The organism is Salinibacterium sp. PAMC 21357 (assembly GCF_000247645.1).
Taxonomy (GTDB): domain Bacteria; phylum Actinomycetota; class Actinomycetes; order Actinomycetales; family Microbacteriaceae; genus Rhodoglobus.
Map to the genome: position 1 here is coordinate 460,471 of NZ_AHWA01000006.1, position 56,260 is coordinate 516,730.

Below are 56,260 nucleotides of genomic sequence, written 5' to 3' on the forward strand. Positions count from 1 at the left end.
CTTGCTTCGAGAAAGCCCACAGTTTCGACGCTCGAGAGAGCTAGCGAAGCACCGGTACCCACGGCGGGAATTGCTGCGCTTGCGCCCACCAAGGCGCCACCGGTCGTGACCGCAGCCAGATAGCGGCGTTCCAGAGTGGCGATAATTTGATCCGGGGTCGCATTCGGTTTTCCCCGACGGATGCTGCGAATGTGCGCCAATACAACGGGTCGCTGCACCGTAAGCACGCGGTCAATTCCGCGCACAACCATGGGATGTGACGTGCTCAGTTCGCTTGAAGCCATACGTTAAACCGTACCGGAGGTCTCTGACGGTGCCCTCGGAATAGCTGGGAATGGAGGTGTCGTTCAGGAACCGTAATCTTCGTTATAGCGGGCGAGCACATCGTTGATGGGCCCATCGAGCACGAGTTCACCTTTATCGAGGTAGAGGCCGCGGGAGCAGAAGCGGCGAAGGTCGCGCTCATTGTGCGACACAAAGAACAGTGTTCGGCCACCTTCGAGGAGTTCTTCGATGCGGCGGTAGCACTTCTCTCGGAAGGCTTTATCACCAACGGCGAGAACCTCATCCACCAAAATGATGGGTTCTTCGAGGCGAGAGATCACGGCGAAGGCGATGCGCACCTTCATGCCGCTAGAAAGATGCTTGTACGGCGTATCGATGAAACGCTCGATTTCCGCGAAGCTGATGATTTCGTCGAAGCGATCGCTGATCTCGTTCTTGGTCATCCCGTGCAACCCGGCGGTGAGATACACGTTGTCGCGCACGCTCAAGTCATCAACAAAACCACCAGTGATTTCGATCAGCGGGGCGACGCCCTTGCCGACGTGCACGCTACCTTCGTCGGCGAGCATCACTTCGGCAACTAGCTTGAGAAGGGTTGATTTGCCCTGGCCGTTGCGACCGACAACACCGATTGCTTCACCGGCGGTGACATCGAAACTTACGTTGCGCAGCGCCCAAAATTCGTCGGCGCGGGCACGCCGCTTACGCCCAGCAAAGAGATCCTTGAAGCTGCGGCGAGAGCGGCGGTTGAGTCGAAACCGGATGCCGGCGTCGTCAACCCGAATAACGTAATTGTCGCTCATTAGATCTCCTTCAGCACGGCACGTTCGGTGCGCGTGAAGACGAGGATTCCGACGGCAACCAGAATGAGACTCATGAGGGCCCCAATAATGACGGCGTACCAGTCGAGTTGTTCCGGAAAGAACGCTGCGCGGTAAAGCGAGAAAATTCCGGCAAGCGGGTTGAAAGCGGCGAGGCCGTCAAGCCCAAGCTTCGCCAGATCGGGGATGCCGTAAATGATGGGCGAGGCGTAGAAAAGAAAACGCAGAGCGAGCTTCGTCGCCCGCTCAAGGTCACGGAAGAACACAACGAGGGGCGCCACAATCAGGCCAACGCCCACCGTGAGCACGGCCTGCAGTAGTACGCCGAGCATGAAGTACACAGCCTCCCAGTGCAGCACAGCGCCAGAGGCGATCGCAAAAAAGGCAAGTACCGGAAGGCTGGCAATGAACTCAATGCCCTTAGAGAGCACGAGCCTAGCGACCCAGATGGTGCGAGGAATTTTGGTCGAGCGGATGAGCTTTGCCTCACGAAGATACGCGCGGGTGGCATCCGACACAGCGCCGTTGAACCACATCCATGGCAACAGGGCCGTGAGGAGGAACACGATGTAGGGGTCTTCACCGACAGCTTTGTCGAAGACCTGGGTGAAAACGAACCAGTAAATGCCTGCCATCACCAAGGGGTCAAGAACTGACCACACGTAGCCGAGGGCTGAGGTGGAATACCGCACGCGCAGGTCACGCATAGTGAGCAACCAAAGAGTGCGGCGGTATCGGGTGAGGGGAGACCATGCAGATCTACCCAGTGCTGTGTTCGCCACGCCCCTATAGTAAACGGGCGAAATGACAAACACTGTCACTCAGGCGTCGTTCTCTGAGTGATTCTTCACTTTTCGCAGAAACGCCCGCCCTGCACCAAGTGCGGGACGGGCGTTTCTGTAGGGCTCACTCGAGCCAAAACAGAAGTTAGACGAAGAGGTTCGCGCGCTCGAGGTCTTCAGCAAAGTCGACCTCAATGGCATAAAGGTCGGAGATGTCGATGGGCTCAATCAAGAGGCCGTCTTCGGCAATAGCGAGCTCGATGCCACGCTCGAAGTAGTCCTGGTCGCCAACCTTCTTCAGGTGGCGCAGCAACGTTGCCTTCGCGTCACGCGAAATGTAGTTGATGCCTACGGCTTCGCCGAGGCCACCCTTGACCGTCTTGGAGAGCTCCTTGATGAAACCCTCGGCGTCAGTGGTGTACTTGACCTCTTCATCAGAGACCTTGGCAGTGTTGACGCTGACGAAGGACTGATCGCGAGCAACCATGGCTGCTGCGCGCTCAAGAACGGTCGGGTCGAAGACGACGTCTCCGTTCATCCACAACACTCCGCCGGGCGCAGACGCCTGCAGGGCGCGCATGAGGCTCTTAGAGGTGTTGGTCTGGTCGTACTGCTCGTTATAGACGAAGGATGCTTCAGGGAAGGCTTCGATGATGTGCTCGAGCTTGTAGCCAACAACGATTGTCACCTTGGCGTTGTTGCTAAAGGCGTGGTGGATGTTGTCGAACTGCTGCTTCATGATGGTGCGGCCATCATTGAGCTCGGTGAGTGGCTTCGGAAGCGAGCGGCCCAAACGGCTGCCCATGCCGGCAGCTAAAATAACGACTTGCGTTGTCATGGTGGTCTCCTCAGTAGTTCTGGGGCTCGGGAATTAGCGACGTAGTTAACCTGCTGTTTACCCGAGATCGGTAAAATTGACACACCCTTGTGCGATAGTCAGGCTAACTGTGCCCGCCGAGAACTCCATAGATTTTGACCGGTTGTTGCATATTCGTGATACTCGCTCATGCGCTCAACTTCTGATTGGTAGGTTTGGACAGTGGAAAACGCCCAAACACCCGACGAGGGCAAGAAGACTGTTAAACCGCTGGTAACGAAGCCCGCAGTGAGCACCGATAAGCCAACCGCGGCTGAAGGTTCTCCAGCAAAATCGACTACAGCCAGGCCAACTGCTTCTGCTACTCGTAAGCCCGCCGCCAAAAAGCCCGCCGCGCCCAAAAAGCTCGCTGCGAAGCCAACGCCACCTCGCGCCACCGGGTCGCGCACAACGACATCGAAGTCAACTGCGCCCAACCCTGTGCCGAAGCCGACCACACCGAAGCCGACGGCCCCAAAGCTTGCGGAGCCAAAGCCTGCGGAGCCGAAATCGACGGTGCGCACTCCCGCGGCGTCGAAATCGACAGCGGCCAAGTCGGCTGTGCCAAAAGCAACTGTGCCGAAACCAACTGTGCCGAAGTCGAGCGCGTCGAAGCCGACCGTGCCGACGTCGCCTGAGCAGGCGACATCACCGGCGAATACAACTGAGACGACCGAACCCGAGTCCATTGAGGCCGAGGCAACCCCATCTACGCCGGCGCTGCCGGTGCGCGGCGTTGCTGACGTCGACGATGCTAGCGCGACTGCGCCAGCGGTCGTCGAGCCAACTCTAGAAGCCGAGCCGGACACGGACACGGACTCGGACACGGACGATCGTGACGAGACCGAAGCAGAAGTTGCACTTGACGCGACGGAACCGACTGAGGCCGCAGTTTCCGAACCGGAGGCAAAGCCGGACGGAGTGTTGGCCGGCCTCGCTCGCTTGCGGGCACTTGCCTCTCAGTTCGCTGTTCCCGTCCCCGCGCCTGTCATAGCTGAAGAGCTCGAGCCGCCGATGGCCACGGCTGACGCTGACTCCGACTCCACGGACGCTGATTCCGCATCCCTGGAAGACGCTAGCGCCGACACCAACGATGTTTCCGTTGAGGATCTGAACGCATCCATCGATGACGGCGCACCCGCTGAAACTGAGACGCTCGTGGATGCGGATGCGGATGCGGACGCTGACGAGCCCGGCGAGGCTAACCCCGTTATCGACGCCGTTGCTGAGCCCGACCTCGCGGACGCGAACGCCGAGTTGCAGACTGACGAAGACAAGAGTGTCGCACTCGCGGAAGTAGCCGCATCTGACGAATTGCCTCAAGACGAGGTGAGCCCCGCTCGTGAGCCGACGACTGAGCCACATACGACGACTGCGCCGGACGCAAAGACTGCGCCGGACGCAAAGACTGTGCCGGACGTCGAGCCAGAGGTCGAGCTCACTCCTGAAGCGACAATTGAGCCTGAGCTGTCCGCTGAACCCGAGCCGTCCGCTGAGCAGCAGGGTGTAGCGATGCCGGAAGCTGCCGTTGCGGTACGCCCGACACTCACTCACGCACTAGACACGACAGCCGGCGAAATTGTGCTGAAAGTCCGTGGCCTGTCGAAGGGATTCGGCGATACCGTGGCGGTCAATGACATCGATTTGAATGTGCGTGCGGGTGTCTTCTATGGCATCGTCGGGCCCAACGGTGCAGGAAAGACAACCACTCTGTCGATGATCACCGGTCTGCTGCGGCCCGATTCGGGAACCGCCAGCGTCAATGGCATTGATGTGTGGGATTCGCCGGAGATCGCTAAGCGCTCAATTGGTGTTCTACCCGATCGTCTGCGCATCTTTGACCGGCTCACCGGTTCCCAACTGCTCTACTACTCGGGGGTGCTCCGCGGGCTTAAAGCTGTCGAAGTGCGAAAGCGTTCCGCAGATCTTGCCACCGCGTTCGGTCTCGATGACGTGATGGGTCGTCTCGTGAGCGACTACTCCTCAGGCATGCTCAAAAAGGTGGCGCTCGCTGCGGCAATGATTCACTCTCCGCGACTGCTCGTGCTCGACGAACCCTTCGAATCGGTCGACCCTGTTTCGGCAGCAACCGTCACCCGCATCCTCAAGCAATACGTGAATGCTGGCGGAACAGTGCTGCTCTCCAGCCACCGCATGGAACTAGTGCAGCGCGTCTGCAGCCACGTTGCGGTGATCGTCGAAGGAACACTTCTGGCCGACGGCACGATTGATGAAGTTCGCAACGGAATGTCTCTAGAGGACCGCTTTGTGCAGCTCACCGGCAAGAACTCCAGTGGGGGAGGGCTCGAGTGGTTGAGCAGTTTCTCCGACTGAAACTGACCCTCCTCGCGAACACGTTCCGTCGAGGGCCACTAGTTGCGGCCAGCATGGCGTTGGTGTTTCTGTATAGCGCCGTACTCTTCGTTATCGCGATCAGCGCCGTCGCCAACCTGCGCGACACCACCGCCGAGATTGCTGGCACCACCCTGGTCGTTTTCGGCTCAGCGGTGCTGATCGGATTCCTCATCATCCCCCTCGGGTGGAACGCGGATGACGCCCTAGACCCGCGCAGATTCTCTTACCTGCCGCTGACGCGACTCCGCCTCGCACTGCTGTTGCTGCTTGCTGGCGCGGTCAGCATCCCCACGTTCATGCTCGTTGGCTTGGCTGGCGCCCAGATCTTTGCCTGGTCGGGGGCTGGAGCATCCGCTTTCGTCGCCCTACTCTCGGGCATTCTCGTGATTGCAACCGCAGTGGTGGGATCGCGATTGGCGAGCCTCATCGCGGCGCGATTCTTGAGTACCCGCCGCCTTCGTGAAAGTTTTGGCATCGTGGCGGTGACGCTGGTGATCGCATCCCTTCCTGTCGCGGTGCTGCTGGCGCTGTCTGATTATCAATCGCAAGTGCTTCCTGTGCTGCGGCGAATTGCGGCAGTGCTGGAGTGGACACCGCTGGGGGTCGCCTTTAGCGCGCCTGCGTCCAGCGCTGCCGGTAATGCTGGCGATGCCGCTGCGAAGCTCGCCATTGCGTTCGGGTTTCTCGTAGTGCTCTCGGCTGCGTGGTATTTCATGCTCGGGTACGTGCTTTCTCGTCCCGAACGAAGCGCCGTAGAAACCTATCGTTCCGGCTTGGGTTGGTTCAGGGTCATGCCGGCAACTCCGCTTGGTGCGATTGCCGCGCGCAGCCTCAGTTACTGGGCTCGCGATGCACGTTACTTTGTGGCCCTCGCCGCAATTCCAATTATTCCGATTGGAATGGTCGCCGCCCTTCTTGTTGGCGGAATTGGTTCCGACGTCATCGCGTGGATCCCTGTACCGGTCATGTGCCTTTTCCTCGGCTGGAGCGCTCACAACGATGTCGCCCATGACAACACCGCCCTCTGGACCCACGTCTCGGCCCACACCAATGGCGCCGACGATCGCTGGGGACGCATCGTTCCCGGACTGCTCGTGGGAATCCCGCTCGCCATCGTTGGTAGCATCCTCACAGTCTTCATCGTCGGTGACGCCCAATCGCTGCCCGGTCTGATCGGGCTCAGCCTGTGCCTGCTGTTTTCTGGTCTTGGCGTGTCTAGCGTGAGCTCGGCGGCATACCCTTATGCCGCGCCACTGCCGGGCCATGGAGCGTTCATTCAGCCCCAGGCGCTCGTCTCCAACGCTGCGACAGTGCAATCATTCACCTTCGCGCTCAGCCTGCTCTTTGGCGCCCCGGTGCTCGCTGTCGTGTTCTTCAATCCCTTCGTGGATCTTGAACGACACTGGGCAGCATTGTTCGTCGGGGTTCCTCTCGGCTTCATCGTGATGGTCATCGGAGTGTATTGGGGCGGTCGCATTATGGTGCGTCGCGGCCCAGAACTGCTCGCGTTGTCATCCCAGAACTAAATCAACAACCACGACGTAGAATTGACTCATGGCTGACACCGATCACACCGGCGGCGGGACCGACACGCTCGACCGCGAACTCGAAGAACTGCTCAATCAGGAGCAAGTAGAAGAGGGCGACCACGAACGCTTCTCGCACTACGCCCCCAAGAACAAAATTATGGAATCGGCGCTCTCGGGCAAACCGATCCGGGCACTGTGCGGAAAACTGTGGACGCCAGGGCGCGACCCCGAAAAGTTTCCGGTCTGCCCGACCTGCAAAGAGGTCTACGAAAAGATGAAGGGCTAGCGATACTCGGTCGGCAACACGGGTTCGCCCCGTGACAGCCGGAAGGCATTCTGGGGCAGCTCGGCGAGGGCATATTCGCGGTGATCACGCGCGGCGTGAGTTCCGTCATGACCCAGCCAGCGAGCATCCGCCGTTCCCCCCGTCATGAGATCGACGATCAGATCGCGACCCTCAACCTCGGGACGCCCTTCGGACGCTTGATAGATGAGCTCCGTCGCGGCAAAGCCGTCTTGGCTGGCCCTTATCGCAGCTTTGTGCCCGCCAACAGTGGCTTTGGCGGTGGACTTCTTGGCCACCGAAACCCATTCGCCGGCATCGTTGTGATGAGCAACAAGTTTGTAGACCATGCCAGCGGCAGGATGCCCTGAGCCGGTGACGACCGAAGTGCCGACACCATACGAGTCAACCGGGGCAGCCCGCAGAGCCGCAATGGCATGCTCGTCGAGATCGTTGGTGACAGTGATGCGTGTAGTGGTGGCTCCCAAAGAGTCCAGTTGGGCGCGCACCGCGGCGACCTGCACGGCGAGGTCGCCAGAATCGATTCGCACAGCGCCCAGTTTGGTACCGGCTACCTTCACCGCAAGCTCCACAGCGTTCTCAACGTCGTAGGTGTCAACAAGAAGCGTCGTCGATGGCCCAAATGCGTCGACCTGCGCCCGAAATGCTTCTTCCTCTGAGTCGTGAAGCAGGGTAAAGGAATGCGCGGCGGTGCCCATGGTCGGCACGCCCCAGCTGCGACCGGCCTCCAGGTTGCTGGTTGCGCTGAAGCCCGCGATAAAGGCCGCGCGGGCGGATGCCACGGCGGAGCGTTCGCCGGTGCGACGTGAACCCATCTCGACGACAGGCCGCGCGTCGGCAGCAGAGACCATACGAGCAGCCGCGGATGCGATAGCGGAGTCATAGTTGAGCACGCTCAGCGCGAGCGTCTCGAGCAGCACAGCTTCGGCAAAAGTGCCCTCAACAATGAGCACGGGGGAGCCGGGGAAGTAGGCATCACCCTCGCGGTAGCCGGTGATATTTCCCGTGAACCGGTAGTTGGCGAGCCAGTCGATGGTCGTGGGGCACACAATCTTGTTCTGCTTCAAAAACGACAACTCGTCATCACCAAACCGGAACTGCTCCACCAGTTCGAGAAGGCGCCCGGTGCCGGCGACAACGCCGTAGCGACGGCTGTCGGGAAGTCGGCGGGCGAACACCTCGAAAACGCAGGGGCGTTCATGGCGGCCACTGCCGATTGCGGCATCGAGCATGGTCAGTTCGTATTGGTCAGTTAGCAGCGCGGTACTCACGTGATCAGCGTACGCGACAGACTCTGAAGGCTGTCAGGGCCTCGATGGGCATCGACCACTACGATTGAGGGTGTGACTGATGCACCCATTGGCGTTTTCGACTCCGGAGTTGGCGGCCTCACCGTAGCCCGGGCCATCATCGACCAGTTACCCCACGAGTCAATCGTCTACGTTGGTGACACTCTTCACTCGCCCTACGGACCCAAGCCGATTGCGGATGTTCGGCGCTTTGCCCTCGAAGTAATGGACCGTCTCGTCGACGATGGCGTGAAGCTACTCGTTATTGCCTGCAACACTGCTTCTGCCGCGATGCTGCGGGATGCCCGTGAGCGGTACACCGAGGCCTACGGTATCGAAGTGGTTGAAGTGATCCAGCCCGCCACGAGGGCGGCAGTGCGTCAGACCCGCAATCGTCGCGTCGGAGTGATTGGCACCGCGGGCACGATTAAGTCGCGTGCCTATGAGGATGCTTTTGCTGCAGCATCCGATATCGAACTGTTTACGCAAGCCTGCCCACGGTTCGTAGAATTTGTCGAGGCCGGCATCACGACCGGGCCCGAAGTTCTTGCCGTCGCCGAAGAATATTTGGCACCGCTGAAAGCTGCCGATATCGACACGCTTGTGCTCGGGTGCACCCACTACCCGCACATCTCGGCCGCCATTCAGTATGTGATGGGTCGCGAGGTCACCCTCGTCTCGAGTGCTGAAGAGACCGCCTACGACGTCTACAGCACTCTCGTGGCGCACGACCTATTGCGCGACCCCTCCCAACCCGCGAGTCACACCTTTGAAGCGACCGGGCCAGACAAGACCGGCTTCACACGTTTGGCATCCCGGTTCATGGGGCCCAACATTGTGCGCGTCGAAACGTTTGATACTGGCGTGATTACTCTTCCGCCGTTGCCCTAGGCAACCCCCTCACTCAGCTGCACCACATACTGCACAACCACAAGCCCGATCTACTGAAAGAGAAGCCCATGACACGTCACGATGGTCGCGAAAACAATGAACTCCGCAAGGTCACGATCGAGCGTGGGTGGAGCGACCAGGCTGAAGGTTCAGCGCTGATTTCGTTCGGCAAGACCAAGGTGCTGTGCACGGCATCCTTCACCAATGGTGTTCCGCGCTGGATGGCAGGCAAGGGCAAGGGCTGGGTTACGGCCGAGTATTCGATGCTTCCCCGCAGCACGAACAGCCGCATGGACCGCGAAGCAGTCAAGGGCAAGGTTGGCGGGCGCACCCACGAGATTTCGCGTCTCATCGGTCGCAGCCTCCGTGCCGTTGTCGATATGAAGGCTCTCGGCGAGAACACCATCGTGATCGACTGTGACGTTCTGCAGGCCGACGGCGGAACCCGCACCGCAGCGATCACGGGTGCCTACATTGCACTCGCGGACGCGATCGAGTGGGGTCGCGAAAAGAAGTTCATCGGCAAGAACTCGAAGGCTCTCTTTGACTCGCTCGCCGCGGTTAGCGTCGGAATCATTGACGGTGAGCCCATGCTCGACCTCGCGTACGTCGAAGACGTTCGCGCCGAAACCGACATGAATGTGGTCGTCACCGGCCGCGGTCTCTTTGTTGAAGTTCAGGGCACCGCCGAGGGCGCACCCTTCGACCGTCGCGAACTCGACTCGCTGCTTGACCTTGCACTGGCCGGCGCCGTTGACCTCACCGCGCTGCAGGTCGCATCCCTCGCTGATGGCACAGCAGGAGCCGTTGCCGCTGCCGCAAACTAGTGCCCATGCGCATCGTTCTCGCCACCCACAACGCCCACAAAGTCGCGGAACTGCGCCGGATCCTCGGTCCGGCACTCGACGGCCTCGAACTCGTCGCCTACGACGGGCCAGAGCCCATTGAAGATGGCGACACTTTTGAAGCGAACGCGCTGATCAAAGCTCGGGCGGCATCCGCCCACACCGGGCTGCCAGCGCTGGCCGACGATTCCGGCATCTGTGTTGACGCGCTGGGTGGTGCCCCTGGCATCCACTCGGCACGTTATGCCGGCACCCGCAACGATGGTGACAACCTTGAACTTCTGTTGAAGAATCTTGTCGGTGTGGATGACCGTGGCGCGCAGTTTGCGTGTGCGGCGGCGTTCGTCGTGCCCGCCGCTACTGGCGACGCGCGCGAATTCGTGGAGCTCGCGCTGTGGCCCGGCAGCGTGGCGAGAGCGCGCAGCGGCACCGAGGGCTTCGGCTACGATCCCATTTTTTGCCCAGACGGGCAATCGGGAACCTCCGCTGACCTCAGCTCTGATCAGAAGGATGCGCTCAGCCACCGTGCCCAGGCGTTCGCGGCAATCATGCCGATCGTGCGTGCTCAACTGCTCGGCGACAGCTAGCCCTCGGCCGATCCGCGGCCCGCATTTGTGGTGCGGTCTCGATATCGGGCGCAACAACGTAGGGTTGAGGCGTGTCTGAACATGATGATCCCCACGCCGTAGATCTTGAACTCCCCATTGCCGCCCGCATCGCGGCAGCCAGCGAACGACATGGCGAAGCCGTTGTCGTTGAGCGTGCTGTCTCGCTAATTGCCGGCAACAACGAGGGCAAAGAGTTTCTACTGATCGTCGGTGGCGAGCACGCTCAAGGCATTCTCGACGGCGCCCCCGTTCTTTACTGGCCTGAGCTGTGGGGAACCCGCGCACTGCTGCACGCGTGGGATGACAGCGCTGCGGATGCCGTGCGCACTGCCCTCAGCAACCAAGCGTGGCGTGTGCGCGAGATGGCGACGCGTGTTGTTGCCACTCGTCGACTCGACGCTCGCGAACAGCTGGTGGCGCTTCTGACGGATGAAACTCCCCGTGTTCGCGCCTCTGCGGCTCGTGCCTTGGGCACCGTGGGCACCGCTGATGACGTCGAGGCAATGTCTGCGCTCGTCAAAGACGAAGATATTGAAGTTCGTCGCAGCGCCCAGCAAGCGGTAGAAGCGCTCCGTAAGCGACTGGCTAAGTAGCCGTACCCCGAGGGGGCTTAGTCGTCGAGGTTCTGGTCGAAGTCTTTAGGGTGCAACGAAAGCTTCTCGGCTTCGGCGTCGCTGATGGCATTCGCACGACCTGCTTCGCGTGCCTTCTTCGCTTTGTGAGACGAGCGGAAGTAGTGGAACGCTGTCGGTAGCACCGTGAGGGTGACCGCGGCGAGCAGAATGAAGTCGATGTATTCGACGATGAAGTCCCTGAGCCACGGAATGTTGCCCAACAGGTAACCGCCGAAGGTCAGCCCGGAGCCCCAGATGAGAGCACCGATCGCGTTATAGAGCGAATACTTGCGATAGTCCATGTGGCCGACGCCGGCCGCAACGGGGGCGAATGTGCGCACGACGGGAACGAAGCGGGCCAAGATTACGGCAAGGCCGCCGAAGCGGCTAAAGAAGGCGTTGGTACGTTTGACGTTTTCGACGCTGAAAAGTCCGGTTTCTTTTCGTTCGAATATTCGCGGGCCCACTTTGTGCCCGATCAGGTATCCGACCTCGCCACCCAAGAATGCGGCGAAGCTAATAGCAAGACAGACCCACCAGATCTCGAATCCGATCACGCCCGTGAAGGTGAGGATGCCGGTGATCACCAGAAGGGTGTCGCCGGGCAAGAGGAACCCTACGAGCAGGCCGGTCTCGGCGAAGACGATGAAGGCGACCCCGAGCAGGGCAAACGCCCCAAAGCCGTCGATGAGGTTTTGGGGATCAAGCCATGGAATAAGGGCGGTGCCTACCAAGGGAGTTCTCCAGAATCGTCGGCTAGGTGCGCGTAGTCGGCGACGTTAGCTATGTAGACAAAGGGTACCGCGTGTGGTGGGGCCGTCGCTGTGGGGAATACCCCCGCATCCGCATTCGAGCATCCATGTCCACTATCATTCGGATAGTAACTATTGAGAGGATCGACATGGACTTCGTCAACGAACACCAGGGTCACGTCGGAAACGTTTTTTCGGCAACATGCCCCTGCCGCGATCTCTTGGATGTGGTGGCCAGCAAATGGTCGGCACTCGCGATCGGTGCGCTCTTGGGCGGTCGCATGCGCTTTGGTGAGTTGCAGCGTCAGCTCGACGGAATCTCGCCAAAAGTGCTCACAAGCACCCTTCGCCGACTCGAGGACTACGGAATCGTTGACCGCGAAGTTTTTGCCGAGGTTCCGCTCCGGGTGGAATACACGCTGACGAAACTGGGCGAAGAAGCCGGTGTACCCCTCGAAGCATTGCGTGTCTGGGCGGAGTCGCAACTCGAACACGCGCAGCGCACTGAGGTGGCGCGCGCGCTCGTCTAAGCACTTACCTCGGGGTAACTTGCCTCCCTTGCGGGTCACCACTATGTGCGGTTTAGCGTGAGGGCTACACGTTAGCGACCACGCAAAGGACCCCCAGTGAACACGTCTCCCTCTTCTCCCTTCAGCATCGGCTCAGTTGCTCCTGCCGTCGTCACTCGTGCTGGAGGGCCCATTGAGGGCGACCGCAGCTTCGTTGACGAAGAACTAATCGTTGAAGCGCCGACCGGCCACGACATCCTCGTGGAAGTAGCCGCAGTGTCGGTGAATCCCGTTGATGTCAAGGTGCGCGCCGGTGGTGACTTCGTCGACAAGATCATCGGATGGGATGCCTCCGGTGTTGTCACCGCTGTCGGCCCCGAAGCCACCCTGTTCCAGCCGGGCGATGAAGTTTGGTACGCCGGAGACATCACTCGATCGGGCAGCTACGCCCGCATGCAGCTCGTAGACGAGCGCATCGTTGGTCGCAAGCCGTCTCGCCTGAGCCACGCAGAAGCCGCAGCAATGCCGCTCACGACCATCACTGCCTACGAGGCTCTCTTTCACAAGCTCAAGCTCGCGAGTGCGAGCACAGGCACCCTGCTCGTTCTTGGCGCCGCTGGGGGAGTGGGGTCGATCCTCATCCAGCTCGCTAAAGAACTCACCGGTGTACGTGTGATCGCCACAGCGTCTCGCGACGAAACCCGCAAGTGGGTTACCCAGATGGGAGCGGATGCTGTGGTCAGTCACCGTGGCGACCTCGCTGCGAACGTGGCCGAGGTCGCACCCGAGGGCGTGGACTGGGTTTTCACTTCGCAAACAGGCAAGAACTTGCCCGCAATCGTTGAACTGCTCAAGCCGTTCGGCGAGATCGTTGCCATTGACGATGAGGCAGGGCTCGACCTGCTCTCGCTCAAGGCCAAGGCGCTCAGCTGGCACTGGGAACTCATGTTCACTCGCTCAGCGCAGCACACCGTCGACATGGTGTTGCAGCACGAACTGCTGGACGAAGTAGCCGATCTTATGGATGCCGGACGCATCCACACCACGCTCACGCGCACCTTCAGCCCGCTCAATGCAGAACAGCTGCGGGCAGCGCATGCGCTCGTGGAAACTGGCAGTGCTATCGGCAAGACCGTTGTTACATCCGAGCGGCACTCAGCCAGCTAGGCCAGAATCAGGTCCGAAGGGGCCGTACGCCGAGCGAAAGCTTGGCGTACGGCTTTTCTGGCTCGCGCTTCGAACCCTGAGGTTAGTGCTGCGCGTTCTGTCAGATACGAGCCGGGCTGCGATGTTGTGCGGAAGGCGGGACTTGAACCCGCACGCTCGAAAGCACAGGAACCTAAATCCTGCGTGTATACCAATTTCACCACTCCCGCTGGCCGGTCAATCTTAGCGCGAGATTGGGCAACCGCGAATCACCTATGGCGTAGCTTCATTTTTGCTGTGCACGGCCCCGCCGACCCCGCAATCCTCGTGTTTTAGGAGGTGGAGGGTGTAATTTGAGATGTGTCTTCCCTATGGAGACGATGTCCGCGATCGCGCCTGCCAAGAGCCAAATGAGCCACAGCTTGCGCGCCGCACGAAGCAAGGAGAGCGACATTACCGTTCACGAGCTCCAATCGAGCCTTTTCACTCTCGACTCGGCTAGCGCCGAAGCGATTCGTACTGCTGCAGAGCGCATTACTGCGCACCCAAATGAGAGCCCTGATGACTTCGGTCGCCAGGCTCTTGCTGCAGCCTTCAGCTTGCCTGAAGAGGTCCGTGCAGCTGTTCTGAATTTTGCTGAGGTCGGCTCTGAAGCCGGAATCATGGTTGTGCGTGGTCTGTATGTCGATGAAGACCTGACAGACACCCCGCTCGACAACAAGAGTGGACTCGGTGCTGGCACCGTTTTCGCTAAAGAGATGGCAATGCTTGCCCACCTCCTGGGCAGCATGGTTGCTTACGAGGCTGAAGGCAACGGCCACCTCATCCAAGACATGGTTCCGAACCCGAAGCTTGCCGTGACTCAGCAGTCGCAAGGCTCGAAGGTTGAGCTTGAAGCTCACACCGAGCAGTGCTTCTCTGACTTCAAGCCCGACTATGTAATCCTCGGGGCTCTTCGCGGCGATGAGAACGCCAAGACGTATGCTTTCTCGGGTCGCAAGCTGGTGCAGCACATGTCTGCAGACGACGTGGCAAAGCTTCGCCAGCCGCTGTGGGCAACCACGATCGACGAGTCGTTCCAGCCGTACATCCCTAGCCCGGATGCCGTGCGTGGCCCGTTCCCGATTCTCACCGGTCCCGAAAATGACCCGTACATTCTGGTCGACCAAGACCTCATGCACGGCATCACGGCAGAAGCTCAGCGCCTGCTGGGTCGTGTCGTTGAGACGTACATCGAGCACCGCGACGCCCACGTGTTGCAGGCAGGTGACCTGCTGATGCTCGATAACCTTCGCGCGATGCACGGCCGTTCAATGTATACCCCGCGCTTTGATGGTAAAGACCGCTTCATTGCTCGTGGTTTCGTTGTGCGTGATCGTCGCAAGCTGTGGCCTCAGCTGCTCGACGACCGTCGCACGCTCGCAGCGGTTTACAGCTAAAGAGCTTCCGCCCGTAAGGGTGCGTTAGTTCGTCACAACGCGGGTCGACTGCTCCGGCAGTCGGCCCGCGTTTGTGCGTTGCGGAAGTAACAAGAGCCAGACGATTGTCACGAGGCAGAGCTGGCCGAGGATGGCCAAAGCGGGGCCGGATGGGGCTGTATCGCCGCCGCCGATTGCGAACGTGTCGGCCAGAGACATCCCCATGTTGAATCCTGCAAAGCCGTGGAATAGGAGAGTTAGGCCAACAATGGTTAGCCCGCTGGCGGCTAGTGCCCGGGCCGACATCCGACCCCCTAGTTTTGGCGCGAGACAGATGCCACCGAATGCTAGAGCGGCGAGCGACCAGAAAACTCCCCAGGACCAAATTAGGTAGGGGAACGGCGACTCTCCGGCCGCCGCCATCTGGGCATAGATGGCGTCGAGGCTGAGCCCTGGCACTGCTGCGAGCGGATTCCACACCACGATATGCAGCGTGCCGATTGCAACGGTGGCGAACGTCAGCAGGACTGTTGTGACGGCGACCAGCCATTGGGTGCGGCGGCGAATCGGTACCCGATCGTGCGAAGAGTTACTGCTGGCAGCAATCGTTAGCGCTATGGGGGTCGCCAATACGGCCACCACGACTACGACTAGCGGCACCAGCATCAGTAGAGCGACCGTGATCACCACAGCGGCCAGTAGCCAGACGGTCACGGATGATGGGCGCAGTCGAAATGTTCGGCTCGAGCCTCCCTTGTTCTGGCGAGAAGCAGCTACTTGAGTGATGATCGCACGCACTGTGGCCAGCACGCCAACGACGCTGAAAGTGATCGCAGCCACCTTCAGAATTAGCGCTGCCGCAGCGAGCAGCGCGGCGCCCGGCCCCGAGCTCGACTGGGGCACGTGATAGCCGCCCCAGAGAAAAAGCCCCGCGCCGAGAATGCCCGCGCTGATGAAAGCGCCAAGCGCCCAGCGCGCTCGGCGCGCGGCAACAGCAGTCAGGGTGATGCCGGTCACCTCGGGGGCATCGCGGTCGATTGTGATCGCGATGATGGCAGCTCCCCACACGATGGACGTCGCGGGCAGATCGAGCTCGGCCGCGCCGTCGAGATCTGCTTGCCATTCTTCGCCGTAGCGAGTTGCCGCGGCGGTGGGAAGGGTGCGGGCAATCGCGGTGATCGCCCACCGGGCGAAGCTCATACGGATGCTCCGAGAGTGCGCACGGCAGAGCCGCCAAGGGCAGTCTTGTCTCGTTGGGTAACGGCGCGCTGCGCGGAGATCAACGCCGGTGCTGCGGCGGCGCCATCCGAAGTGAGTTCATAAAGGCGACGGCGAGGGCCGGTTCGGGTGGGATCGTCTTCCCACGCTGAGGTAACCCACCCCAGCCGTTCGAGCCGTTCGAGGATTGGGTAAACACTGCCGGCCGGCCGCTCGGTGCTCTTGACAATTTTGAGCCCCCAGAGCGGTTCGAGGGTGACGGTGAGTGCTTCGATCACGTCGAGGGTGGCTGCGGTTACGCGCGAGAGAGGCTCCATGCCTCCAAATCTACCTATATAGAGATAGAAGTCAAGCAATGTTCAGCCGAGCGGGTGAATCGGGTAACGAACCCACCCACTCGGCTAGAAGCAGTTACTTGCTGTGGCGACCGCGCAGTCGGGCAAAGAAGCCACGGGGTGCTGGGGTCGGCGCCGGTGCCCCGATCTCTTCATCGCTGGCGCCAGGAAGCACCCGCAAGATGTTCATCAAGCTCAGCGCCGCAAGAAGCGAGTGCGCTGAGGCCGGCGCAGTCTCGGCGATTGCCGAAAGCTCCTTCGCTGAGAGCGGCGCATGACTCAATATTGAGGTCATCCGCAATTGGTCCTCGTCGTGCGGAAGGCTCGTGATGTTGGGCCAGCGGCGCAAACGGTAGCGTGCGCCATCGGTAAGCCACGGGGCGGGCGAGTGAGCGTAACCGTTGAGCCCGACCATCCACAACAGAGCGCTCAGATCGAAACCAGCACCCGTCGGCATGATGACTTCGTCACGTACATGGCTGCGGATGTTGACGCTCACCGGTGCGGTCGGAAAGTCGGTGATCTCAGCCTTCCACCAGTACGAACGCTCAAACACATCGATGATGAGCATAGGAAAGCTCGACGATGTGATCGCTAACACGGTCGGTTGGGCGTTGCTCGCGGCGATTTTGATTGCCTCGGCAACCCGTGCCCATTCCGACGCCACGACCGTGAGGTCAGACTCGTCGTCGGCGCGCTCACGGTACGCGGCCGTTGGGTCGCCAGCGGACGCAGAGTCGACGGCATCCCTGGCCAACGGTGCTTCGAGTTGGCGAAGCGTGTGAGCCAGGGTCGGTTCGGAAGGAACGGCGCCACTGGTCGCTGCCGATTCGGGTTCGGCAGCGGCGTGAAGTGTGGCGCCGTCCTCCAGCTCGGTGGGGTCTGCAAAGTCGACAAGTTGGTGAACCAGCGGCGCACGGGCGCCGGAAATCTGGTCGGTCCAGGTGTGGTTGTCCCACCAGCGAAGCTGGGGGAGGCCAAGCGGGTCGGGGTACCAGCCGGCGGGGATGTGAGTTGTGTAAGTAGTCATCTTCACGCCTCCTGCGTGAATTGGTGTGCGGTGCCGAGGGTGCATCGCGGTGGTGCTTGCGGGTAAAATCCTCGATTCAGCTGGCGATCTGCGGGTTAGACGAGTGATCGTTCGCTGTTCGTGTTTCCTGGTCCTGCTTCGGGTTATGCGGGTTATTCGGGTTTAGCGTGCTCTGCTGGTTGTTCGGATTACGCCGGTAAAACGGTTGGCCTAGTGGGCCGCGAGTAAGACGGTGAGCCTTCGGGCGGTGCGTCTCGCCGCGGCGAGCGATTTGCCGATGGTCTCTCGATCGGTGAACAAGGCGGCGAGTACCAGCGGGTGGCCTTCAACTCTTACCTGTACAACGTGACCCTGTTCGGCCGCGATAATCACAAACTCGTTATCTCCGAGCTGCAGTTCTCGTGCGACGGCGTCGGCGAGGGCCTGCGTGGAACTGGCCATGCTCGCAAATCGGTTGCCGTCGAGTGCGTTGCCTTCAACGCTGACCACCGGAAAGCCGTCCTCGGTGAGGATGGTGGCGTATCCCAGTGAGGGTGCAAGATCTTTGAGGCCGCTGAGGGCGAGTTCACCGCGCGCAATGTATTTGCGGTCGAGGTGAGGTGCGATAGTCATCGTCTCCTCCCCGTGCTGAGCGCAGGGTTGGCGACAACGGCTTGTTTCAGCTCGACGTTCGCCACCACGGTCATGAGCAGTACGTTCATGTCGGCGTTCGAACGAGCATCCACCGTGAAAATCGGGATCAGCACGTCGGGCATTTCGTCGGCGATTGCGTCGCGTATTCCTCGATGAGCGACTTTGGTACGAGGTCGGCGCGCGTGAGGCCGATGACGATTCCGCCCCGTTCATAGATGGCGAAGAACTCTTTGACGTACTCAATGGCAATCTCGACGGGGTTTTCGGCGTCCGCATTCACGAGCACGATCACTCCCTCGGCGCGTTCGGCAAGAATCGTCCACATGAAGTCAAAACGACGCTGACCGGGAATGCCGTACAGGCGAACCTTTTCGGCTTCGTTGACACTGATCTCGCCATAGTCGAGAGCGACGGTTGTCGTTGGTTTGTCAGCGGCGTCGCGGTCGCTGTTTGCGGCCTCGGTGCTAACGACGTCGATCTCGCTGAGGGAACGGATGGCAGTGGTCTTTCCTGCGCCCATTGGTCCGGCAAATAGGATTACGTGTTCTGACATTCGATGCCTCCCCCCAGGAGTAGTTCTTCTGCTTCTTTCTCACTGAAGCATGCAAGCCCCCGTTGCAGGGTAGTAGCCCCCCGTTTGGGTGTCGTTCGAAACTGCCCGCTAAAACACTGGCCAGAACGTTCTGTCTGTCCCCCCAAAACGTGTGGTGATTTTGGACCACTTTATCGAGGCGTTACCGATTGTTTCCGGCGGCCGGAGGTGATTTGGCCCCCAACGATTGCCGCTAAGGCTAAGGCGAAACCAGCCGTTTGGGTCGCTCCGAAGGTCTGACCGAGCACGACAGCACCTAGGGCGGCTGCTGCCACTGGTGATACCAGTCCCAACACGGCAATTGACCCGATTGGCAGCATGCGGATGCCGCGAAACCAGAGCGCATACGCCACGATTCCACCCCCGATTCCGAGCCACGAATAGCCGAGCAGCGCGGGGAGGTCAATGACAGGAGGAACGCCCTCCGCGATGAGCGCTATCGGCAGCAAAAAGAGGCCGCCAGCGGTAAGTAACCAGCCGGCGTATCCCATGGCAGAAACCTGGGGCGGCTTGCCCCAGCGTTTCGCGAGTACCACGCCAAACGCCATGGAAGCAGTTCCGGCGAGACCGGCGATGAGGCCGACGGTGTCGAGTTGGGCTGTTGATCTGAGCACAATCAGTGCGACTCCGAGCATCCCCACCAGGCCCCAGCCCAGCAGTGGCCACGAGAGTGGTTGCCGCAGCACGACGACGACGAGCAGCGCCACGATGAGAGGTTGTGCGGCACCAAGAGTCGCGGCTATGCCTCCAGGAAGGTGGTACGCGGCAACGAAGAGTAGGGGGAAGAATGCGCCGATATTCAGGATGCCGAGCACGGCGGATTTCCCCCACCACGCTCCTGTTGGCAGCTGGCGGGCGATCGCCAGAGCGATGAGGCCGGCGGGTAGCGCGCGAACTAGCGAAGCGAAGAGCGGATGACCGGCGGGTAGCAGTTCGGTGGTCACGATGTAGGTGGTGCCCCACGCTAGGGGTGCTAGGGCGGTCAGTAGGGTGTCGCGCAGCTGGGTCATGTTTCCTCGAGTTTTTACGCGCAATACGCGCGCGCAATGTTCACTCCTAAATAGTTCAACGTTAAACAATCTATAGTGTTGTAGTGTGAGCGTCAAACAATTGAACGTTAAGAGGTTTCATGAGTGACAGCGTCGATCGCATCATCGCCCAATGGGGTCACGTGCGACCAGAACTCGATGTCTCCGCCATGGGGATCCTCGGGCGGCTCTCACGAGTAACGCGACTGCTCGAGCGAGCCCAACTCAATGTCTTCGAAGCTCACGATCTCCACGCGGGAGAGTTCGACATCCTCGCCACGCTCCTGAGATCACATGCTGGCGCTCGCGGACTCACCGCAGGCGCGCTTGCCACCAGCTCGATGGTCACCTCAGGCGCCATCACCAATAGGCTTGATCGACTTGTCGCCAAAGAACTAATCTCGCGCGACATCGACCCCGAAAACCGCCGAACAGTGCGTGTAGCGCTGACCGACGCCGGAACCGAACTCATCAATCGCGCGCTACTGGCCCATGTCGATAACGAAGAGACGCTGCTCGCGAGCCTCAACAGCACTCAACGGCGCGAACTAGAAGAACTACTGCGTCAGCTGCTGAGCGCTCACGAAACGACAGCAGAGTAGCGGGCGTATTGCTGCCGAATGATCGGCCGAAAGTCGGATGCTGGCTCGGCTGACGTCGCAATGCTCCACTCGGGCCGCGCCTCAGCTAAGGCCCACCCTGCCTGAGTGGCCGCACCGCGTGCAACGTATTCGCCCGGCTCCGGAACAACCACGGGAACATTAAACACTTGGGATGCGATCGTCGATACAGCGGGGTTCTGGGCAGCGCCACCGATGAGCAGGATGCGCGTGGCAGAGACTCCTTGTGCACGGAGGGCATCGAGACCGTCAGCGAGTCCACACAGAAGTCCCTCGATCGCCGCGCGCGCTAATGAAGGGCGGGTCGTAGAAGCGAGCGTCATGCCGAACAGGGTTGCCGTCGCATCCGGAAGGTTAGGCGTTCGTTCGCCTTCGAAATAGGGCTGTAGTACAAGACCGCCAGCGCCCGGTTCTGCCTGCAGCGCGAGCACGCCTAGTTCGTCGTGACTGACGCCAAGCAATGCGGCTGTGCTGTCGAGCACTCGTGCCGCGTTGAGGGTTGCCACGAGGGGAAGAAAGCGTCCGCTGGCGTCGGCAAATCCGGCAACGGTCCCGGTGGGGTCTGGCACTTGATCGTCGGCGACAGCGAATACGGTTCCACTGGTGCCGATGGATACCACGACATCGCCAGTGCGCGCCCCGAGGCCGAGTGCCGCTGCAGCGTTGTCGCCCGCGCCGCACGCGACCGTCACGGGGGAGTCATCCAGAGTGCCGACTGTTTCGCCGGGGGCAACGATGCGTGGCAACACCACACCAAGCGCGTCAGCCTTTCGCCCGAGCGCTGCCGCCAGCAGATCAAGGTCATAGTCATTTGTTACCGAGTTGAAGTACCCCGTGCCGCTGGCGTCAGAGCGATCAGTCGTCAACTCATCGAGCTGAGGATTAGCGACTCCAAACCCACGCAAGCGCCACGTCAGCCAGTCATGTGGCAAACACACCGCCGCCACCAACGCAGCATTCTCGGGTTCGTTGTCGCGCAACCAGCGCAACTTCGTCGACGTAAATGAGGCAACAGGAAGCGAGCCCGTGCGATCGGCAATATCGGGGAACTCTCGCACCAAATCAGTGGCGGCAGTTGCCGAGCGAGTGTCGTTCCACAGCAAGGCGGGGCGGATGACGCGGCCGGCGGCATCCAGCACGACCATGCCGTGCTGCTGCCCTCCGACCGAAATCGCGGAAACGTCGTCGAGGCCGCCAGCGTCTGCAATTGCCGCGGTAAGAGCTGACCACCAAGCTTCGGGGTCCACCTCGGTACCGGCGGGGTGGGCGGCGCGACCCGAGCGCACGAGCGCCCCGGTCGCGACATCCACAATGAGAACTTTGCAGGACTGTGTCGAGGAGTCGACCCCGGCGACGAGCGTCATTTAGCGGGCGCCCATAAGGTGCTCGCCAGCAAGCTGCTGAAGGCGAACGAAGCCGAAGCCCTTGCCATTGAAGTAGGCCTCGTGATCGAAGTCTTCGTATGAGGCGCGGTCGGCCAACAGGTCGTCATAGCTTTCATTCTCGCCGAGAGTGTTCTCAGAGAGTTCGAGGACGCGCGCGGCGACGAGAGCTTCTTGCACCTCAGGGTCGGCGCGGAAGGCGGCAGCGCGCTCCTTGAGGAGCAGGTAGTTGCGCATGTTGGCGGCAGCGGAATCCCACACTCCAGCTTCGTCTTCGGTGCGGCTCGGCTTGAAGTCAAAGTGGCGGGGGCCGGTGTAGCTCTGGCCTCCATCGGGCCCACCATTTTCGAGCAGGTCGACGAGCGAGAACGCATTGTGTAGGTCACCGTGACCAAAGACGAGGTCTTGGTCGTACTTGATTCCACGCTGGCCATTGAGGTCGATGTGGAACAGCTTGCCCTGGTACAGCGCCTGGGCAATGCCCGAGGTGAAGTTGAGCCCGGCCATCTGTTCGTGACCCGTCTCGGGGTTCACGCCGAACAGCTCGGGGCGTTCGAGGGTTTCGATGAACGCCATGGCGTGACCGACGGTCGGCAGCAAAATGTCGCCGCGGGGCTCGTTGGGCTTGGGCTCAATAGCGAAGCGGATGTCGTAGCCCTTTTCGGTGACATAGTCGCCAAACAGGTTGAGAGATTCGCGGTAGCGCTCGAGTGCTGCGCGCACGTTCTTTGCTGAGTCATACTCGGCGCCTTCACGGCCGCCCCACATGACGAAGGTCTTGGCGCCCAGCTCTACGCCGAGTTCGAGCTGACGCATTGCTTTGCGCATGGCGAAGCGACGAACGCTGCGGTCGTTCGACGTGAATCCACCATCCTTGAAGACGGGGGCGCTGAAGAGGTTAGTGGTGACCATCGGCACGATGAGGCCGGTGTCGCTGAGTACTTGCTTCAGGCGGTCGATCTGCTTCTGGCGTTCGGCATCCGTGGATCCAAAGGCGAAGAGGTCATCGTCGTGGAACGTAATTCCGTAGGCGCCTAGCTCGGCGAGCTTTTCAACGCCGTGGACGATATCGAGGGGAGCGCGAGTTGCTCCGCCGAACGGGTCAACACCTTCCCAGCCGATTGTCCAAAGGCCGAAGGAAAATTTGTCGGCGGGGGTGGGTTGTAAAGACATGGTGACTCTCCGTTGGCGGCTATGGCAATAAGTTATTTTTCACAACTTACCCCGCTCTACTGCCTACGTCAATGCGACCTTTCGTGCGAGAGCGGCCGGAAAAAACCCTCGCTGTCAGCTAATCGTTATGCAATTTTGCGGGAAACTGTTGCGTTCACGCGGTGAACCCATATATGTTCTCAATGTCAACAAAAGGGGTGCCAAGCGCATCCCTCGCGATACAACGGAGTAACGCACGCACTCGTCGGGCAACCGGCGACAGTGCTACATTCCCTTTCGCGAGGATCACGCTTCTGCCCCTCTGCCGGCAACACGCGCAGTGCTTCCGGCTTTTGTCCGGCAATCACACTCGAAAGGGACAACACGATGTCAATGAAGAAAATAATCGCCGTCGCAGCAGCGACAGTGATGACCATCGGGCTCGCCGCCTGCAGCAGCGGCGAATCAGGCAGCGGCGGAGACAGCCTCGGCAGCGTCGGAATTTCGATGCCGACGCGAAGCCTCGAACGCTGGATCAATGACGGCGAAGGCCTCAAGGCTCAGCTCGAAGACGCCGGCTACTCAGCCGACCTGCAGTATGCGGATGACAAGGCCGACACTCAGATTAGCCAGATCCAGAACCAAATCGCTTCGGGCGTCGACGTTATCGTCATCGCCGCGATCGACGGAGAGCTCCTTGCACCGGTGCTCGCCGATGCAGCAGCACAGGACATTACCGTCATTGCTTACGACCGTCTGATCAACGGCACCCCCGACGTCGACTACTACGCCACGTTCGACAACTACAAGGTCGGCCAGCTTCAGGGTGAGTTCATTGAAGAACAGCTCGGACTCGCTGATGGCGCAGGCCCGTTCAACCTCGAGCCTTTCGCCGGTAGCCCCGATGACAACAACGCCAAGTTCTTCTTCTCCGGCGCGTGGGATATCTTGCTTCCTTATGTAGAGAACGGCCAGTTGGTCGTTCCCTCGGGCAAGGCTCCTGCCAGTAACGATGACTGGGCCAGCATCGGAATCCTCGGCTGGAAGTCTGACTCGGCTCAGTCCGAGCTCGACAACCGCCTGGGTTCGTTCTACACCGGTGGCGAGAAGATCGACGTCGTTCTTTCTCCTAACGACAGCCTCGCTCAGGGTATTGCCGCATCGCTTCGCAGCGCCGGTTACACCGCAGGCACCGACTGGCCGCTCTTGACCGGTCAGGATGCCGACAAGGCTAGCGTCGTCAACATCCTCGCTGGCGAACAGTCGATGACCGTCTGGAAGGACACCCGCGAGCTTGGAAACGTCGTCTTCGGCTTCGTCGAGGCAGTTATGAATGGCGACGAGCCCGAGATCAACGACACCGAAACGTACGACAACGGTGAAAAGGTTGTTCCCGCGTTCCTCATCGCGCCTGAGGTCGTCGTCAAGGATGACGTGCAGACAAAGCTCATTGATTCTGGCTTTATCAAGGCATCAGACGTAGGGCTCTAACCCGCAATTCGTAAGAAGCATTACCATTCGACAATCGGGGGACGGCAACTGCCGTCCCCCGAAAGTCACTGCGAGCGGAGCTAATCATGACTGCGATCCTCAGCATGAACACAATCACTAAAGACTTCAACGGCGGCGTCCGCGCACTCGATGGCGTGAGCCTCGAAGTGGAGCGCGGGCAAGTGCACGCAATCTGCGGCGAAAACGGTGCCGGAAAATCCACCCTCATGAAGGTGCTCAGCGGGGTGTATCCCGCGGGTAGCTATGACGGCAGCATTACCTTTGAGAATCACGAAACCGCCTACCGGTCTATTAACGACTCGGAGCATGACGGCATCGTGATCATCCACCAGGAACTCGCCCTCAGCCCGTACCTCTCTATTGCCGAGAACATTTTCTTGGGCAATGAGATTGCCACTCGCGGCGTCGTCGACTGGGCGAAGACCAATCGTGAAGCAACGCTGCTTCTCGCGCGGGTTGGGCTCGACGAACAGCCCAGTACTCGCGTACTTGAACTGGGCGTTGGCAAGCAGCAACTGGTCGAGATCGCGAAAGCACTCTCAAAAAAGGTCAAGCTCTTGATTTTGGATGAGCCAACCGCCGCCCTCAATGATGAAGACTCCGCCCATCTGCTTGACCTCATCCGCAGCCTTCGCGGTCAGGGCATCACGTGCATCATCATTTCGCACAAGCTCAAAGAGATCCGTAATATCGCTGACAAAGTCACCATCATTCGTGATGGCAAGACAATTGAGACATTCGCGATGTCGGAAGAGGATGCCACTGAAGCCAGAATTATTCGGGCGATGGTCGGCCGCGACCTCGACAGTATGTTTCCGCCCCACACCCCCCAGATTGGCGACGAACTCTTTCGGGTCGAAAACTGGACGGTCCATCATCCCGTCGACACGACCAGAAAAGTTGTCGATAATGCGGCGTTCTCAGTGGCCGCTGGCGAAATTGTTGGCTTCGCCGGGCTAATGGGTGCCGGGCGAACTGAGCTGGCGATGAGCATTTTTGGCCGCTCTTATGGCAGTCACATCAGTGGAACCGCCTACAAAAATGGCACCGAGATTTCGGTCAAGTCAGTGAGCGAAGCAATCGGCCACGGCATCGCGTATGCCACCGAAGATCGCAAACATTTCGGGCTCAATCTGATCGGCAGTATCGCCGTGAACATTTCGGCAGCAGCACTGTCAAAGATTTCGCGGTTCGGAATCGTGGACCGCTTTGCCGAAAACAGGGTCGCCGAGGACTATCGCGGCCAAATGAACATCAAGACTCCGAACGTCTCTGTGCTCTCGGGAAACCTCTCTGGCGGCAACCAACAAAAGGTGGTCTTGAGCAAATGGATGTTCTCGGGGCCCGACATCCTGATTCTCGATGAGCCAACCCGTGGCATCGATGTGGGTGCCAAATACGAAATTTACGGAATCATCAACGCCCTTGCCGCTCAAGGCAAAGCGGTCGTCGTGATCTCGTCTGAACTGCCAGAACTGCTCGGACTGTGTGACCGCATTTATGCCATCTCTGAAGGAACCATTACCGGCGAAGTTGACCGCGCCGACGCTAACCAAGAACGACTCATGCACTTGATGACCGCGGGAAAGGACTAACCCGATGACTACAACAACCCCCGACCGCAAACGGCCCAAGATGCGGATCGACCTGCGCCAGTACGGAATTCTTGCCGCGCTCGTCGTAATCGTCGTGCTCTTTCAGGTGCTGACGGATGGCCGGCTCCTGCTTCCGGGAAACATCAACAACCTCATCCAGCAGAACGCCTACGTGCTGATCCTTGCCGTCGGAATGGTGATTGTGATTATCGCCGGCCACATCGACCTCTCCGTTGGTTCCGTCGTCGCCATGGTCGGTGCAGTTTCTGCGATCTCGATGACCCAGTGGGGATTGCCCTGGTGGGGAGCCGTAATCGTGGCGCTCGTCTTGGGCGCCGCAGTTGGTGCTTGGCAGGGTTTCTGGGTGGCGTTCGTCGGAATCCCGGCGTTCATCGTGACGCTCGCCGGCATGCTTCTCTTTCGGGGCCTCACCCTCGTTTTCCTGACCGGAGGAACGATCAACGCGCTTCCGGCAGAATTCAACGCCATCGGTGGTGGCTGGTTGCCTGAGCTGTTTGGCACCATCGGTGAGGGGCGCGGCGACCGCGACATCCTCACGATCGTTTTGGGTGTTCTCGCCGCAGCGTTGCTCGTTGGCCAACAATTGCGCAGTCGCGCGAAGCAGCGCAGCCTCGAACTGCCCGTTGAGGGTGCTGTGTCGTTCTGGGCTAAGAATCTCATTGCTGCCGGCGCGATTATTGCGTTGACTTTCCAGCTCTCGGCATACCGCGGAACGCCAATCATCCTGATCATTCTTGCGGTGCTCATTCTGCTGTTCACCTTCGTGCTCAATCAGACCGTGTTCGGGCGCCACGTTTATGCAATTGGTGGCAACCTGTTCGCTGCCCAAATGAGTGGCGTTAAGACGTCGTGGATCAACTTCTTCGTGTTCGTCAACATGGGTGTGCTTGCTGGTCTGGCTGGCGTCGTCACGACTGCCCGTGCCGGGGGTGCTGTGGCGTCTGCGGGTCAGAACTTTGAGCTTGATGCGATCGCCGCGGTCTTCATTGGTGGCGCCGCAGTGACCGGCGGCGTCGGTACCGTGATCGGTGCTGTCATCGGCGCGCTGATTATGGGTGTGCTCAACATGGGGCTGTCGATTCTTTCGGTCGATGCCGCTTGGCAACAGACGATCAAGGGGTTGGTTTTGCTCCTCGCTGTGGCCTTCGATGTTATGAGCAAGCGTCGCAGCGGACGTCGCTAGTCTTAGATCACCTAATTGTTGCCAACCGAGTGGATTAGCCCGTGAACCAAAGCTCTGCGCCGTCGCCCAGTGGCACCGCTGGTCGTGGCGATCGCACCCGGCGTCACAATCTGTCGCGAGTGCTGACGCTCTTGCACCGCGGGGCGCAGTTGCGTTCGCAGTTGACGTCGCAGACGGGGCTGAACCGCTCGACCATTGCGGCGCTCGTTGCCGAACTCGCAGAGTTGGGTCTGGCCTACGAGAGTGACCCTGATCCCACTCGCCAGGTGGGGCGTCCGTCACCGATGGTGAATGCGGATGCTCGCACCGTGGCGATTGCAATCAACCCTGAGGTTGACGCCATCACGGTCGGTGTTGTGGGGCTCGATGGCACCCTGCTCAAGCGGGTGCGGTACGAGACGGAGTCTCCGCCGACGGTGGCCGAGTTTGTGAAGATCTCGAGTGTGATCATCGAGAGCCTTAAGGGCGAGTACGAGACTGCCGGCCGGGTTGTTGGCGTCGGCGTTGCGGTGCCCGGTTTGGTTCGCGTCGAAGATGGTTTGGTGCGCTGGGCGCCTCACTTGGAGTGGCGAGATGAACCTGTCAGCCAGCTTTTGGCTGCGGCAACGGGCTACCCCGTGTGGACCGCAAATGATGCGAGCGTTGGCGCATTCGCCGAGCACATTTATGGTGCTGGTCGAGGAATTTCTGACCTTATCTATCTCAATGGTGGCGCGAGCGGTATCGGTGGCGGCATCATCAGCGACGGTCGCCCTCTGGTAGGACGTGCGGGCTATGCCGGAGAATTCGGCCACGTGCGCGTGGTCGACAGCGCTTCGGAGAACGGCACTCGCGAGGAGGGCAGCCTTGAAACTGAGGTGAACCGTGCTGCTCTTCTGCAGACGCTCGGGCTCACCAATGTCGACGCTGAGACTCTGGATGCTGCGCTGCAAGAGTCAACGGATCCTGCGGTGAGCGCGCTCGTGCGTCGCCAGTTGCTGTCGTTGAGCACGTCGTTGCGCAATGCCGTGAACGTGCTCAACCCTGAAGTGATTGTGCTCGGTGGGTTCTTGTCGTCGATCTTTGCGGCCGATCCCGAATTCTTGATCGAACGTGTCGCCGCTCAATCGCTTGAGCCGTCATTTGAGGCTGTGCAGATAGTGCCGGCACAACTGGGTTCTGATCTGTTGATGATTGGCGCTGGCGAGCTGGCCTTTGCGCCGCTGCTCGACGACCCTTCAGCGTATTGTGCGGAGCTGGCCGGCTCTCGCTAGCGAGGAGCTTGGCGCGGGGTGCTGATTTTTAGCCGCTGGCCGCAGCGGTGCGCCGAATGTGCGACCGTGCGTGTTCGATGGCTGGCTCGAGTTCGGCAAATAGGTGGTTGGGGTGTCGAAGCGAGCTGATCACTCCGAGTCGTTTCAGCACATCCAGATGTTCGGGGCGGATGCCCTTGATGATCACGGTCACCCCACGCTTTTCGAGGGCGGTGATGAGTTCGGTCAGGGTGTGAGCACCGGTGGCGTCGATGAGGTGAAGCTGCGACAGCCGCACGATCACGACTTCGAGGCCTTCGTGTTCGTTGATGCGGTCGATGAGGCGTTCTGCTGCTCCGAAGAAGAGCGAGCCGTCGATGCGAAAGAGGGCGATGCGTTCGTCGCCAGCTTCGGGGGAGCCGGGAAGCTCTTCACGGTGCACTCCGCTGGCTTTGCTCATCGCACGAAGGGCGAAGAAGGCGGCGGCAGCAATTCCGATGCCGACGGCGATGATGAGGTCGAAGCTCACCGTGATGATGCCGGTGATGACGAATACGGCAGCTTCAGCTTTGCCGGTGTGCAACATCGTTTTGATCAGGGTGGGGGAGACCATGCGGGCTGCGGTGGCCATGAGCACACCCGAAAGTGCTGCCAAGGGGATGACCGCAACGACCTGAGCGGCGAGGTACACGACGGTCAGCAGCGCGAGGGAATGCACGACTGCCGAGAGGCGAGTGCGACCGCCAGACCGAACGTTCACGGCCGTGCGGGCGATGGCGCCGGTGGCCGGCATCCCGCCAAAGAAGCTGGAAGCGACGGATGCCAGCCCCTGGCCCACAAGTTCACGGTCGGCGTTGTAGGGCCCAGTGTCTGACATGCCAGCGGCGACGCGGGCGGAGAGCAGAGATTCGATTGCCGCGAGGGCGGCGACGGCGAAGGCCGGACCAATCAGCGTGGTGAGGTCGAAGTCGAACGACGGCACGGCGGGGGCCGGCAGCGAGGCGGGCAGTTCGCCGATGGTGGCCAGCGGAAGGTTCAGCGCCTGGGCAACGATGGTGACGATCGCAATGGCGATGAAGGATGCCGGAAGGCGTCCGCTGATGCGTGAGAGCAGCAGCATGATGGCAATCACGGCGGCGACAACGGCCAGCGGCAGCACGGCGGCGGGCCACTGGGCGGCAGCGATGAAGGCCCCAGCCGCGAGCACGGAGTTGGTGGGGTGTTCGGTGCCTTCGGTGCCGAGCGCCGAGGGCACTTGCTGCAGGAAGATGATGATGCCGATGCCGACAGTGAAGCCTTCGATGACGGGCCAGGGGATGTAGCTGACGGTGCGGCCGAGGCGCAGCACGCCCGCGACGACGACGATGATGCCCGCGAGCAGGGTGACGATCGCAACAGCTTCGACACCGTGACTGACGACGATGGGAGCAAGCACGACAACCATCGCGCCGGTGGGGCCGGAGACCTGCACATTGGAGCCACCGAAGACTGCCGCAACGATGCCCGCGACGATGGCGGTGATGAGCCCAGCTTCGGCGCCGACTCCGGAACTAACGCCAAAGGCGAGAGCGAGGGGCAGGGCGACGATGCCGACGGTCACGCCGGCGATCAGGTCGCCGCGCCAGCTGGTGCGGAGTAGACGGTAGTCCGTGACGCTGGGCAGGAGCGCCTTCCACGAACGTTTCATCGGGCATCCGGAATCTCAGGCAGGCTGTTCACAAGCTCGCGCTGGCTGTCGGCATCGGTGAGAATCTCGCCGAGCAGCACGCGCGCGACACGGAGGAGTTCAGAAATTTGGGGATGAGCGAGGCGGTAGTAGACGACGCTAGCGCGGCGCTCGGAGACGACGAGCCCGTAGCGGCGCAGCACGGCGAGGTGTTGCGAGAGGTGGGAGGCTTCGAGCCCGGTATCGGCGAGCATCGTGGTGACCGACGCTTCGTCGGTGCTCGATAAGATTTCGAGCACCCGGATGCGGTGCGGATGCGCCAGCCCTTTGAAGAGATTCGCCTTGATTTCGTAGAGCGGCCTGCGCTCATCGAGAACGGCCATTCGTGTGCTCCTGTTCGGTGCGTGCGATGTGGTTGCGATGTGGTCGCGACAGCAAGTACTCGCCCACTTGCTGAATTGATGTAATCATCATATCAGGGATCTTGGAGTCAAGAATCTGCCGTTAGCGAGATCATTACCTGCACGAACACAGGGCCCCCTGTGGACAACAAACCAGCGATCAGACCCCCACTCCTCACAATATGAGCATGTCTAACGCTCTGACGACCATCGCCGACCAGGTTCGCCACCGCGTTCGCCGTGACGGCGTTGACCTGTCGCAAGACAGTGAACTCGCGTCGCGCTATGTGCGCGACGAGGTGCGTCGTTACAGCGAGCGTGCTCTAGGTGGCTCAGTGCCACTGCTGGCTGATGAAGCGCAAGCCGCTCGCGAGGTTGTGGCCGCTCTGACGGGCTACGGCCCGCTCCAACCTTTCTTCGATGACGACACCGTCGAAGAGTTGTGGATCAACGGACCCGAGCACGTGTTCGTTGCCCGCAACGGCGTGCCTGAGTTCACGGGCATCCGCCTCACTGATGGTCAGGTTCGTGATCTGGTGGAGCGGATGCTGCAAACCTCGGGTCGTCGCGTCGACCTAAGTTCTCCGTTCGTTGACGCATCCCTGCCGGATGGTTCGCGCTTGCACGTCGTGATTCCGGATGTCACACGGCGCCACTGGGCGGTGAACGTGCGCAAGTTCAGCCGAAGCATCCGCGATCTTAATCGGCTTGTTGAGCTCGGCAGTCTCACCCAGCATGCGGCCGACTATTTACGGCTCTGCGTGCTCTCGGGCCAAAATATTGTCGTGTCAGGGGCGACTCAGAGCGGCAAGACCACGATGCTCAATGCGTTGCTGGCGGCGGCCCGCCCCAATGAACGTGTCGTCACCGTCGAGGAGACCTTCGAGCTGAGCGTTGCCAGTCACGACCATGTCGGAATGCAATGTCGGCAACCGAGCCTTGAAGGCACCGGTGAGATCAGCCTGCGCCGCCTCATCAAAGAGGCGTTACGGATGCGCCCCGAGCGGTTGGTGGTTGGCGAGGTGCGCGATGCCGATCGCTCGACCTCCTTATTGCGCTCAACAGTGGGCTGCCGGGCATGTCGAGCATTCACGCCAACAGCGCACGCGAGGCTCTCGTGAAGCTGTGCACGCTTCCGCTGCTGGCCGGTCGCAATATCGATTCCAGCTTCGTCGTTCCGACGGTCGCCAGTTCGGTGGATGTCGTGGTCCATTGTGAGCTGACCGCCGACGGTACGAGACGCGTGGTAGAAATCTCGTCGCTCACGGGTGAGGTGAGTGACGGGGTGATCGACAGCAGTCTTCTCTTCCGCATCGTGGAGGGCACGCTCACCCACACGGGTGCCGTACCTGCGCGGCTCTCCAAATTTCACGCCGCTGGCATCGACGCGGTCTCGCACCTGCTGAAGGCTGTCGCATGAGTCTGATGCTGGGAATCGTGCTCGCAGTCGGTGTCATTTTGATCGCAGCAACCTTCCTGTGGCCGGCCACAGGCGAACGCCGGGAGCGAGGTCGCTCCGCTGTCTCGCTTCGCGTGAGGGAGAGGCTGGTGCAGGCAGGGCTGCCGACGACGAGCCCGGTGGTTGTCGTGATTGTGTCGCTCGCGTTGAGTTTCGCGGTAGCAGCGATCACTTTTGTGCTGACGTCGGTGATCGCCGTTGTGCTCTGCGCCGCCGCGGCAGCCCTCATATTGCCCACACTGGGCATCAGCTGGCGGGCGCGTGTGCGTCGCCGAGCAACTCGGGTGGTGTGGCCGGATGTTGTCGACCAGTTGGTGTCCGCCGTGCGGTCGGGCCTCGCCCTCCCCGACAGCCTCATGACGCTAGCCCAGACCGGCCCCGCCGTCACCCGCAGCGCTTTCGCGGCCTTCGCTTCCCGCTATCGGGCGACCGGAAACTTCTCAGTTGCCGTCGATGAACTCAAGGTGGCGCTCGCCGACCCGGTTGCTGATCGCATCCTCGAAACTTTGCGGATGTCGCGCGAAGTTGGCGGCAGCGAACTCACGAACGTCCTGCGCAGTCTCAGCGTCTACCTGCGTCAGGAAGCGGCGATTCGTTTGGAAGTCGAAGCCCGGCAATCGTGGGTCATGAATGCGGCCCGACTTGGATTGGCCGCGCCCTGGATCGTGCTGTTCTTGCTGACCACTCGGCCCGAAGCGGCGCTCGCCTACAACTCTGCCGGTGGTGCTGTACTCATCGTTGTGGGGCTCGTGCTGTCGGCGGTGGCCTACCGAATGATGGCGGGCATCGGCCGTCTTCCTGAGCAGCCGAGGTGGTTCGCATGAGTGACGCACTCGCGTGGGCGCTTGTCACCGGGATCATAGGCGGGTTGGGGCTGTGGTCAATTCTGAGCCTCATTCCGCGGCTAAGTCGACCAACGTTGGCGACGCGAGTTGCCCCGTACGTGATCGATGTTTCTGCGGGAGCCCGCGAACATTTGGTCCCGCGCTCCGTCGGTCCGTTGCCGGTCCTGGGTGTGCTGCTCGTGCCCGTCATGCGCTGGCTGCGAGACACCCTTGCTTCGGTCGTCGGGGGTAGCGAGCAGATCGTGCGCCGTCTCCGCCAGTCTGGCTCAGAGCTGACGCTAGAGGCTTACCGCTCCCAACAATTGCTCTCGGTTCTGGGGGGAGCGATGGCCGGAGTCGTCTTCGACATTGCGGTCGCGAATCACAAACAGGTTCCGCTGATTGCGCAAGCGGTGCTCGTGGTCGTTGGCGGTGTCGCGGGAATCACCCTGCGCGATTATCTGCTGCAGCGCGCGGCCAAAAACCGCATCCGTCGTCTCACCGCCGAGTTGCCCGTGGTCCTCGAGTTTTTGGCCCTTAGTCTGTCGGCTGGTGAGGGAATTCTGGATGCCGTGCGTCGCGTCTCGCACGTGGGTGGCGGTGAGCTGTCCCGAGAACTCGCTCGCGTCATCTCCTCGGTCAACACCGGGCTGCCGTTTGGGGAGACCTTGGGTGTGCTCGCCCGCGAACTCGAGCTCGCTCCGTTCTCTCGCTGCGTTGACCAAATCCTAGGTGCGCTTGATCGCGGCAGCCCCCTGTCGGAGGTGTTGCAGGCTCAAGCTCAGGATGCCCGCGAGGAATCCAAGCGCGAACTGCTCGAAGTCGCCGGCAAGAAAGAGGTCGCGATGCTCTTTCCGCTCGTGTTCCTCATTCTGCCGATAACGATCGCTTTCGCGATCTACCCGGGTATCTTCGTGTTACAGGTGGGGTTTTAGGGGTTCGCCAGTATGTTCGGTCGCTAGCGCCGCGCAACTTGCAGCGCGGCCGAAACAGCCCGCGCCTGCTCCAGCGCCGTCGCGACGGGAGTCACCACATCCCGCTCTACGACCTCGTCGACCGCGGCGAGAAGACGGCGGCGCGTGCGACGCCGACGATCGCCAGCAGCGACAGCGCTGAGCGCCGCCGCCAACAAACCCAGCACGATGCCGACGAGTACCGCCGCAATCAGTAGCAGTGTCGGTATCGCCCATCCAGTGAGTGGGCCTTCCTCCACGGTGGGGAGTGGGAACGCCGGCAGTCCAAACGTCGGCAGCAGCGCGGTGCCCACTAACCAGAGGGCGCCGCCCAACCCGGCGATCGTCGCGATCCACTGCACGATGCCGACGAGCACCCACCACCACGAACCTTTGGCGGGCAGAGGAGTGCGGGCAATAGCAAGGTCGAGGGTGGCCGGCAGGGTGTCGAGGGCGTGCTCCGCGGTAGTGCGCGCGGCAGCCCGCCACGGGGCAGAAACTCCGGCCCCGGCGTCGTCAGTGAACGTGCGAACGGCCATCGACATCCGGGCTTGGGCGCCAGCGCTCAAGAGCGGCATGCTCGTCCGGTGAACATCGGGGTCATCGCCACGACGCTTTGGGCCAAGACCCAAGCGAGTGAGCGGGTCAGCGCGCAAACGACCAATCCATGACACGAGCGGCCACCCGGTGGCCTGCCCGGAACGCTTGCGATACGAACGAGCAACAGCGGATGCCACGATGTCGACTCCCGCAGCGGTCCCGACCTCATCACGCAGGCGAGCGGTGCCCTTCGCGCTCAACTTCTGCGGTGAACCCGGATCGTCGATGCGCGCGGCAAGGGTCTGCACGTCAGCGCTGAGTCGCGCATCCCGCACCGCCTTCGACGCCGCAAGATCGCCAATCGCTTTGCGCAACGCGTCAATACCTTCGCCCGTGCGGGCACTCACCGGCAGCACTCGGGCGCGAGGAATGCCATCACGTTCAACGATCGCCTGGAGCGACTTCACGACGGCGGCACGGTCATCCGCACTCAGCAGGTCAACCTGATTAAGCACGACGAGAGTCACGGCCGCGTGCTTAGCGTGCGGCGCGATGAACTGCGCGTGCAACACATCGTCGGCATACTTTTGCGGGTCAACGACCCAGATCAGAGCATCCACTTGCCCGGCGAGACGTTCGGCGACAGTACGATTGCTGGCTTCCACGGAATCGACGTCGGGCAGGTCGACGAGCACGAGCTTGCTGGCACGCGCATCGAAGGGTGTCGAGGGTTCGACCCGCTCTCGAATCTCAAGCCAGTCAAGCAGTTCGCTCGCGCCGGCAGCCTCCCACGTCACCGCGAGAGCCTGCGAGGTGGTGGGACGGCGCACGTGTGCGACAGCGACCTCCTCGCCTACCAGAGCGTTGACGAGACTCGACTTGCCCGATCCGGTCGCGCCAAAGACGCCGACCACGGTGTGTTCGGGGGAGCGGGAGCGGCGCGCTTCGGTCTGCGTCAGCAGGGCACGGGCATCGTCGAGTACGTCGGCGGGAATACGTCCGTCGCCCGCCTCAGTGACGGTGCGCAACGCGACAATTCGCTCGTCAAGGTTCGGCTTGGCGGCGCTCACGAGTTGCCCTCCGCGGCACGCGCGACATCCGCGAGCAGCGCCTGCGATTCACGCCGCAGCGAATCGGGAGTCGCACCAAAACGCAACGGTTCGAACGCAACGCTCACCCGCGCGAGTTCGGCATCGAACAGAACGCGAACGCGAGTCTGCAGGTCTTCGCGGGCTTCGCTCGCCAGACGACGCACAGCATCCTCGCCAAAGATCGTCTCGAGAAGCTTCTGGCCAAGCACCGCCGAACCACCCGCAATCGCAATCTCGCCGCCGGTGAGACCACCGGTCGAGGCGAACACCACAATCATGAGCGCGACTGTGACCACGTTCAGGCCGAGCGAGAGAACGCGAGCTCGGATGCGCTTATCCCCAGCGTTGTCGTGAATAAGCTGCATTAGCGCTCCCTGCCACTCGCGAATCATCGCAGTTGTGGCGCGAGGTAACTCGGGGCTTTCGCGGGCAAGATCCGGATGCTCTTGGGCGATCGCCGCGCCCGCCGGGCTGCGTTCGAGCCCGGCCCACGCTGCCGCGGCAGCGCGCCCGGCTTGGTCGACGATCACGGTCTGCAGCCCGGTTTCGATCTGGGTTTCGACTTCAACTACAGGGCTGGGGGTGCCGGTGATCCACGCTGTGGCGCGGTCGCGTGCCGCGGAGAACCACGAGTCGACCTTCCGAAAGAAGTCGGAGGTGCCGACGAAGTCTTGCCAGCGTGCCAACACTTCACCGCGCATGAGCGCACCGTTCTGGGTTGCGGCATCCACGGCCTCGAGTGCGGTCTCGTAGTGCGACGCGGCGGTGGCACGAGCGGCGGTGATCCAGTCGAGTTGCTGCTGACGAGCATCCGCAATCACGGCCACCTGGCGGTCGAGTTCGCTAATGGCGCCGCTGAGAGTGCGGGCTGCGATGCGCGAGCGTTCGGCCCGGTCGCCTGCGATGGAGGAGAGCCACTCGCGCGGCTGTTCGACAGCGCTGGCCGGCAGCATGCCGAGTTCATCAAGGGGCTGCTCGTCGATGGAGAAAACGGGAGCGTCGCTGAGGCCGCGGTCGTCGAGCATCATCTGGAGGTCGGGCAGGATCTCGTCGAGAGCGCCGGGCGGCACCCGGTTGAGCACGATGCCGACGGTGATGGATCGAGCGGCAGCGTTTTCGAGAAGGCGCCACGGCACGGCATCCGCATAGCGATTTGCGGTCGTGACGAACAGCCACAGGTCGGCGGCGGCAAGCAGCTGCGTAGCAAGGGCGCGGTTCTCGTCGGCAACCGAGTCGATATCCGGGGCGTCGATGATCGCGAGCGAACGGGGAACGCTCTCGTGCTCGAGAAGCATGAGTTCGCCAATTCGTGATTCTTCGGGAGTATCGCCCGCACTCGACGCCGGCGTTCCGGGAGCACTGATGCGGCCGCGCACACGCGCGAGCCCCGGCAGGATGCGGTCGCTCGCGAACCATCCCGCATCCACGGGAGCGTGCACCAGTATCGGCTGCCGAGTCGTGGGGCGAATAACGCCGGCCCGAGTCGTGGCGACGCCGAGCAGCGCATTCACGATCGTTGACTTGCCAGACCCAGTCGACCCACCTACCACCGCAAGCAGTGGCGCATCAAGGTCAGCCAAACGGGGGCGGATGTAGTCGTCAATCTGACGAACGGCGGCAGCGGCAGCCTCGCGCTGCGTTACAACACCATCGAGATTGAGCGTCAACCCGGCATCCGCAAGAGAGGCCCGCAGGCGCTCAAGCGAGAGGATCGCGGGCGAACTGTTATCGGTCACTGCTTAAGCATGCCGGGTGCCGGGCCAGTTCGCTAACTTTTGTTGCTGTGCAATAGCGGTGTCGGATCCTTCGCCCGTTCGCGGCTCAGTCCTAGACTGGTCGAGGCCTGCGCCGCCGCAGGCTTCCCCGACGAGAAGGATGCTTGTGTTCCCCACTACATTCCCGGCCCCGATCATTCCTGCCGCCGACTCCGTTCCGGCACTGCGCTGGGGCATCATGGCTCCCGGTGGGATCGCTGCGACTTTCGCGGAGGCCGTGCTAGCGCACACTGGGCAGAAGCTTGTGGCCGTGGCATCCCGCAGCCTTGACCGCGCCCAAGACTTTGCGAACACCTGGGGTATTGAGAAGGCCTACGGTGACTATGCCGAGCTGCTGGCTAACCCCGACGTTGACGTGATCTACATCGCCGCGCAGCAGCACGTGCACCGCGATCTAGCTCTGCAGTCGATCGCCGCAGGCAAGCACATTTTGGTCGAGAAACCGTTCGCCATGACCGGGGCCGAAGCTCGCGAGATCGTCGCCGCAGCCCGCACGGCTGGCGTCTTCGCGATGGAAGCAATGTGGACGCGTTACCTGCCGCAAACCTCCATCATCAATCAGCTCATCGCCGACGGCACTCTCGGCGACACTCGTCTGGTCACTGCCGATCACGGCCAGTTCATCCCCGAAGGCCACCGTGTTCGCTCACTCGAGAGCGGGGGAGGAGCGCTGCTCGATCTCGGCATCTACCCGATCGCGTTCGCGTCGCAGATCCTCGGCTCGCCTACCGCCGTGCACAACGTGGGTTCGCTCATTGACAGCGGTGTGGATGCTCAATCCCTACTCACTCTCAGCTATGCGGGCGCGGCCCAGGCCCAACTCAACACCACCCTGCTCGCGCGCACTCCAACTCGAGCCTCCGTAGCCGGTTCAGACGCCAGGCTCGAGGTCGGCAGCGGATTTTTCACCCCCACCTCGCTGAGGTTGTCGAAGCCCGGTTTCACGGGGGAGTCAATTCACTGGGCCGACGAGACAGGCATTGTGGCGCACTACGGCTTGAGTTATCAGGCCACGGCTCTTGCCAGTTTCGTCGCCCAAGGACTTAACGAGTCGCCCGTGCATACGCTCGCTGAAACCGTCGCGATTCTCGACACCATCGACAGCGCTCGTTGGCAGCTTGGTTACCGCTTTCAGTCGGAGCAGTAGCCGCACAACCGTCGATCTGCGATCTACTCGTTCGCCTCGTTGTCGTGTTTCTGGGAGCAGTCGTTGCACTCGCGAACATGATGCTCGGTGGATGGCTGCTGCTGCTCGTTGCTTCCGACACAACACGCGGCCGATACCTCTTGTCCATTGATGCGGTGAGGTGACTGGGGATCAATCGCAGGGTCGTGTGATGAGTTTTTTGTTCACCAACCGAGATGACTATCTTAATTGCTACATTAATCTCACTTATCGAGGTATGCGCGTAATCCTCAGGATACGATCGTGATGACAACGACTTGAATAGAGCAATTGATGGCCGAGCAACAGCCTTCCGTGAATCCCTATGACGCTTATCATCAACAACAGCGTCAGGCGCCGATGACACCGCCCAGCGTTCAGCCGTCTCCTGCCCAACATCCGCCGCCTCCTGTTCAGCAGTTCCCTGTCGCGCAGCCGTCTGCAGAGTTCGCGCCGCCGCGGGCGACTCAGAAAATTGCTCAGTATCCGCAGTCGCAAGCTGCGCAACCGCAGCAGTTTCAATCTCCGCAGCAGCAATTCCAGCAACCCCCGCAAAATTTTCAACCACCAACGTTTGGTACTGGTCGGCAGCAGGGTCAAGGCAAGCGCAACATTGGCAAGCTGGTTCTAGTAATGGTGTTTATTGTCGTCCCGGTGTCATGCCTTTTGGCGATCTTGATTGGCGCGATCGCGGTCCAAGTCCTCATAGCGCCACACTCGCTGCCAGCGGAGTTTCCGGTGGTGGTCGGTGCTCTTGGGGGTGCGCTTCCATGGGTATCCTGAACGACACGCTGCCGCCGAACGTCTACATAATTGGCAGCCCGCAACATAATGACGGTGTCATGCGAGGCTTAAACGCGTTGCGTATCATCCGCGGAGGGCTCAATACCGTCACCGGCAGCTCGGCGTTCGGGGCGCACTCACTCGGCAGCGCTCTCTTTATTGCGGGGCTGGATGAAGTTGGCGGCGCGATGATGCACTGGTGCCAGATCGACCTCAATAACTACACCATCGGGATCGATGGCAGCGAGATGCGCCCGTTGTCCGAGATTCGTTACGCGGAGATTCGAGAGCCGACGACTCTCATCTTCGGCTTCGATGACAAACACTGGATGGGTGTGATGCACGAAAGCGTCTCTGTCCACCAGAAGAACCTTCTGAAATACATCATGCAGTTCACATCGCTGCCGGCTGATTACTACACGATCGACCCCTCGGTCGTGCATCTGGAAAACATCTCGAAGAGTCACGTCTTCGCTTGGATGGACTACTACTTTCGGGAGTGATGACCGCCTGATCATGCGCGGCATCGGTCGCTGCCCAACGGACTACAACGACGGCGGCTCGTCGTGAGTTGGGCCTCGGTGCCCAATCCTGCCGATTATTCGCATTACTGTTGTAGATCACACATGAGTCTCGAACTCAGTCGATCGGAGATTGCAGTGACCGCAGAATCGACCCTTCCCACCGAGCCAGATGTGCCGCAGAGACCGACAGCAACGCGCATGATTGCGCCGTGGGTTTTCTGGCCTGCCGCTGGTCTCATTATCGCGATCACCGCATTTTCTATCCTTGCGCCGAACCTAGCTAACGCGGTTTTCACTTCCCTGCAGTCGAGCGTAATCAACTCGTTCAGTTGGTATTACGTGCTCATCGCGGCCTTCTTCGTCGCCTTCGCGCTGTACCTAGGGTTTAGTCGCTACGGCGACATCAAGCTGGGAAAGGATGACGACGAGCCCGAGTTCTCGATGATCTCGTGGATTTCGTTCCTCTTTGCCGCCGGTATGGGTATTGGCCTCGTCTTCTATGGCGTCGCGGAGCCTCTCAGCCACTTCGCGAATCCTCGCCCGGGCGTTTCGGGTACGGAAATCGAACTTGCCCAGAAAGCAATGAGTCAGACCTTCTTGCATTGGGGTGTGCACGCGTGGGCTATCTATGTCGTCGTCGGGCTTGCGCTCGCGTACGCAATCCACCGTCGCGGTCGCCCTATCTCCATCCGCTGGACGCTTGAGCCTCTGCTTGGCAAGCGCGTTCGCGGCGGCTGGGGCAACCTCATCGACGTCATCGCGCTTGTCGGAACCGTGTTCGGTGTTGCGACGTCTCTTGGTCTCGGTGTCCTTCAGATCTCCGCGGGCCTCGAAAAGACGGGCATTGCCGAGTCGAACTTGACCACCCAAATTGCGGTCATCGTTGTCATCGTGGCGTTCACCATCCTCTCGTTGGTGTCCGGAATTGGCCGCGGCATGAAGTGGCTATCCACAACCAATCTTCTTCTGGCTGCGGTGCTGCTGGTGTTCCTCCTGATCGTCGGCCCCACTGCCTTCTTATTCCGCGAGTTCGTACAGTCCATGGGTAATTACCTCCAGGGCTTCATCGGCCTCGCGTTCAACGTCAGCGCCTACCAGGGTGAGGCTGGTGAACAGTGGCAGGCCGGCTGGACCACCTTCTACTGGGGTTGGTGGATGTCGTGGGCACCATTCGTGGGCGTCTTCATTGCCCGTGTGTCTAAAGGCCGCACCGTGCGAGAGTTTGTCGGCGGTGTCATGCTCGTGCCCACGGTGCTCACGTTCCTCTGGTTCAGCGTGCTCGGGGGAAACGCCATCTACCGTGAGCTTTATGGGCAAGGCGGACTCGTTGCCGCTGACGGATCGGTGGATGCCGATTCGGCGTTGTTCGATCTTCTCGCTGGGTTGCCGGCAGGTACCGCTCTCACGTTCGGGGCAATCCTTCTAATCGGAATCTTCTTCGTCACCTCGGCCGATTCTGGCGCGCTCGTGATGTCGATGATCGCGACCGGTGGCTCGGCCGAGCCGCCCAAGCGCATCAGAATCTTCTTCGCGCTGCTGGCATCATTCTTGGCGATCGCTCTCCTCGTGACGGGCGGGCTGCAGACGCTACAAACGGCGGCCATTCTCTCGGCATTGCCCTTTAGCGTGGTGATGCTGATGATGTGTGCGGCCACGGTGACGGCGTTCAGCCGAGAGCGGCGCGCCTACGATCGCGCCCAACGCGCCCAATTCGTGGATCAGATTGGCACGTTCTATGGCCTCGAGGTCGAGGAGCCACTTCTCCGCGAGCCCGTGCACCCCCTTCGCGCGGCACTGGATCGTCTTCGCAAGAAAGCTGCACAGTCTGGCGGCGGAATCTCGCAGGTTACCGAAGACGCGATTCTTGCCGACACCGGATTGGTGTCGCCTGACAACATCGCGCAGGCGGACGCCATTGTCGAAGACGAGGTTCAACGGTTGCAGTCCTTGCAAGCCAAGCTGCGGGACAAAGCAAAGCGAGAGTCGCCCGAAGAATAGCGAGCAGGGGAGCGGCCGATACAGTCGCCGATCGGCTGCTCTAGCGCGCTGTGGAAAATCTGCACACACATTTGTGTTCCGCTCAATGATTGCAGAGTGAAATCATTTCAATTCAATCTGAAGAGCGGGCTTACCCGAGGCACCCGAACGCTCACCTCAGAGCGAGGCGACGTACCGGGCTGGGTGCTGATCACTCTCATGACTGCTGGCTTAGTGGTCATTATTTGGAGTCTTGCGGGTCCAGCACTCAGCTCGGTTTTTGAACAGGCGATTGATCGCGTCACTGGCTTCTAGTGCGTGCGCTCGGTCGTGGTGTAGGCGGTGAATTGCGAAGCCGACGGTCGTGTCGGCTTCGTCAACCGACTCAGCTGACCGGGTGGAGGCGTTCGCTGGCAGGGCGGCTGCGCGGCGACGAGTCCGGTTCCGCGGTTGTCGAGTTCGTGCTCGTCTCAGCGTTGCTCACGGTGCTCACTCTCAGCGTCATCCAGTTGGCTCTTGCCCTCCACATTCGAAATACAGTGTTGGATGCCGCAGCAGAGGGCGCGCGTTTTGCTTCCCTCGCCGACACCTCGCTCAACGACGGCGTCACTCGCACTCGCGATCTCATCTCGACTGCTCTCTCGCCCGGCTACGCCGCAGATGTCGCAGCAAGCTCGACGAATCATTTGGGGTACCCCTCGGTCATTGTCACCGTGCGCACACCCCTGCCTTTGTTCGGCCTGATCGGTATCGATAACGGGTTGGAGGTGTCGGGCTATGCCCCAATCGAGCAGGTTCGCTAGGTGTCGCAGTCGGGTGTTGCCGCTCATCAAACGGCTTCGTGACGACCAAGGCTCATCATCGCTCGAATTCATCACCGTCGGAATGATCATGCTGATTCCACTGGTGTATCTCGTGCTCACAATGTCAGCTATTCAAGGCGCTGCGTTAGCAGCGGAAGGTGCAGCCCGCCAAGCTGCTCGCGTTTTCGTGCAGGCCGAGACTGTGGCCGAAGCCGAGGGCTCCGCCGAGCGAGCCATCGAATTTGCGCTCAGCAATCATGGGCTTGATCCGGCTAATGCTTCCGTTGACATCGTCTGCGCTCCTGATCCCGCTCACTGCCTCACTCGTCGCGGTTACGTCACCGTAAACGTGGCCGTCGTTATCAATCTGCCTCTTGCGCCACCGGTGCTCACGGGCAATTTTCCGGTGCAGATTCCGCTCGATGCCACGGCCACTCAGCAGGTGTCGCAGTTCAGGGGGTCGCAATGACGCTGATCAGCGCTCGTCCGTCGATCCACGTATGCCTCTCAACGAACCCCCAACTCCTGCCGCCCCCCTGGCCTAACCGCTTAGGTCGGCCGAATCGCCGCTGCCTGCCGAACCGCCGCGGCGTGCCGAACCCGGCCCAAGGTCATGACAGCGCGCTCGGCGACGAGCAAGGTTCCGCACTGCTCCTCACAATCTTCTACGGCTTCCTTTCCCTCGTGCTCATCTTCTTGGTGGTGGCGGCCACTTCGCTCTACCTCGAGCGAAAGCGACTGTTCACTCTTGCGGATGGAGCGGCACTTGTCGGGGCTGAATCTTACGATCTTGATGACGTCGAGCTCACCCCGAAGGGCTATCGTCCCAAGCTCACTTCAGTCAAAATCGCCTCTGCTGTTGCTGACTACGTCACCGCGACCCAGGGAGATCGGTTCACCGACCTTAAAATTGAAGAAGCGTTGACAAACGACTCGGCCAGCGCGACGGTTTCGCTCTCTGCCTACTGGCGACCGCCGTTCGTCTCGCTGCTGGTGCCCGACGGGATTCGGATCGACGTCACGGCTTCGGCGCGGTCGGTTTTCTCGTAACCGACGCGCATCCAATCCGCGACAGCCCCACACCCAGTGTCCTCCCCAACCCAACACCCAGCCTCCGCCCAAACCCCATCCAGCAAACGCTCGTGCAGCAAACAGGGAGCTTCGCTTCGTAGCGTGGAGTGTGCACTTCATGACAGTGCGCAACCACGCAAAGGAGATAGCCATGAAACGAATCGTTATTGTTGGCGGCCACGGCAAGATCGCTCTCAGCCTCGCGGAGCTGCTTACTGGCTCAGGGCATCACGTGCACTCCCTTATCCGCAATCCCGATCAGGAATCAGATATCAGCGCGACCGGCGCCATGCCTGTTATCGCCGATATCGAAGCGCTCAGTGCTGAAGAACTTTCGGAGATTTTTACCGGAAATGACACGGTGGTGTTTGCTGCGGGCGCGGGCGGCGGGAGCCCCGAACGTACTTACTCTGTCGACCGCGACGCCGCTATCCGAACAATGGATGCCGCCGCGCATGCGGGGGTTACCCGCTACGTAATGCTCTCGTATAAGGGGGCTGGCTTCGATCACGGTGTGCCTGAAGACAATGATTTCTTTGCCTATGCGCAATCGAAGGCTGCCGCCGATGATCACCTTCGTAAGGGGCCGTTGAGTTACACGATCGTCGGTCCAGGATCGCTCTCGAGCGAAACGGCATCCGGGATGATCGATGTTGGTGATGCCGCTACCGCGGAATATGCGGCCCGTGACAACGTGGCACAAGTTATCGCGGCGGTAATTGATGCTGATAACACCATCGGTCACACCATCGAATTCATGGATGGTTCCACGCCGATTGCTGAGGCCGTTGCTGCTATTGCTTAGCGTGGGGGATAAAGAGCGAACCTATGCCGAGCCCGATGAGGGCAACGCCGCCGACTGCTGACAGATTTGTGATGCGGTGGGGTGAGCTCGCAAACCAGTCGCGAGCGAACCCCGCCGCTACGGCCCACGAGGTGTCAGTGATCACGGCGATTCCCATGAAGATCATGCCGAGGGCGAGCAGCTGTAGTTGAACGCTGCCTGATCCGAAGCTCACAAACTGGGGCAGCACGGCAACAAAGAATACTGTCGCTTTGGGGTTCGTGATCCCGACGACAAACCCTTGGCCAAAGATACGCCAGCGTGAGCGTGTCTGAGGCGTCGCAGCATCCGCTGTCGTGTGCGCATTGCGGTGCCGAATGGCCTGCACGCCCAGGTAAATCAGGTAAGCCGCGCCCAAATATTTCACGATGGTGAAGGCGATTACTGATTGCGCGATGATGGTGCCGACCCCAAAGGCTACGCCGATAACAAGCACGACCCCGCCGGTGGCGTTTCCGAGCGAACTGATGATTCCGCCCAGTTTGCCGAGCGAGAGTGAGCGGCCGATCAGGAACAACACACTCGGGCCCGGAATCAGGATGATGGGCAGTGCTACGAGCACGAACGCGAGGAGGTTCGTAGTGGGGATCACTTCTGCGGTTTCTGGATGTAACGGGGAACATAACGCAGCATAACGCCAGCGCCAATCAGGCCAAGCACTCCGACTGCTCCTGCCGCTAGCGAGAGCGAGGCGAGGGCGGTAATCCCCGCGATCATGAGGGGCGAGGCGGCGAGACCGACGCCGCCGGTGAACCGCCACGCACCGAGGAATGGTGCCGGATTAACCTTGGGGGCCAAGTCCGCACCGAGCGTCATCAGGATTCCGCTACCAAGACCATTTGCGAGAGACAAGAACATTGCGCACGCGATGAACCAACCAACGTTGGCGTTCACGTCGTGGGTCAGCGAGAGCACGAGATGGCCGATGCCGAGTCCCACTAGCGAGGGCACTGCCGTCCACAACCGGCCGAAGCGGTCCATAATTTGACCGCCGGTATAGAAGAGAGCGAAGTCCACGGCGCCCGCGATTCCAATGATGATCGCTGTGTTGGTGTCTGCGAGGCCGATGCTGACGGCCCAGAGCGGCAAGATCACTTGACGGCTCGCGCGCATGGCACCGATGATGGCAGCGCCGAGTCCCAGTCGCGAGAGCACAGCACGGTTGTCGCGGATCGAGGTGAAGAGTCCTTGTGACTGCTCGGCGACGAGCGCCTCACCGTCGCGTAGTGACCGGTCGTTGACCCGAGAAGTGTGCACGGCGCCGAAGGTCGTTGCGGGGTCGGGAAGCAAAATCAGCACGAGCGCAGCGGCAACACAGGCCACGACGTGAATCCAGAAGGCCGCGATTGTCGCCCCAGTGAAGTGGATGACGGTGGCGGAAATAAAAGGACCGATAAAGGTTCCGAGGCGAAAAGTTCCTCCCAGCGTCGAGAGCGCCCGTGCGCGGTACGCGATGGGCACGAAACTGGTCAAAAAGGCGTGACGGGCTAACGCGAATACGGCGGTCGCGAGTCCGATGAGCAGCACACCGAACCCGAGTGCCACCGGGTTGGGCGCGAGGATACAGATCACGACTCCGATGATCGAGAGGGCACTTGCGCCGATCATGGCGGGCCGCTCGCCAATGCGGGAGACGAGCCATCCACTCGGTATATTGCCGAAGAGTTCGCCGAGGGTCAGCAGCGCTGCTACGAGTCCGGCGATTGCTAACGTCGCCCCGAGATTATCGGCCGCAATGGGAATCAGCGGGATAATTGCGCCTTCGCCAATGGAGAAGAGAAGTGTCGGCAAAAGGACGGGCAGCCCAATCGAGCGCCAGCTAAAGGGTTGTTCTGTTGTGCTCATCGCCGTCCATCGTATGTCGAGATCGCATGCAGTGACGGCAGCGCGACCCACCTCTTCCGCAGCCTCGAACAGGTGCCTCCTGAGCTTCGCGGGTAGTCTGGTGGGTGACATGGATGAACTGGACTTTTCTGACGACATCGCGGCACTGCGTTCCACTTTTGCAGACATTCGCCAGGTGGTTGACACCGACCGGCTCACGTCGGAGATCGAACGGCTGAGCGACGAGGCTGGTGCCCCCGATCTGTGGGACGATACCGACAAAGCGCAAAAGATTACGAGTGATCTCAGCCATCGTCAGGCCGAGCTTGCCAAGATTAATTCGATCTCGAACCGTCTCGATGACCTTGAAATCATGGTTGAACTCGCTAACGAAGAGAGCGACGATCAGGCTGCGGCGGATGCTCGCGCCGAGCTCGCTGCCATCACGAAAACTCTCGGCAACCTTGAGGTTCAGACTCTCCTCAATGGTGAGTTCGATCAGCGCCCCGCTGTCATCACCATTCGTGCGGGAGCCGGAGGCGTTGACGCCGCCGACTTTGCCGAAATGCTTTTGCGCATGTACTTGCGGTACGCCGAACAGCATTCGTACCCCACTCGGGTGCTCGACACGAGCTACGCCGAAGAAGCCGGAATTAAGTCGGCGACGTTCGAGGTCGACGCTCCCTTTGCTTTCGGAACCCTCAGCGTCGAGGCCGGCACCCATCGCCTCGTGCGCATGAGCCCGTTCAACTCGGCGGGTAAGCGTCAAACCAGTTTTGCTGCTGTCGAGGTCGTACCTCTTATTGAGACGACGGATGTTGTCGAGGTCCCCGAGAACGACATCCGTGTTGATGTCTTCCGCTCGTCTGGCCCCGGTGGTCAGTCCGTTAACACCACAGACTCTGCGGTGCGTATTACTCACTTGCCCACGGGGATTGTGGTCAGCTGTCAGAACGAGAAGAGCCAGATTCAGAACCGTGCTGCAGCGATGCGCGTTCTGCAGTCTCGACTTCTTCTTCTTCAACGCGAGCAAGAGGCCGCAACCAAGAAGGAGATCGCGGGTGTCATTACTGCCAGCTGGGGCGACCAGATGCGTAGCTACGTGTTGGCGCCGTACCAAATGGTGAAAGATTTGCGTACCGAGTTCGAGGTCAATAATCCGTCGAATGTGTTCGATGGTGACCTCGACGGTTTCATCTCGGCGGGCATCAAGTGGCGCAAGCGCGTCATCGAGTAACCCCTACCTAACCCCTGCCTAGCGTCTAACTGACGCCGTCGCAGAGCGCGCTCTTTCTGCTGACGCCGCCGTGTGCCCTGAACTGGGCCACCCTGTGAGTCCGCGCCTGCGGTGCGTCGCTGACGTGTTCCGTGCTGTGCTTACTTAGGCTGACTGCAAATGATTCGTTTTGATGCTGTTTCGAAGTCCTATCCGGGCACTACTAGACCGGCGCTGAGCTCGGTCGATCTTGAGATCCTAAAGGGCGAGTTCGTCTTTTTGGTCGGTGCTTCGGGCTCGGGGAAGTCAAGTTTTTTGCGGTTGATCCTTAAAGAGGAGAACCCGACTAAGGGGTCGATCTACGTGCTGGGCCAGCACTTGAATACTCTGTCGAGCCGCAAGGTGCCGTATTTCCGTCGTAATCTCGGTGTGGTTTTTCAGGACTTCCGTCTTCTCCCTAACAAGACCGTCTTCGATAACGTCGCGTTCTCGCTGCAGGTGATTGGCAAAAGTCGCGGTTACATCCAAGAGGCAGTTCCGGATGCTCTCAAGATGGTTGGCCTCGCCGGCAAATCGAGTCGTTTTCCCCACGAACTTTCCGGTGGTGAGCAGCAGCGGGTAGCTATTGCGCGCGCCGTGGTGAACAAGCCGGCGATCATGCTGGCCGATGAGCCGACGGGAAACCTCGACCCGGCTACCTCCGCGGGAATCATGACGCTCCTCGAGCGCATCAACTTGGGCGGCACAACGGTTCTGATGGCAACCCACGATGCGGGCATCGTCGATCAGATGAAGCGCCGAGTGATCGAGCTCATTGGTGGTCAAATTGTGCGCGACGAGCGTCAGGGTGGTTACCAAACCCAGACGCTGCCCGTTGTCGACAGGGCCGCGTATCCGGCGGCAAGCAGCTCCCACAGCGCTGCGTCGACCGGTTCGTCATTGCCCTCGACGGGTGAGGGGCTCGACGCATGAGGCTCGGTCTGATTCTGGGTGAAGCGGGCAGCGGTCTGCGTCGTAACCTCTCCATGGTGGTCTCTGTCGTTCTGGTGACGTTCATTTCGTTGACCTTCGTCGGGGCGTCGATTTTGCTGCAAATGCAGATCGGCCAGATGAAAAATTATTGGAACGATCGCGCTCAGGTCATTGTGTATCTGTGCACGGAGATCGATACCACCGGCAACTGCACTCTCGCCGAGGCAACAGAGGATCAGATCGCTGCCGTGCAACAGCAGCTTGATTCACCGACTCTCGCGCCCTACATCAATGAAGTTCAGTTCGAAAATCATGAGGAGGCGTACAGCAATTTTCAGAAGCAGTTCGCTGATACTGCGTTCGATGGAATCATCACGCCAGAGTCACTTCCCGAGAACTTTCGCGTGAATCTCGTCGATCCCGAACAGGCGGATGTGCTGATTGAGAGCCTCTCGGGGCTTGCGGGTGTTGAGGGGGTGGAGGATCAGCGTGCCTATCTGGAGCCCATCTTTGCCATCTTGAACGCCGCCAGTTTCACGGCGATCGGGGTTGCCGGTTTGATGCTGGTGGCTGCGGTCTTACTTATCGCTACCACGATCCGCTTGAGTGCATTTTCGCGCCGTCGAGAGCTCGGCATCATGCGGCTTGTTGGTGCCTCTAACCGCTTCATTCAGACTCCGTTCATCCTTGAGGGTGTGTTCGCGTCTCTCATCGGGTCGGTGCTTGCCGCTGGCACGATTGTTGCTCTAGTTCACTTCTTTGTGAGCGGGTATTTGGCATCAACTCTGCCCCTGGGTACCAGCTTGCTGGGCATGCAGGAGGCGCTGCTCGTGGTGCCGATTTTGATCGCCGTTGGCGCCGGACTTGCCGCAATTTCTGCCGGTGTTGCTATTAGTCGATATCTGAAGGTCTAGTCGCGGTGCCGCTCTCGCGCTAAACTGGTCTGCTGCACTGTCGGCGTCTGCCGCAATCGTGCGACATCCAATGTTTCGAAGAGAGAAGTGAGCCATGCCTAAGGAAGGTGACCGGAAGGTTGTTGCTAGCAACCGTAAGGCGCGCCATGACTACAGCATCGAAGACACCTTTGAGGCTGGTCTTGTGCTGTCGGGCACTGAGGTCAAATCTCTGCGGTTGGGGCGTGCCAGTCTGATCGATGGCTACGGCTACATCGATGACCATGCTGAAGCGTGGCTCGATGCCGTGCACATTCCTGAGTTCTTTCAGGGCTCGTGGAACAACCATCCTCCGCGCCGCAAGCGCAAGATGCTGTTGCACAAAGAGCAGATCCTGAAGATTCACAACAAGATCAAGCAGGGTGGCTACACGCTCGTACCGCTGTCTATTTATTTCTTGGATGGTCGTGCCAAGGTTGAACTCGCGGTCGCGAAGGGTAAGCGCGAATACGACAAGCGTCAGACGCTCCGTGAGCGTCAAGACAAGCGCGAGTCAGATCGCGCTATTTCTGCACGCAAGAACATGGGGGAGTAGCGGAGCTTGCCTCTCGCTCACCGCAGCTTCGGTGCGCACAAAGCGTAGGGCGCGCACAAAAGTGCGGTCCAGCTTTCGCTGAACCGCACTTCACGTGACACTAAGTTCTGGCTAGAGGGCGCCGAGTTCTTCGAGCTTCGCCTTGAGGTCCTTGTCGCTGGGCTCAACCTGGAAGGTTCCGTCGGTGAACTGCACGACGGGGATGCTCAGGCGGCCGCTAATGGCTTGAGCGCGCTCGGCGGCGGCGGGGTCTTTTTCAACGTCAATCTTTTCCCACTCCACGCCTAGCGAGTTGAGGAGGGCTTCGGAACGGACGCAGTCGCGGCACCAATCCGCACCGAACATCGTGGTTTTGGTGGGCAGGGCTTCTGTGGTTTCACTCATGACTCAAACCTACTTCGCGGTTGCTGGATGTAGGGGTCGCGTTCGCTGGCAGCGTTCATCGTGCGGGCGCAGGGCTGGCAACTGGGACGAATCCGACCTACAATTGAGGGCTGCCTGTTCGTCAGGCAGATTTGATAACTCCACAGCGCGACAACGACCCACACAGGGGGATGATCGGTTTCGACATTGCCTGCAAAACTGTGAGAAGCGGGTCGAGAATGCAGCCTTATCTCGTTAACGATGACTGCAAACTATAAGTGCCAATTCAAAGCGCACTGACTTCGCCCTCGCTGCCTAAGCGAGCGCACTAAAGAAGTCCGTCAGACCGGGAATGCTCTCTACCCGGATCCTGGCGCAATTTAGAGAGATTGCTGCGTAGTTACGCCTGAGGGCTACGCGGGACTTGCACTCTGGCTGGGCTTGTTGATCTAGGTGCTTGTGGCAAAGATCAGAGCCGAGTAGAACGTCTGCACAAGCTACACCCGTAGAAGGCACAGAATTACAGCAGTGGACGGGGGTTCAATTCCCCCCATCTCCACCACCGGTCGTTGTCGCGTTGTGAGTTTTCGAACTCTACCTACTGGGCAGAGTTTCGTTCGGCTCCCTGAGAAGGAGTCACGGTGAAAGTCACAGGCTCGGTAAATCCGCGGGCTGCGAAGGCTTGCTTCACTGCAACTTCTACCCGAGAAACCTGGTCGTGGGCAATGAGAGCGATTGCTGCTCCGCCGAATCCGCCGCCGGTCATCCGAGCGCCGATTGCTCCGTTGGCGCGGGCTGTCTCGACAGCGAGATCGAGCTCGGGAATTGAGATTTCGAAGTCGTCGCGCATCGACACGTGAGACGCATCGAGTAGGGCACCGATGGCGAGCGGGCCTTCTTCGTTCAGCGTGCGAACGGTATCGAGCACTCGCTGATTCTCGGTGATCACGTGGCGCACCCGACGGAACGTGACGTCGTCGAGCAGCGTTTGCGCGCGATCGAGATCGGAGACGCTGACATCGCGCAATGACGAAGTCCCCATGGCGGCGGCTCCAGCCTCACAGGCAGCGCGGCGTTCCGCATAGCCGCCAGTGGCGTGCGAGTGCGAGACGCGGGTATCCATCACGAGGATGCTGAGCTCAGCTTGAGCAAGTCCGAGCGGAACGACCGTGGCATCGAGCGAACGGCAATCCAAGAACACAGCCGAGTCCGTCGCTCCGAGCAGTGAGGCAGACTGGTCCATAATCCCGGTGGGTGCACCGACGACCTCATTCTCGGCGAGCTGCCCTACCTTGGCGAGTTTTTCGCGGGAGAAGCCGAGGCTCCAGAGATCGTTCAAGGCGAGGGCGACGGAACTCTCGATGGCGGCGGATGATGACAGACCGGCACCAACAGGAACGGTGGAATCGATGATGATATCCACCCCTGCCACTGCGCTCAGGTCTGCACCATGCTGGCCGAGAGCCCAGGCAACGCCGAGGGGATACGCGCTCCATCCCGCGATCTGACCTTCCGAACGTGCACCATCGAGCGCGGAAAGGTGAAACTCAACGGGGGTGTCGTCGAAGGTGCTGGTGACGCGGATAACGCCGTCGGTGCGTAGCCCAACGGCAGCCCGCGTGCGGCGGTCGATCGCAAATGGCAGCACGAAGCCTTCGTTGTAGTCGGTGTGTTCGCCGATGAGATTGACGCGGCCGGGCGCCGACCAAACGCCGTCTGGGTTGCGTCCGGTTAGCTCACGGAAACGCTCGCTCAGTTCCTGCACTGTGTCGCTCATGCTCGTTCGATTGCCTTTCGGATGTTTTCGGCTGCAGCTTCTGGGGTCACGTCGGCGATCCACGCGCCCATCGCCGATTCAGATCCGGCAAGGTACTTCAGTTTGTCGGCCGCGCGACGAGGCGAGGTTAGCTGCAGGTGCAGGCGGAACGTATCGCGCGCGCGATTCACGGGAGCCTGGTGCCACGCCGCAATATACGGCGTGGGGGAGTCATAAATCGCGTCGATTCCCCGGAGCAGCTTCAGGTACATTGTTGCGAGCTCGTCACGTTCTTCCCCAGAGGTGGCGGCGAAGTCGGGAATCTGACGGTGCGGCAGCATGTGTACCTCGATGGGCCAACGCGCAGCGAACGGCACGAAGGCAGTCCAGTGTTCTCCGCTCAGTACGACGCGGTCGCCGGCGCGTTCGAAGTCCAGGATGCGCTGAAACATGTCGGGGCTGGTGCGGTCAATCGCATCCAAAGTTCGCTGTGTTTTAGGGGTGATGTAGGGATACGAGTAGATCTGACCGTGCGGGTGAAGCAAGGTCACGCCGATTGCTTCGCCGCGGTTCTCAAAGGGAAAGACTTGCTGCACGCCGTCGAGTGCCGAGAGCGCTTCGGTGCGATCCGCCCAAGCTTCGATGACGGTGCGGGCGCGGCTCGGAGTTTGCGTACCGAAAGAACCTTCGTGGTCGGGGCTGAAGCACACCACTTCACAGCGCCCAATGGAGCTGCGGGTGCGGCCGAGCCCGAGCTCGGCAAGATCGTCGAGGCCAGCCGGGCTGTTTTCGCTTCCTGCCAGAGCCGGACCGAATGACGGCGAGCGGTTTTCGAAGACTGCGACGTCGTATAGTGCCGGGACCTCGGAGGGGTTGGTGGCTGTCTGCGGCGCAAGAGGATCTTGATCGGCAGGAGGCAGGAACACCCGGTTCTGGCGAGCGGCGGCGACGGAGACCCATTCACCGGTCAAAATGTCTTGTCGCATGCTCGCGGTTACGGGCCGGGGGTCAAGCACCCGACTGTCGACGGAGCGTTCCTCGCCGAGGGTCGTGTCGGCGTCATCGAAGTAGATCAGCTCGCGGCCATCGGCGAGGGTGGTGGGGCGCTTGGTGATCTTCGCGGTCATTCTGCACTTCCAATGTGTGTCGCGTCGGTAGAGATTGCGCTATCAGCACTGCTGTTTTCTGCACGCAGGCGTGCTTCCCAAGCACTGCGAACCATATCTTCTGCGGTGTAGCGCATTTTCCAGTCCAGGTCGCGGGCAGCAAGGTCACCGTTCGCCACGATACGGGGTGGGTCGCCGGGGCGGCGCGGTGCGATTTCTGGGGTGAAGGCGATGCCGGTAACGGTCGCGACGGCGGTCATGATTTCCGCAACGGATAGTCCGTCGCCACTACCCAGGTTGTAGGCGGCTTCAATGGTGTCGTTTGCTTCGAGCCTGCGAGCAGCAGCGACGTGGGCGGCCGCTATGTCGGCAACGTGCACGTAGTCACGAACGTTGGTGCCGTCGGGGGTCGGATAGTCGGTTCCGTTGATCCGCGGAGTTTTTCCGGCGACCAGTGCCTCGAAGACTAGGGGAAAGAGATTGTGTGGGCTGGTGTCGTAGACGGCGGGGTCGCCAGAGCCGACGACGTTGAAGTACCGCAGTGACGTGTGGCGCAGGCCAGTGGCAACGGCTTGATCGCGCAGTAGCCATTCGCCGATCAGCTTGGATTCTCCGTAGGGCGAGAGTGGCGCTTTCTCGGTGCTCTCGGTGACCAGATCCACGTTCGGCGTTCCGAAGACGGCGGCACTTGAGGAGAATACGATCTGCTCGACTGTGCACTGCGTCATAGCGTCGAGGAGGGAAACCGTGGCGGTGACGTTCTGTGTATAGGTGTGCAGTGGTCGTTGCACGGAGACGCCGGCGTACTTGAAGCCGGCAACGTGGATGACGCCAGTGACATTGTTCTCGGTCATGGTCTGCACGAGGGCATCGGTATCAAGAATGTTCGCGTTCACGAACGGCACACCGTGGGGAACAAAACGCTCGAATCCGCTCGAGAGATCATCGACAACGACCGCACTCATGTTGGCATCGATGAGCGCGCGCACAACGTGCGCACCTATATAGCCGGCGCCGCCGGTTACCATCCAAGTCATTGCTGTTCCTTGTGTCCGGGCAGCGGTTCAGCCGCGATTGCAGCTCTCTTCGCTGCGAGTAGATCTAATTGTATGACTATTGCCTCGTTGCGTCCAACGTCAGCAACGAGGCCCGCGTTGCACTACAAGCGCTCTCGACGTCACTCTCGTAACGGCAACACCTCCGTTGTTCAGTGGCGAACGAGACGCAGTTCGCGGATGTTCGGATTGAAGTCCATCGGTCGTACCGTGCCGTCAGGCATGAACCTGTTGCGGGCATAAAAGGAGCGAGCGCGAGGATTCTGCTCAAGCACCCAGACGCTAGACGGTGCGCCCCCGAGAGCCGCGTCGATAAGGGCTTGCCCTGCGCCACTTCCATGGGCTTCGGCAAGAACGTAGATCATCTTGAGTTCTTCTGCGGGCAACGCAGGCTCGTTCCGGTTGTGCTCAGCATGCGCAAATCCCACAATGCGTCCGTCAATCTCTGCAGCGACGGTGGTCACGTTGTCGTCGAGGAGTAACTCATTCCACATCGCCTCGCGGCGCAATCGAGATTCCTCGCTCCACGCCTGTTCCGGAAACAGCCCGGTGTACGCCTCTTTCCACGACTGGGTGTGCACGCTGGCGAGTTCTTCGGCATCCTCGAGGCGCGCGGCACGTGTGGTGAAACTGGGCATAGGACTATCTTCTCGCAGCGTTAGCGATTGGGGAGACGCTCCTATCTGACGGGCATGGCTTCAGGCTGGGGGCGTTGTTCACGCACTTCCTAGCGTTTTGTTGGTTCTCAGGCTGCGAAACGCCCGGGATGAAGGAGCATTTTGCGGGCGGGGGATTGTGCACGTAAAGTTCTTTCTTGTCACCCCAAAGGTGCGGAAGTCCCGGGCAGTTCTGCTGCTAGGTTTTCGGCCTCAAGTGGGGGCCACCATCCTCTAAATCTGTTATAGTTTTAGTCCGGTCGGGTAGCGGAATTCCTCTTGTAGGTTTCGGTATCGGGTCGTTGGATGTTCCCGCTTTATTCGCGTGTTGGTCAGTTGTTGTGTGCCGTTCTGGTGCGGAATTGCTGGTTTGACAAGCGCGGTGAAGCTGGTAAGTTAGACAGGTTGCCTTCCGCTTTCGGCGGGGGTTGCCAACACAGGTTTTGAAAGCCCTGGGGTGAAGCCGTTTTGCGGTGGAGGTCAGGAGCGTCCGATCCTTGAGAACTCAACAGCGTGCACAATGTCAAATGCCAAAAACCCGACTGTGTTTATGGGAATTGTTCTAATCAGAACAGTTTCGTTTATGCAGCGGATTCCTTTGGAAAAAGATATAAACAACAAAGCAAGTCAGTATTGATTTGTTCTGTCAGTTTCAAACTTGTTGCCTCGACACCCTATTCCGGGTGCGGGTGACACAAGATGTGCTTCTGCAAGCTTGCTTGTGGTTGCAATCAAACATTTATGGAGAGTTTGATCCTGGCTCAGGATGAACGCTGGCGGCGTGCTTAACACATGCAAGTCGAACGATGAAGCCGGAGCTTGCTCTGGTGGATTAGTGGCGAACGGGTGAGTAACACGTGAGTAACCTGCCCTTGACTCTGGAATAAGCGTTGGAAACGACGTCTAATACCGGATACGAGCTTCAGCCGCATGGCTAGGAGCTGGAAAGAATTTCGGTCAAGGATGGACTCGCGGCCTATCAGGTAGTTGGTGAGGTAATAGCTCACCAAGCCTACGACGGGTAGCCGGCCTGAGAGGGTGACCGGCCACACTGGAACTGAGACACGGTCCAGACTCCTACGGGAGGCAGCAGTGGGGAATATTGCACAATGGGCGCAAGCCTGATGCAGCAACGCCGCGTGAGGGACGACGGCCTTCGGGTTGTAAACCTCTTTTAGTAGGGAAGAAGCGAAAGTGACGGTACCTGCAGAAAAAGCACCGGCTAACTACGTGCCAGCAGCCGCGGTAATACGTAGGGTGCAAGCGTTATCCGGAATTATTGGGCGTAAAGAGCTCGTAGGCGGTTTGTCGCGTCTGCTGTGAAAACTGGGGGCTCAACCCCCAGCCTGCAGTGGGTACGGGCAGACTAGAGTGCGGTAGGGGAGATTGGAATTCCTGGTGTAGCGGTGGA

Annotated in this window: 57 protein-coding genes, 1 tRNA gene, 1 rRNA gene, 1 other RNA gene and 1 pseudogene (2 of these 61 running past the window's edge); 33 read left to right on the forward strand and 28 right to left on the reverse strand. The window is 60.5% G+C overall.

All coding sequences use genetic code 11. The features are described from left to right. The 5 genes from ON14_RS14735 to ON14_RS15325 all read right to left on the reverse strand — a co-directional run. A protein-coding gene (locus tag ON14_RS14735) for a hypothetical protein (protein ID WP_202800975.1) crosses the window boundary here: on the reverse strand, positions 1–284 show its 5' portion. Its footprint begins 649 nt before the window's first position; the window shows 284 of its 933 coding nt (coding positions 1–284); it begins with the start codon at positions 282–284; the stop codon falls past the left edge of the window. A gap of 63 nt (positions 285–347) precedes the next feature. Next, the gene (locus tag ON14_RS14740) at positions 348–1,088 is read right to left on the reverse strand and encodes an ABC transporter ATP-binding protein (RefSeq protein WP_010206285.1); all 741 of its coding nucleotides are present in this window, start codon (positions 1,086–1,088) and stop codon (positions 348–350) included. Next, entirely contained in the window at positions 1,088–1,873 is a 786-nt protein-coding gene (locus ON14_RS14745; RefSeq protein ID WP_039743137.1) for an ABC transporter permease, read from the reverse strand. Before ON14_RS14745 ends, ON14_RS14740 begins: the two co-directional genes overlap by 1 nt. A gap of 160 nt (positions 1,874–2,033) precedes the next feature. Next, positions 2,034–2,726: a phosphocholine cytidylyltransferase family protein gene (locus tag ON14_RS14750; protein WP_010206289.1), complete on the reverse strand. Its 693-nt coding sequence runs from the start codon at positions 2,724–2,726 to the stop codon at positions 2,034–2,036. Between the two features lie 98 nt (positions 2,727–2,824). Next, the gene (locus ON14_RS15325) at positions 2,825–3,433 is read right to left on the reverse strand and encodes a hypothetical protein (RefSeq protein ID WP_010206290.1); all 609 of its coding nucleotides are present in this window, start codon (positions 3,431–3,433) and stop codon (positions 2,825–2,827) included. A 37-nt stretch (positions 3,434–3,470) separates the two neighbouring features. Here ON14_RS15325 and ON14_RS14755 point away from each other — a divergent pair, with 37 nt between their 5' ends. The 3 genes from ON14_RS14755 to ON14_RS14765 are packed head-to-tail and all read left to right on the forward strand — an operon-like array spanning position 3,471 to position 6,914. After that, on the forward strand, positions 3,471–5,078 hold the full coding sequence (locus ON14_RS14755) for an ATP-binding cassette domain-containing protein (RefSeq protein WP_010206291.1): 1,608 nt from the start codon (positions 3,471–3,473) through the stop codon (positions 5,076–5,078). Then, on the forward strand, positions 5,054–6,625 hold the full coding sequence (locus ON14_RS14760) for a hypothetical protein (protein WP_050993075.1): 1,572 nt from the start codon (positions 5,054–5,056) through the stop codon (positions 6,623–6,625). The genes ON14_RS14755 and ON14_RS14760 overlap by 25 nt, the downstream gene beginning before the upstream one ends. Positions 6,626–6,653: 28 nt before the next feature. After that, positions 6,654–6,914: a DUF3039 domain-containing protein gene (locus ON14_RS14765; protein ID WP_010206294.1), complete on the forward strand. Its 261-nt coding sequence runs from the start codon at positions 6,654–6,656 to the stop codon at positions 6,912–6,914. Here ON14_RS14765 and ON14_RS14770 read toward each other — a convergent pair. Next, positions 6,911–8,164 (reverse strand): nicotinate phosphoribosyltransferase, encoded by a 1,254-nt coding sequence (locus ON14_RS14770; protein ID WP_010206295.1) that lies wholly within the window; start codon positions 8,162–8,164, stop codon positions 6,911–6,913. The genes ON14_RS14765 and ON14_RS14770 overlap by 4 nt on opposite strands. 111 nt (positions 8,165–8,275) lie before the next feature. On the opposite strand from ON14_RS14770, the gene murI reads away from it, so the two are divergent. The 4 genes from murI to ON14_RS14790 all read left to right on the forward strand — a co-directional run bounded on the left by murI (position 8,276) and on the right by ON14_RS14790 (position 11,158). After that, on the forward strand, positions 8,276–9,112 hold the full coding sequence (murI, locus tag ON14_RS14775; RefSeq protein WP_010206296.1) for a glutamate racemase: 837 nt from the start codon (positions 8,276–8,278) through the stop codon (positions 9,110–9,112). Positions 9,113–9,180: 68 nt separating this feature from the next. Continuing rightward, positions 9,181–9,939, forward strand: coding sequence for a ribonuclease PH (rph, locus tag ON14_RS14780; RefSeq protein WP_010206297.1), 759 nt, complete (start codon positions 9,181–9,183; stop codon positions 9,937–9,939). 5 nt (positions 9,940–9,944) lie between these two features. Continuing rightward, positions 9,945–10,544 (forward strand): RdgB/HAM1 family non-canonical purine NTP pyrophosphatase, encoded by a 600-nt coding sequence (gene rdgB / locus ON14_RS14785; protein ID WP_010206298.1) that lies wholly within the window; start codon positions 9,945–9,947, stop codon positions 10,542–10,544. 71 nt (positions 10,545–10,615) lie between these two features. Further along, the gene (locus ON14_RS14790) at positions 10,616–11,158 is read left to right on the forward strand and encodes a HEAT repeat domain-containing protein (protein ID WP_010206300.1); all 543 of its coding nucleotides are present in this window, start codon (positions 10,616–10,618) and stop codon (positions 11,156–11,158) included. 17 nt (positions 11,159–11,175) lie between these two features. Here the strand turns inward: ON14_RS14790 and ON14_RS14795 are convergent, their stop codons facing one another. Beyond that, a complete protein-coding gene (locus ON14_RS14795; protein WP_010206301.1) occupies positions 11,176–11,913 on the reverse strand; it encodes a DedA family protein in 738 nt (245 codons plus the stop codon). Positions 11,914–12,080: 167 nt separating this feature from the next. Between ON14_RS14795 and ON14_RS14800 the strand changes: the two genes are divergently transcribed. Both ON14_RS14800 and ON14_RS14805 read left to right on the forward strand, forming a co-directional pair. Next, positions 12,081–12,461 carry a winged helix-turn-helix transcriptional regulator gene (locus ON14_RS14800; RefSeq protein WP_010206302.1) on the forward strand — a complete coding sequence of 127 codons (381 nt, stop codon included), beginning with the start codon at positions 12,081–12,083 and terminating at the stop codon, positions 12,459–12,461. 96 nt (positions 12,462–12,557) lie between these two features. Next, positions 12,558–13,607: a zinc-binding alcohol dehydrogenase family protein gene (locus ON14_RS14805; protein WP_010206303.1), complete on the forward strand. Its 1,050-nt coding sequence runs from the start codon at positions 12,558–12,560 to the stop codon at positions 13,605–13,607. Between the two features lie 127 nt (positions 13,608–13,734). Here ON14_RS14805 and ON14_RS14810 read toward each other — a convergent pair. Beyond that, positions 13,735–13,816 (reverse strand) — tRNA-Leu (locus tag ON14_RS14810). A gap of 141 nt (positions 13,817–13,957) precedes the next feature. Between ON14_RS14810 and ON14_RS14815 the strand changes: the two genes are divergently transcribed. Next, the gene (locus tag ON14_RS14815; RefSeq protein WP_010206304.1) at positions 13,958–15,025 is read left to right on the forward strand and encodes a TauD/TfdA family dioxygenase; all 1,068 of its coding nucleotides are present in this window, start codon (positions 13,958–13,960) and stop codon (positions 15,023–15,025) included. Between the two features lie 24 nt (positions 15,026–15,049). On the opposite strand, the gene ON14_RS14820 is transcribed toward ON14_RS14815, so the two are convergent. The 7 genes from ON14_RS14820 to ON14_RS14845 form a co-directional block, all read right to left on the reverse strand. Beyond that, a complete protein-coding gene (locus tag ON14_RS14820) occupies positions 15,050–16,204 on the reverse strand; it encodes a hypothetical protein (RefSeq protein ID WP_010206305.1) in 1,155 nt (384 codons plus the stop codon). Continuing rightward, positions 16,201–16,539: a PadR family transcriptional regulator gene (locus ON14_RS14825; RefSeq protein WP_010206306.1), complete on the reverse strand. Its 339-nt coding sequence runs from the start codon at positions 16,537–16,539 to the stop codon at positions 16,201–16,203. Before ON14_RS14825 ends, ON14_RS14820 begins: the two co-directional genes overlap by 4 nt. A 94-nt stretch (positions 16,540–16,633) precedes the next feature. Continuing rightward, positions 16,634–17,587, reverse strand: a complete 954-nt coding sequence (locus ON14_RS14830) for a DUF2510 domain-containing protein (RefSeq protein WP_010206308.1) — start codon at positions 17,585–17,587, stop codon at positions 16,634–16,636. A 210-nt stretch (positions 17,588–17,797) separates the two neighbouring features. Continuing rightward, positions 17,798–18,199, reverse strand: a complete 402-nt coding sequence (locus tag ON14_RS14835) for a roadblock/LC7 domain-containing protein (protein ID WP_010206309.1) — start codon at positions 18,197–18,199, stop codon at positions 17,798–17,800. Continuing rightward, complete coding sequence (locus ON14_RS16005; RefSeq protein WP_202800976.1) at positions 18,196–18,342, reverse strand: hypothetical protein; 147 nt, start codon at positions 18,340–18,342, stop codon at positions 18,196–18,198. The genes ON14_RS14835 and ON14_RS16005 overlap by 4 nt, the downstream gene beginning before the upstream one ends. Further along, positions 18,327–18,773, reverse strand: a complete 447-nt coding sequence (locus ON14_RS14840) for a GTP-binding protein (RefSeq protein WP_010206311.1) — start codon at positions 18,771–18,773, stop codon at positions 18,327–18,329. Before ON14_RS14840 ends, ON14_RS16005 begins: the two co-directional genes overlap by 16 nt. A 170-nt stretch (positions 18,774–18,943) precedes the next feature. Next, the gene (locus tag ON14_RS14845) at positions 18,944–19,822 is read right to left on the reverse strand and encodes an EamA family transporter (protein ID WP_010206312.1); all 879 of its coding nucleotides are present in this window, start codon (positions 19,820–19,822) and stop codon (positions 18,944–18,946) included. A 119-nt stretch (positions 19,823–19,941) separates the two neighbouring features. On the opposite strand from ON14_RS14845, the gene ON14_RS14850 reads away from it, so the two are divergent. Further along, the gene (locus ON14_RS14850) at positions 19,942–20,442 is read left to right on the forward strand and encodes a MarR family winged helix-turn-helix transcriptional regulator (protein WP_010206313.1); all 501 of its coding nucleotides are present in this window, start codon (positions 19,942–19,944) and stop codon (positions 20,440–20,442) included. Here the strand turns inward: ON14_RS14850 and xylB are convergent. Next, the gene (gene xylB, locus ON14_RS14855; protein ID WP_010206314.1) at positions 20,421–21,824 is read right to left on the reverse strand and encodes a xylulokinase; all 1,404 of its coding nucleotides are present in this window, start codon (positions 21,822–21,824) and stop codon (positions 20,421–20,423) included. The genes ON14_RS14850 and xylB overlap by 22 nt on opposite strands. Beyond that, positions 21,825–23,015: a xylose isomerase gene (gene xylA / locus ON14_RS14860; RefSeq protein ID WP_010206315.1), complete on the reverse strand. Its 1,191-nt coding sequence runs from the start codon at positions 23,013–23,015 to the stop codon at positions 21,825–21,827. It lies immediately after the preceding gene. 366 nt (positions 23,016–23,381) lie between these two features. Between xylA and chvE the strand changes: the two genes are divergently transcribed. The 4 genes from chvE (at position 23,382) to ON14_RS14880 (ending at position 28,558) form a co-directional block, all read left to right on the forward strand. Continuing rightward, entirely contained in the window at positions 23,382–24,485 is a 1,104-nt protein-coding gene (gene chvE / locus ON14_RS14865) for a multiple monosaccharide ABC transporter substrate-binding protein (RefSeq protein ID WP_010206317.1), read from the forward strand. 86 nt (positions 24,486–24,571) lie between these two features. After that, on the forward strand, positions 24,572–26,101 hold the full coding sequence (mmsA, locus tag ON14_RS14870; RefSeq protein WP_010206318.1) for a multiple monosaccharide ABC transporter ATP-binding protein: 1,530 nt from the start codon (positions 24,572–24,574) through the stop codon (positions 26,099–26,101). A 4-nt stretch (positions 26,102–26,105) separates the two neighbouring features. Continuing rightward, complete coding sequence (gene mmsB / locus ON14_RS14875) at positions 26,106–27,305, forward strand: multiple monosaccharide ABC transporter permease (protein WP_010206319.1); 1,200 nt, start codon at positions 26,106–26,108, stop codon at positions 27,303–27,305. A gap of 41 nt (positions 27,306–27,346) precedes the next feature. Continuing rightward, entirely contained in the window at positions 27,347–28,558 is a 1,212-nt protein-coding gene (locus tag ON14_RS14880) for an ROK family protein (protein ID WP_010206320.1), read from the forward strand. Between the two features lie 28 nt (positions 28,559–28,586). Here the strand turns inward: ON14_RS14880 and ON14_RS14885 are convergent, their stop codons facing one another. Both ON14_RS14885 and ON14_RS14890 read right to left on the reverse strand, forming a co-directional pair. Beyond that, positions 28,587–30,224: a SulP family inorganic anion transporter gene (locus tag ON14_RS14885; protein WP_010206321.1), complete on the reverse strand. Its 1,638-nt coding sequence runs from the start codon at positions 30,222–30,224 to the stop codon at positions 28,587–28,589. Continuing rightward, positions 30,221–30,586, reverse strand: a complete 366-nt coding sequence (locus ON14_RS14890) for an ArsR/SmtB family transcription factor (RefSeq protein ID WP_010206322.1) — start codon at positions 30,584–30,586, stop codon at positions 30,221–30,223. Before ON14_RS14890 ends, ON14_RS14885 begins: the two co-directional genes overlap by 4 nt. A gap of 206 nt (positions 30,587–30,792) precedes the next feature. Between ON14_RS14890 and ON14_RS14895 the strand changes: the two are divergent. From ON14_RS14895 to ON14_RS14905, 3 genes and pseudogenes are all read left to right on the forward strand, one after another. Continuing rightward, positions 30,793–32,024, forward strand: a pseudogene (locus ON14_RS14895) (CpaF family protein). Then, positions 32,021–32,887, forward strand: coding sequence for a type II secretion system F family protein (locus ON14_RS14900; protein WP_010206323.1), 867 nt, complete (start codon positions 32,021–32,023; stop codon positions 32,885–32,887). The pseudogene ON14_RS14895 and the gene ON14_RS14900 overlap by 4 nt, the downstream one beginning before the upstream one ends. Continuing rightward, positions 32,884–33,822 carry a type II secretion system F family protein gene (locus ON14_RS14905; RefSeq protein ID WP_010206324.1) on the forward strand — a complete coding sequence of 313 codons (939 nt, stop codon included), beginning with the start codon at positions 32,884–32,886 and terminating at the stop codon, positions 33,820–33,822. Before ON14_RS14900 ends, ON14_RS14905 begins: the two co-directional genes overlap by 4 nt. A gap of 23 nt (positions 33,823–33,845) precedes the next feature. Here the strand turns inward: ON14_RS14905 and ON14_RS14910 are convergent, their stop codons facing one another. Then, positions 33,846–35,450 (reverse strand): GTPase family protein, encoded by a 1,605-nt coding sequence (locus tag ON14_RS14910; RefSeq protein ID WP_010206327.1) that lies wholly within the window; start codon positions 35,448–35,450, stop codon positions 33,846–33,848. Continuing rightward, on the reverse strand, positions 35,447–37,207 hold the full coding sequence (locus ON14_RS14915; RefSeq protein WP_010206328.1) for a dynamin family protein: 1,761 nt from the start codon (positions 37,205–37,207) through the stop codon (positions 35,447–35,449). Before ON14_RS14915 ends, ON14_RS14910 begins: the two co-directional genes overlap by 4 nt. Before the next feature lie 139 nt (positions 37,208–37,346). Here ON14_RS14915 and ON14_RS14920 point away from each other — a divergent pair, with 139 nt between their 5' ends. From ON14_RS14920 to ON14_RS14960, 9 genes are all read left to right on the forward strand, one after another. Further along, complete coding sequence (locus ON14_RS14920; protein WP_010206329.1) at positions 37,347–38,393, forward strand: Gfo/Idh/MocA family oxidoreductase; 1,047 nt, start codon at positions 37,347–37,349, stop codon at positions 38,391–38,393. Positions 38,394–38,705: 312 nt separating this feature from the next. Then, the gene (locus tag ON14_RS14925) at positions 38,706–39,194 is read left to right on the forward strand and encodes a hypothetical protein (protein WP_010206330.1); all 489 of its coding nucleotides are present in this window, start codon (positions 38,706–38,708) and stop codon (positions 39,192–39,194) included. Next, positions 39,182–39,697 carry a hypothetical protein gene (locus tag ON14_RS14930; protein ID WP_010206331.1) on the forward strand — a complete coding sequence of 172 codons (516 nt, stop codon included), beginning with the start codon at positions 39,182–39,184 and terminating at the stop codon, positions 39,695–39,697. The genes ON14_RS14925 and ON14_RS14930 overlap by 13 nt, the downstream gene beginning before the upstream one ends. A 123-nt stretch (positions 39,698–39,820) precedes the next feature. Then, complete coding sequence (locus tag ON14_RS14935; protein ID WP_010206333.1) at positions 39,821–41,716, forward strand: BCCT family transporter; 1,896 nt, start codon at positions 39,821–39,823, stop codon at positions 41,714–41,716. A gap of 96 nt (positions 41,717–41,812) precedes the next feature. Then, complete coding sequence (locus tag ON14_RS14940; RefSeq protein ID WP_010206334.1) at positions 41,813–42,010, forward strand: hypothetical protein; 198 nt, start codon at positions 41,813–41,815, stop codon at positions 42,008–42,010. 32 nt (positions 42,011–42,042) lie between these two features. Next, a complete protein-coding gene (locus ON14_RS14945; RefSeq protein WP_337459764.1) occupies positions 42,043–42,498 on the forward strand; it encodes a TadE/TadG family type IV pilus assembly protein in 456 nt (151 codons plus the stop codon). A 13-nt stretch (positions 42,499–42,511) separates the two neighbouring features. Then, positions 42,512–42,967 carry a hypothetical protein gene (locus ON14_RS14950; RefSeq protein WP_010206336.1) on the forward strand — a complete coding sequence of 152 codons (456 nt, stop codon included), beginning with the start codon at positions 42,512–42,514 and terminating at the stop codon, positions 42,965–42,967. Between the two features lie 122 nt (positions 42,968–43,089). Continuing rightward, a complete protein-coding gene (locus tag ON14_RS14955) occupies positions 43,090–43,548 on the forward strand; it encodes a Tad domain-containing protein (RefSeq protein WP_010206337.1) in 459 nt (152 codons plus the stop codon). Between the two features lie 172 nt (positions 43,549–43,720). Then, positions 43,721–44,374 carry an SDR family oxidoreductase gene (locus tag ON14_RS14960; RefSeq protein WP_010206338.1) on the forward strand — a complete coding sequence of 218 codons (654 nt, stop codon included), beginning with the start codon at positions 43,721–43,723 and terminating at the stop codon, positions 44,372–44,374. On the opposite strand, the gene ON14_RS14965 is transcribed toward ON14_RS14960, so the two are convergent. Both ON14_RS14965 and ON14_RS14970 read right to left on the reverse strand, forming a co-directional pair. After that, positions 44,364–45,005 (reverse strand): LysE family translocator, encoded by a 642-nt coding sequence (locus ON14_RS14965; RefSeq protein ID WP_010206339.1) that lies wholly within the window; start codon positions 45,003–45,005, stop codon positions 44,364–44,366. The two genes, ON14_RS14960 and ON14_RS14965, sit on opposite strands and share 11 nt — an antisense overlap. Beyond that, positions 45,002–46,258 carry an MFS transporter gene (locus ON14_RS14970; RefSeq protein WP_010206341.1) on the reverse strand — a complete coding sequence of 419 codons (1,257 nt, stop codon included), beginning with the start codon at positions 46,256–46,258 and terminating at the stop codon, positions 45,002–45,004. The genes ON14_RS14965 and ON14_RS14970 overlap by 4 nt, the downstream gene beginning before the upstream one ends. A 109-nt stretch (positions 46,259–46,367) precedes the next feature. Here ON14_RS14970 and prfB point away from each other — a divergent pair, with 109 nt between their 5' ends. The 4 genes from prfB to smpB all read left to right on the forward strand — a co-directional run bounded on the left by prfB (position 46,368) and on the right by smpB (position 49,913). Then, positions 46,368–47,474, forward strand: a complete 1,107-nt coding sequence (prfB, locus tag ON14_RS14975; protein WP_010206342.1) for a peptide chain release factor 2 — start codon at positions 46,368–46,370, stop codon at positions 47,472–47,474. Positions 47,475–47,633: 159 nt separating this feature from the next. Beyond that, complete coding sequence (ftsE, locus tag ON14_RS14980; RefSeq protein WP_010206344.1) at positions 47,634–48,425, forward strand: cell division ATP-binding protein FtsE; 792 nt, start codon at positions 47,634–47,636, stop codon at positions 48,423–48,425. After that, positions 48,422–49,339 carry a permease-like cell division protein FtsX gene (gene ftsX / locus ON14_RS14985; protein WP_010206346.1) on the forward strand — a complete coding sequence of 306 codons (918 nt, stop codon included), beginning with the start codon at positions 48,422–48,424 and terminating at the stop codon, positions 49,337–49,339. Before ftsE ends, ftsX begins: the two co-directional genes overlap by 4 nt. Positions 49,340–49,433: 94 nt before the next feature. Beyond that, complete coding sequence (gene smpB, locus ON14_RS14990) at positions 49,434–49,913, forward strand: SsrA-binding protein SmpB (RefSeq protein ID WP_009771737.1); 480 nt, start codon at positions 49,434–49,436, stop codon at positions 49,911–49,913. A gap of 111 nt (positions 49,914–50,024) precedes the next feature. Here the strand turns inward: smpB and ON14_RS14995 are convergent, their stop codons facing one another. Continuing rightward, positions 50,025–50,297 carry a glutaredoxin family protein gene (locus ON14_RS14995; RefSeq protein ID WP_010206347.1) on the reverse strand — a complete coding sequence of 91 codons (273 nt, stop codon included), beginning with the start codon at positions 50,295–50,297 and terminating at the stop codon, positions 50,025–50,027. Between the two features lie 166 nt (positions 50,298–50,463). Between ON14_RS14995 and ssrA the strand changes: the two genes are divergently transcribed. After that, positions 50,464–50,838: a transfer-messenger RNA gene (gene ssrA, locus ON14_RS15585) on the forward strand. Between the two features lie 36 nt (positions 50,839–50,874). Here the strand turns inward: ssrA and galK are convergent. From galK to ON14_RS15015, 4 genes are all read right to left on the reverse strand, one after another. Further along, the gene (gene galK, locus ON14_RS15000) at positions 50,875–52,053 is read right to left on the reverse strand and encodes a galactokinase (protein ID WP_010206348.1); all 1,179 of its coding nucleotides are present in this window, start codon (positions 52,051–52,053) and stop codon (positions 50,875–50,877) included. Continuing rightward, a complete protein-coding gene (gene galT / locus ON14_RS15005) occupies positions 52,050–53,159 on the reverse strand; it encodes a galactose-1-phosphate uridylyltransferase (protein WP_010206349.1) in 1,110 nt (369 codons plus the stop codon). The genes galK and galT overlap by 4 nt, the downstream gene beginning before the upstream one ends. Then, positions 53,156–54,175 (reverse strand): UDP-glucose 4-epimerase GalE, encoded by a 1,020-nt coding sequence (gene galE / locus ON14_RS15010; RefSeq protein WP_050993076.1) that lies wholly within the window; start codon positions 54,173–54,175, stop codon positions 53,156–53,158. Before galE ends, galT begins: the two co-directional genes overlap by 4 nt. A 170-nt stretch (positions 54,176–54,345) precedes the next feature. Continuing rightward, on the reverse strand, positions 54,346–54,831 hold the full coding sequence (locus ON14_RS15015; RefSeq protein ID WP_010206351.1) for a GNAT family N-acetyltransferase: 486 nt from the start codon (positions 54,829–54,831) through the stop codon (positions 54,346–54,348). Positions 54,832–55,587: 756 nt separating this feature from the next. On the opposite strand from ON14_RS15015, the gene ON14_RS15020 reads away from it, so the two are divergent. Further along, positions 55,588–56,260, forward strand: a 16S ribosomal RNA gene (locus ON14_RS15020) (its annotated part continues 394 nt past the right edge of the window); the annotation flags it as partial.

Coding starts and splice junctions, on each gene's coding strand:
- ON14_RS14740 (WP_010206285.1), bottom strand. CDS start 1,088: ATGAGCGACAATTACGTTATTCGGGTTGACGACGCCGGCATCCGGTTT.
- ON14_RS14750 (WP_010206289.1), bottom strand. CDS start 2,726: ATGACAACGCAAGTCGTTATTTTAGCTGCCGGCATGGGCAGCCGTTTG.
- ON14_RS15325 (WP_010206290.1), bottom strand. CDS start 3,433: ATGGACTCGGGTTCGGTCGTCTCAGTTGTATTCGCCGGTGATGTCGCC.
- ON14_RS14765 (WP_010206294.1), top strand. CDS start 6,654: ATGGCTGACACCGATCACACCGGCGGCGGGACCGACACGCTCGACCGC.
- ON14_RS14770 (WP_010206295.1), bottom strand. CDS start 8,164: ATGCTCGATGCCGCAATCGGCAGTGGCCGCCATGAACGCCCCTGCGTT.
- rph (WP_010206297.1), top strand. CDS start 9,181: ATGACACGTCACGATGGTCGCGAAAACAATGAACTCCGCAAGGTCACG.
- rdgB (WP_010206298.1), top strand. CDS start 9,945: ATGCGCATCGTTCTCGCCACCCACAACGCCCACAAAGTCGCGGAACTG.
- ON14_RS14800 (WP_010206302.1), top strand. CDS start 12,081: ATGGACTTCGTCAACGAACACCAGGGTCACGTCGGAAACGTTTTTTCG.
- ON14_RS14815 (WP_010206304.1), top strand. CDS start 13,958: ATGGAGACGATGTCCGCGATCGCGCCTGCCAAGAGCCAAATGAGCCAC.
- ON14_RS14820 (WP_010206305.1), bottom strand. CDS start 16,204: ATGAGCTTCGCCCGGTGGGCGATCACCGCGATTGCCCGCACCCTTCCC.
- ON14_RS14825 (WP_010206306.1), bottom strand. CDS start 16,539: ATGGAGCCTCTCTCGCGCGTAACCGCAGCCACCCTCGACGTGATCGAA.
- ON14_RS14830 (WP_010206308.1), bottom strand. CDS start 17,587: ATGACTACTTACACAACTCACATCCCCGCCGGCTGGTACCCCGACCCG.
- ON14_RS14835 (WP_010206309.1), bottom strand. CDS start 18,199: ATGACTATCGCACCTCACCTCGACCGCAAATACATTGCGCGCGGTGAA.
- ON14_RS16005 (WP_202800976.1), bottom strand. CDS start 18,342: ATGCCCGACGTGCTGATCCCGATTTTCACGGTGGATGCTCGTTCGAAC.
- ON14_RS14840 (WP_010206311.1), bottom strand. CDS start 18,773: ATGTCAGAACACGTAATCCTATTTGCCGGACCAATGGGCGCAGGAAAG.
- ON14_RS14845 (WP_010206312.1), bottom strand. CDS start 19,822: ATGACCCAGCTGCGCGACACCCTACTGACCGCCCTAGCACCCCTAGCG.
- ON14_RS14850 (WP_010206313.1), top strand. CDS start 19,942: ATGAGTGACAGCGTCGATCGCATCATCGCCCAATGGGGTCACGTGCGA.
- xylB (WP_010206314.1), bottom strand. CDS start 21,824: ATGACGCTCGTCGCCGGGGTCGACTCCTCGACACAGTCCTGCAAAGTT.
- xylA (WP_010206315.1), bottom strand. CDS start 23,015: ATGTCTTTACAACCCACCCCCGCCGACAAATTTTCCTTCGGCCTTTGG.
- chvE (WP_010206317.1), top strand. CDS start 23,382: ATGTCAATGAAGAAAATAATCGCCGTCGCAGCAGCGACAGTGATGACC.
- mmsA (WP_010206318.1), top strand. CDS start 24,572: ATGACTGCGATCCTCAGCATGAACACAATCACTAAAGACTTCAACGGC.
- mmsB (WP_010206319.1), top strand. CDS start 26,106: ATGACTACAACAACCCCCGACCGCAAACGGCCCAAGATGCGGATCGAC.
- ON14_RS14885 (WP_010206321.1), bottom strand. CDS start 30,224: ATGAAACGTTCGTGGAAGGCGCTCCTGCCCAGCGTCACGGACTACCGT.
- ON14_RS14890 (WP_010206322.1), bottom strand. CDS start 30,586: ATGGCCGTTCTCGATGAGCGCAGGCCGCTCTACGAAATCAAGGCGAAT.
- ON14_RS14900 (WP_010206323.1), top strand. CDS start 32,021: ATGAGTCTGATGCTGGGAATCGTGCTCGCAGTCGGTGTCATTTTGATC.
- ON14_RS14905 (WP_010206324.1), top strand. CDS start 32,884: ATGAGTGACGCACTCGCGTGGGCGCTTGTCACCGGGATCATAGGCGGG.
- ON14_RS14920 (WP_010206329.1), top strand. CDS start 37,347: ATGCTTGTGTTCCCCACTACATTCCCGGCCCCGATCATTCCTGCCGCC.
- ON14_RS14925 (WP_010206330.1), top strand. CDS start 38,706: ATGGCCGAGCAACAGCCTTCCGTGAATCCCTATGACGCTTATCATCAA.
- ON14_RS14930 (WP_010206331.1), top strand. CDS start 39,182: ATGGGTATCCTGAACGACACGCTGCCGCCGAACGTCTACATAATTGGC.
- ON14_RS14935 (WP_010206333.1), top strand. CDS start 39,821: ATGAGTCTCGAACTCAGTCGATCGGAGATTGCAGTGACCGCAGAATCG.
- ON14_RS14960 (WP_010206338.1), top strand. CDS start 43,721: ATGAAACGAATCGTTATTGTTGGCGGCCACGGCAAGATCGCTCTCAGC.
- ON14_RS14970 (WP_010206341.1), bottom strand. CDS start 46,258: ATGAGCACAACAGAACAACCCTTTAGCTGGCGCTCGATTGGGCTGCCC.
- prfB (WP_010206342.1), top strand. CDS start 46,368: ATGGATGAACTGGACTTTTCTGACGACATCGCGGCACTGCGTTCCACT.
- ftsE (WP_010206344.1), top strand. CDS start 47,634: ATGATTCGTTTTGATGCTGTTTCGAAGTCCTATCCGGGCACTACTAGA.
- ftsX (WP_010206346.1), top strand. CDS start 48,422: ATGAGGCTCGGTCTGATTCTGGGTGAAGCGGGCAGCGGTCTGCGTCGT.
- smpB (WP_009771737.1), top strand. CDS start 49,434: ATGCCTAAGGAAGGTGACCGGAAGGTTGTTGCTAGCAACCGTAAGGCG.
- ON14_RS14995 (WP_010206347.1), bottom strand. CDS start 50,297: ATGAGTGAAACCACAGAAGCCCTGCCCACCAAAACCACGATGTTCGGT.
- galK (WP_010206348.1), bottom strand. CDS start 52,053: ATGAGCGACACAGTGCAGGAACTGAGCGAGCGTTTCCGTGAGCTAACC.
- galT (WP_010206349.1), bottom strand. CDS start 53,159: ATGACCGCGAAGATCACCAAGCGCCCCACCACCCTCGCCGATGGCCGC.
- galE (WP_050993076.1), bottom strand. CDS start 54,175: ATGACTTGGATGGTAACCGGCGGCGCCGGCTATATAGGTGCGCACGTT.
- ON14_RS15015 (WP_010206351.1), bottom strand. CDS start 54,831: ATGCCCAGTTTCACCACACGTGCCGCGCGCCTCGAGGATGCCGAAGAA.